Source organism: Pseudomonas sp. FME51 (assembly GCF_014897305.1).
The window spans coordinates 1-42,346 of record NZ_JABUYN010000020.1 but is presented as its reverse complement, the minus strand read 5'-3'; the positions used below and the strand labels follow the sequence as shown (position 1 = coordinate 42,346).

Below are 42,346 nucleotides of genomic sequence, written 5' to 3'. Positions count from 1 at the left end.
CCGATGGCAAAGTCGCTACCGCTGAACTCCCTGGCGCGGCCGAAGACTTTTCCTTTTTTGCCCAACAGGCACCAGGCCTTTATGTGTTTCTCGGCGTCACCCCGGATGGCCAGGACCCCGCCACCGTTGCCCCCAACCACAACCCCGAGTTCTTCGTGGATGAAAGTGCACTGGTGGTTGGCACCCGCGCCATGGCGATGATGGCGGTGAATTTCCTCGCCAGCGAGGAAGAATGACGAGCCGCAGTACCGGCTGCGAGCAGTAAAGCAGTTGGTACTGCGTTGTTAGCCACCCCCTTCACAGGCAAGGGGGTGGCATCCCGCTGGCAGCTGGGCCACCATATGCCGCCATGACATCTCCCATCTCCTCTTCACCCATGCTGGCCTGGCGCCAGGCCCTGAGCCAGGGCTTCGTGCCCGATACGGCGCAGCAGCAGGCCGTGCTCGCCCTGGAATCCCTGCACCAGGCGCTGCACGCCGATGCCGCCGCGTCATCCGCCACCGGGGTTTATCTCTGGGGGCCAGTAGGCCGTGGCAAAACCTGGCTTATGGACAGCTTTCACTCCAGCCTGCGGGTGCCAAGCCGGCGCCAGCACTTCCACCATTTCATGCAATGGGTGCACCGCAGGCTATTTCAGCTGACCGGTACCGCCGATCCACTCAGCACCATGGCCCGCGAGCTGGCGGCCGAGGTGCGGGTGCTGTGCTTTGATGAACTCTTCATCAATGATATTGGTGACGCCGCCATTCTTGGTCGTCTGTTCCAGACGATGTTCGCCGAAGGCGTGGTGCTGGTCGCCACATCCAACCAGCCACCCCAGCAACTGTATGAGCACGGCCACAATCGTGAGCGCCTGCTGCCGGCGCTTGCCGCTATTGAACGGCATACGCAGGTGATCGATGTAGATGGCGGCCAGGACCACCGGCTGCACCCAGGTGAGCAGCAACAGCGCTATTGGGTGAATGACAGCGAAGCCCTGGCCGCGGTGTTTGACCGCCGCTGTGCCGGCAGCGCTGTATCCCGCGAGCCGCTGACGCTCAATCATCAGGTATTGCGCCCACTCGCCTATTGTTCCCACGCCATCTGGATCAGCTTTGCCGAACTGTGCGAGCGCCCCCTGGCAGCCAGCGACTTCATGGCGCTGTGTGACCGATTTCCGGCTATTTTTCTGGGCGGCGTACCGGGGCTGAGCAGCGCCCAGCGCGAAGTAACAATAGCCCGGCGCACCGAGGATGCGGTGGAACAGGTGGCGGCGGGCGATCGGATACTGCAGCCTCTGTCCCGGTAGGATGACAGCGTGCGCCGTCTTATTGCCCTGGTCGATGAATGTTATGACCGAAAAGTGCCGCTGCATATCGAAGCGGCAGTGCCAATGACTGAGCTCTATACCGAAGGCGCCCTGACCTTCCCCTTCCGGCGGACCCTGAGCCGCTTGCAGGAGATGCAGCTGGAACGCTTCTACGCTATCTAAAGATAGGCGCCCATGGCGAGTAGATACGAGAGGGTAAGGCTGTCTACATAAGAAAAATGGAAATAAGGATATGTGTTGCGCCCTACGCATTGCCGCCCTCGCCTGCGGTGCTTTGTTGACCTGCCCTACGCTCGTTTTAGCCACTGAAGGAGGGCAGTTTTCCGGGCCGGTTGGAGGTTCTGACATACGATCAGCTTATCTTCCTCCCCATGAGGGCCTCTATCTCTCCACGTTCGCCGGACTATCCCGAGGACACAAGTTCACAGGATCAAATGGCAAAAGCTCACCCGCCACTCCCCGTGGACGTATTTCTCTTAACTATGTGGGGCTGGGCGCGATGTATCGCTATCCCGGTACCTGGTGGGGCGGCTCTCTGGCTAGTACCGCCTCGGTTTATCAGGCCTGGAATATTTATCAGCGCGTGGGTGATACCAGCGACCATCAAACCACCCAGACGGGCGATGTTTATAGCGACCTGCTGATCTGGAGTCGCTACCTCGGACGGACTGGCGAAGCTGGACCGGCTGGTGCAGCTCTGCCTTACGGGCTCACTATCGCCCCCGCCATGAGTGTTGTGGCCCCTTTCGGATCCTACGATAAAGACCGATTCGCTAACATTGGCCGCAACGCATGGGTTTATGCCCCCAATATCAGCTTCAGTTACCTCGCAGACCCCAAATGGTCGTTTGGCGAGGGTACGGAGTTCAGTGCCCGGTTCTATTATCAGTTCAGCGGCAAAAATACGGATACAGGTTACCGCAGTGGGGATGTAGGCGTTGTGGACTGGGCTGTTACACAGCGCATGGGGTTATGGCAGGCGGGATTGGCAGGGACAGTAGCCAAACAGTACAGTGATGACCAAGTGGATGATCGGGATGTGCCGGGTGGAAATCGCATGTTCGTATCCAGCTTGGGGCCAGTGGTCAACTACGACATCCCCAAACTGGGTGCATTTGCAAAACTCAAGGCTGTCTACCCGCTACATGAGGTCAACCGCATGAGCTTTCGTTTTGCCATTGTCCAGTTTGGCTTCAAATTCTGAAAAACCTCCTCTCCTTGAATGCCCTCATCCTGAATGAGCAGGATGAGGGCCAATCTGAAAGGCCCTAGACCGAGCGGCCAGTTGCCCGCAAAAACGCGATCTGGATTGACGGTCTTGCGGGCACCAAAGTCTACTCAAGAAATACCGAGGCGGGCGCCGTATCGGCGTACTCCTTCATCAACGCAATTTTTCCATCACGCACCACGAACAGGAAGTGGTATTCGTTGTTGTAGACCTTGCCATTGGCCAGCTCGCCACAACCACTTGCCTCGACAGCCAAGCGCTCACCCTGCTCGGTGATGCCATGCAGGGTGAAAACCATGCTTTTGATCATCGGTCCCACCTGCTGGAAGAAACTCAGCAGCTCCCCCTTGCTGAGATTACCTAGGCCCGGCATCCAGAAGTTGGCATCACCATGAGCCAGCTCCAGAGCAGCGGCAAAATCGTTGCGTTCCATATGTCGCAGGTATTCGGTAACCAATCGCTGATTGGCTGAAATATTCATGATCGTCTCCTAACGTCGAAACAGCATGCTGATGACGAAACACAGCAGCTTGAGGTTCAGTAGGCTGAAGCCGCCGCGCATTTCCTGCGGGCGAAGCTGCGCGGTAATCGGCATAGCACCAAAAGCAGTACCTTTGAGCAACAGGTGACTGCCGTCGCGTTCTAGTGCTTCGACCTGCATCAGTTCGCTGCCGTCCGGGGAGTAAAGTTTCATCATGCCACCTTGTTGAATTGGCCAAAGTTCATTTTCAAGTCATCGAACATGCGCATGGCGGTGGCCCGCCCAGCTCCGAATACACCACCACCAGGATGCTGGAATGGGCCTACTAGATAGAAACTATCCAGTCCGGGCACCACATAACGCCCCAGCTCCGGAATGGGCCGGTGAGCGCCGAACTGATGCTGATAGCCCGCGATGCCATGCAGATCCCCGCGCTGAAAGCTCGGCGAAGTGCGTTGCATGTCCAACGGGCTGTCCACATGCTTATCTATGATCAGATCGGTGTTCAGGTTGTGGAAGTAAGGGCTCATTCGATCCAGCAACTGTTCGGCATAAGCACCTTTAAACTCATCCCAATAGCTAGCCGGGTGACCATCGATTTCGAACGGTACATAGGCCCAGGCATGCATGGTTGCCTTACCCTTGGGCGCACGGGTCGGGTCGATATTGGTTGGTGAAGCGAGAGCAATCAACGGGTCGGTCGGCAGACTGCCGTAACGCACATCGTCGAAAGAACGGCGGAAACGTGTGACGTCGACTGCCAATAACTCGATGAAGGCGGCCTGGTCGATATGATCCCCGGCCTTGAAACGCAGTTTTTCGTTGAGAGCGGCATGGATGGTGATGCATGAACAGGACGATGTCTGGGTGCGCTCGGCCTGATCGAAGAGCACAGGAGCGACACTGCTGTCCTCGAGGAAATGCCGCAGCAGGTGAGGATGAATACCACCGATGACCGCGTCCCTGGCTTCGTAAACTTCACCACTCTTGGCCCGCACGCCACTGACTTTATTGCCCTTGAGCAAGACCTTGTCTATATCGACACTGGCGATGACTTCACCGCCATGATCACGAATGCAATCGATCAGGGCCCGGCTAAGTTCACCGCTACCACCGACGGGAATACCAATACCGTACTTTTCCATGAACCCAAGAAACATGAACAGACTGATGCCCGACCCCACCTCTTCTGGACTGGCCAGGTTCTCACTGACCATACGGGCAAAATGCAGGCGGGTTTTCTCATGCTCGAACCATTCAGTGATGATTTCCCAACTGCTTTTCATCATGGTGGCAAACATCTGTCGGCCTTCCGGGCTTTGATCCATCATGGCAAACTGCGCGCCCATCGGCACCGGTGCGGAATATAGGGTGCCTAACAGCATCGGCAAATAGTGCGCAGCAATCTCGGAGAACCGGAGGTAAGACTCTGCATCCTTTCTCGAAAACTTGGCCAACTCCTCATAATTTTTCTGGCGGTCTCGGTACAAGCTAAGCGTCGTGCCATCATCGAAAACCGAAATCAGCGGCACCTCAGGGTAGTGGTACTTGAGGCCGTACTTGCTCAGCAAACCCAGCTCATCGTTGCGAATTAGCGGATTGGCCTGAATGAAGATGTGCCCAACGCTGTGCTGGTCATGGCGGAATCCCGGCACAGTCAATTCGCGGGTTACCACGCCGCCGCCAAACCAGGCGTTGCGCTCCAGTACCAATACCTTCTTGCCGGCAGCAGCCAGATAGGCAGCAGCCACCAGGCCATTATGGCCGGAGCCAACGGTGACGATGTCATAGGGGGTGGTCATAGCGTTTTCCTTTTGTTCTTGTCCACGAAGCGATTGTTCTAGGTATCGATGCTAGAAAGCCGCAGCAAAAGGGACACCTATCGAACGATAGCGGCTTGGCACTAATAGCGTTCATGGTCTGGAGGCTATCCGCTGAGAATAAAAAAAGGTGAGCCCGACAGGCCCACCCAAAAGTATCAACCACTCATAACGTTGTTAGAGGTCATACTTGAAGCTGTTACATTATCTCCAACCTACCCATCGCTGAATCCTGCCGGAAGACAAGCCAGCTCTGCAGCTTAGTTGAGAATACCCAATTGGCGTGCCCGCTCAGCGGCCATCGAACGACGCCGCACCCCGATCTTGTCGTATATCTGCTGCAGATACCATTTCACCGAACCCTCGGTAACGCCCAGCTTGTCGCCGATCTCACGGTTGAGCAGCCCGGCCGCAACCATCTTCAGAATTTCCAGTTCACGATTACCCAAGGCCCCGACCATAGCCCCGTCGTCAGTGGCGACCTGTTCGATAGCCGGGGGGGCTGCGCCAGTCATACGCTCCAGGAGCATGGCGACAAAGGTATCTTCCTGCTGATCCTCCATGGGTGCAGTCCTCGCCTGCTCCTGCAACAGATTTTCCAACCAGGCACCCTCGTCGATGAATAGACGAAAGAAACCACAGGGTACCGCGCGACTGATGGCCTTGCGCAGCATCCGCTGGGCAGCGCGCGGATGACCAGAGAGCAGCAGCAGGTGGGCACTGATGATCTGCCAACGCACCAGATTGCGCACCGCTCCAGTCGCATTGAGAAAATGCTGCCATTGTTTGGCCAGGTTCAGCGCCTCGGTCAACCGGCCATCAGCTTGAGCAACGCTTACCCAAGCCAGCGCCCTGGCCTCGTCGCGCGACGTCATGCCCTGGCGGGGGCTGACATTCGACATACCTGCGCGCAACCGATGCTGGCGCCCCAGCTCTATCACATCATTGACCCTACCTTGGCGTAGCAGGTATTGGAGACGTTCTGACAGAGTATAGAGACGCAAACGCTCAAAACCATGCTCCTGTGCGAAGACATCCGCTTCGTCGAGCATAGCGTAGGCTGCGGCATACTGATGCTCCACCATGAACAAACGGGCACGGGTCAACCAGCCGGCGATGGCCTGGTCGACAAAGCCCTTCTTGTTGATCTGCGGCAGATACATATCCAACAGCTGTCCCGCACTGTCCAGTTCATCCCGCTCGTAATGGATCTTGGCCAGATGCATGGCAACCATGGCCGCCAATGACGAGCGAGGCCCGGCAAGCTGTTCAGCGGCTTCCAAGGCTTCCTGCATGGATGTCAACGCCGATCCGCTACGACCGGCGATCAGTCGGCTGGGCCCAAGAATAGCGGCATGGAATACCTGGCCCAGTTCGTTCTTTAACCGCTTGAGGTGTTCACTGGCTAGGCTGTTCAAGCGTTCCACTTCATCCAACTGGTAGTGCTCGCGCTGGGCATACATCAGTGCGTTATAGAGGCTACCACGCACCAGCGGCGGCGCATCACTATAGCTGTCGATCAGTTCACTCGCCTGTTTGAGTACGGCTGGCATGTCGTCGCTAAGCATCGACAGCATCAGTTCGCGATGACGTAGCATCAGGGTCAAGCTGCGTAACTGTGCCCCCGGCAGGGTCTGCTCATTTTCCAAGGTCTTGAGCCGCTGGCGAGCCTTGTGCAACAACTCCCTGCATGTTTCAAACTGCCAGAGCATCTCCAATTGCCAAATTTGCGAAAGGATAATATTGGGAAAATGCTCAATGATGCTCGCGGGCAGCTTGTCCGCCAGCCGCCAAGCATTCTCATCAATGCTGAACATTTCCTCGCAATGGCTGCTCATGATTTCGGCTGCCTGCCATTCCTCACCAGCAGCGCAAGCATGATTGAAAGCGCTGATGGGATCATGCTGTTGACTAAACCAGTCACTGGCACGTCTATGCAGCTCAAGACACAAACCTTCGTTCTGTTTATGCAGCTCCTGGCGCAGGAACTCGGTAAAGAGCGGATGGTAGCGGAACCATTGTTGCTGATCATCGATGGGCAACAAGAACAATCCATGGGTTTCGCAGTAGCGCAGCAGCGCTTGACTGTCCGCGGTGCCCAATACATGATTGCAAAGCGAGACGGAAAGCCGGTCAAGTACCGAACTTTTAAGAAGAAACTCCCGAATCTCAAGCGACTCCCCAGCCAGCACTTCCTGAGCAAAGAAGTCAGCGAACAGCCGCTGACTTCCGGAAGTTTCATCGACCCGATTAGCCAACCCAAAGTTACGCCGACTTTGCAGTACGGCCAAGGCGATGCCGCCGGTCCAACCATCGAGTCGTTGTAGCAAGCGCCGAAAGCGCCCCTCATCCAGGTTATCCGCCCGCAGCTCCTGCATCAACATCCCGGCTTCTTGATCGCTGAACCGCAGCTCATTCAGGCCAATATCGTATACTTGTCCCTGCATCCGATGGCGAGCGACTGACAGGCAAGGCTCACCCCGAAAAGTCAAAATGAAATGAATGTCGCTCGGGGCATGATCAATCAGCATCGACAGCAAGCGTGCAGAATCACTGCCAGCCAAGTGATGCACATCATCAAGAAACAGAAAAAGCGGCGTTGCTCTTCTCTGAAGCTGCTCCAGAAGTTGCTTCAGCGCAGGTTTGATCTGTTGACCAATTTCTGCATCAACAGTCACTGTATCGGGCTGAACGTGACTCAACAGAGCCACCAGATAGGCTTTGAAAGTGCTCAAGTCACTATCATCACTATCGAGCGTCAGCCATACGCTCGCCTGACCGCTTAGTAGCAGGCACTCTCGCAACTGCGTTGCCAGCACAGTTTTACCATAGCCGGGTGGAGACTTGATTACGCTGAACTTGAAGGACTGAATGCCGCGCAGATGCTTATCCAAATGTTGACGAGGAACCTGGCTGACGCTCTGCGGCGGTGGGCTGAACTTGGATGCCAGCAACATCAGACTGGATTGCTGCAGCTCGGGCAGCAAGCGCACATGTGAAAAGCTCATAGGTCACCTCGTTCGGGCCAATGGCTTGGCCTCTTGTTGGCAGCCCCGAATCAAAAAAGAGTCGGGGAACGTACAAACGACAGTGACCTCGGCGCCCTACCAAGTCGCCTATCGAAAGATAGCACTCTCCATCTGTTGGGTTATTCGATAGGCCTCCCCGCCAAACGCTTGTCTGGCCAATCAGACAAAGGCTCTCCCTGCTTCAGATATCCAGCTCCAGCACCGGCGTTTTTGCTCGCGAAACACAAATCAGCATACTCCGTCCACTAGCCTTTTCTGCATCGGAGAGCACATAGTCGTGATGTTCTGGTATGCCAGATAACACCCTTGTTTCACAGCTAGCGCAAATACCCTCACGGCAGGAAAAAGGCACTTGGACACCATTATCCTCCAGCACGTCCAGAATACTGCGATCAGGCGGAATGATGTAGGAAGCCCCTGTACTGTGGATGACAACGCTGAAAGCATCATTGTCCGCCGGCACGATCGCGCGCGCGGCCGAGAACCATTCAAAGTGAACATGGTCCACCGGACGACCACTACAGCATTCCTGCACGCGTTCCATCAGCGGCGTCGGACCGCAACAATAGATTTGGCTATCAAGCGGAATGTTAGCAATCAGGTTGCCGATATCACATGACTGGCCAGCGTTTTCATCGAGAAAATGATGACTAACCCGACTGGAGTCGAGTTGTTGGAACTCCTCAAGGAAGGCCGCTCGCAACCGGCTGCGGGCCAGATAATGCAGATGCCAGTCCTTACCGTTGGCCTGGCACCAGCGCACCATGGCCAGGATTGGGGTAATTCCGATGCCGCCTGCGATGAAATCATAACGTTGACCATCTTCGACTAACGGAAAGTTATTGCGTGGCGCGGCAATACGCAATCGATCGCCGACCCGTAGCGAACCGTGAACAAGCCGCGAGCCGCCTCGGCTATTTACGGCCAAGCCTACACCTACACAGTAGCGTTGACGCTCGCGCCAGTCATTGTGCAGCGAGTAATGACGGATCAGGCCATTGGGCAAATGGATTTCCAGATGTGCGCCGGGACTGAAAGGCGGTAGTTCGTGACCATGGGGGTCGGTTAGCTCCAAAGCCAGTATATGCCGGGCTTCAGCACTGATAGCATTGATGACGACTTCCAGTAAAGCGGACATCGGGACTCCTGCGTACCACGGTTATCGTTGTTAGCTGCTCTCTGGCATTGCTATGGCGGCAGAATGTACTGGGCAGGCTCTATAGAAACCTGTCGATGGATAGTTCATATGTCTGTGCTGATAGAAGGCGAAAATGACTTGGCGTACTGTAAAGGCGCTTGCCCGAAGCGTTGCTTGAAAGCTTCACGGAAGGCGCGCTCAGATTGGTAGCCTACCCCTTCGGCAATCCGTGCCACCGATTCCTGACCGGTTAGCAGCCGCTCAGCAGCTAGATGCATACGCCAATTGCGCAGGTAATCGCTCGGCGACTGGCCTACCAGATGGCAGAAGCGGCGGGCAAAAGCAAAACGTGACATGCCTGCTTGCTTGGCCAGTGTCTCCGTATTCCAGGCTTCACCCGGTTGATTGTGAACAGAGGCTAGTGCCCTGCGAATCCGCTGGTCCGTCATTCCGCGCAACCAGCCGCTACCATGCGGAGTGCTGGTGACAACCCAAGCGCGGATAAAGCTGGTGAGAATCAAGTTAGCCAAGTGACTAGCCGTGGCCAGGTAACCGGGCTTGGTTGAGTGCTGCTCGCTGGCCAGAAAATCAACCAGAGGTTTCATCCAGGGGAACATGCCCTGCGCACTGCCCTCCAGATGAATCAGCGATGGCAGCGAACGCAGCAGTGGATTACTACTGCCCTCATGAATCGCGAAAGCTAGCACCAGCATCTGCCCTCTGATGGCCCCCTCACCCAGACTGAGACCAGCGATCGGAGCTGTTGGCCGAGAGCCCGGCTTAAAGATTGGTAATTGGCGCTGTTCCCAGTACTCGAAAACATTCACGCATTCGACAGTCGGATCGGATGCCAAACTGAAAGCATTGCCCTGCAGCAGTAAAGCTGAATCTCCCGGATTCAAGACCAGTGGAGGACAATCAGGTCGCAGCAGCCAGACAGGTGTGTCAATGCAGCAAATCGCATAGGCGTAGTCGGCACTCAGGGCCGGCACCAGCAGTCCCCACTGATCGGCCAAGCAGTAGATGCCGCCGACATTTGACTCAATGCGCAGGGACAACAGCACTTCACCCAGCAAGTCCATAACTCAACTCTCGATTGTGCATATTCAGCCGAAACTGCGCTCATAGGAGCATAGATAAGCCGCATCTGGAAGCCTAGCATGAGTTACACGTGGCTTGTGCCACCCCGACTACAACAATAATCGATCGAGGAGAAATATCCATGTATCTGCGCAACTGCTGGTATGTCGCCGCCTGGGACTATGAGATTGCCGGAGACAACCTATTGGCTCGCACCATCATCAACGAGCCTTTGGTATTTTACCGCAAGGCCGGCGGCGGTATCGCCGCCTTGCAGGACCGCTGTTGTCACCGCTCCGCGCCGCTGTCCATTGGACGCAAGGAAGGTGATGCTTTACGTTGCATGTATCATGGTTTGAAATTCGATAGCGATGGCGTCTGTATTGAAATTCCCGGCCAGGACAGGATTCCTCCTCAAGCCTGTGTCCGCAGTTTCCCGGTAGTGGAGCAGTACAGCTGGGTATGGGTGTGGATGGGCGATCCGGCCATGGCTGACCCCGCGCTGATTCCGCCGGCAATGGCACTGGATGCCCCGGATTGGATTTTTCGTTCTGGCAGCATCGAATATGAAGCAAACTATCAATTGGTCAATGATAATCTCCTGGACTTTTCTCACCTGTCATTCGTCCACTCTGACAGCTTCGGTGTCGGGCCTGACTGGGCGCAGGTGCGTCCCAAGGTAACGCGACTGGAGCGGGGTGTGCGGGTACAGCGATGGCTGCCAAAACAACCTGTCCCCAATCACATTCGTGATGTGGTGGAAGACGACTCCATGGATCTGTGGATCACCTATGATTACCTGGCGCCTGGCGTCATGGTGATGCACTCCTGCGGATTAGCCAAAGGCTCATACGAACATTTCAATGGTGAAGAACCCAGCGACTTCAAAGCGATCACCCACGATCTGACATGCCAGGCAATCACTCCCTGCACTGACGACACCTCACGCTATTTCTTCTCCTGGGCACCCAATCGCCACACCAGGACGGGTGCCAGCGAAGCGTTGGCCGACGGCATGATAGCCATTGCCCGAGCGGCTTTCGAAGAAGATCGGCAAATTATCGAAGCCCAAGCACGCAACTTGAAGATGGCGCCTGATGCCAAACAAGTCCCGATTGTCTTCGACAATGCCCTGTCGCAGTTGCGCTGGGTACTGGATAAGCTGATCCAGGAAGAAAACCAAGGACCTGGCTCACCGCCGTCTGTAGGAGCTTCGGCGGCCTCTCTCTAAAACGAGTGCACCCCGGACGGACGACTGGCGCCCGTCCGTCTTTTATTGCAGCATGCCAAGCTGGCGAGCCCGGTCGGCAGCCAATGAGCGGCGACGAATGCCGATCTTGTCGTAGACCTGCTGCAAGTACCACTTTACCGAGCCCTCGGTCATGCCCAACTTGCCACCGATCTCACGATTCAACAGGCCGGCATCAACCATCTTCAGAATCTCTATTTCCCGGCTGGTCAACGCACCAGCCACGGGGGTGGTGTCGTTGCTCGGCGATGCGCTCATGGTCGCAACCGGCTGGTCGCCACCAAAGCGTTTGAGCAACTCACTGGCGAAGACATCGGCTTGCTCTCCTAGCAGATTGGCAGACCGCAACTGCTCGCGCAGTAGGGTTTCCAGCCAGGCCCCTTCATCCAGAAACACACGAATGAAACCCGTAGGTGCAGCCTTGAACATAGCTCGACGCAGTGTTCGCTGGGCGGCGCGCTGATCGCCGGACAACAGAGCTAAATGAGCAATGATCAGATCCCAGCGCAACACGCTGCGCACTGCGTTAGTTGCACTGAGAAAGTGGCGCCATTGCTTGGCTTGGTTAAGAGCATCTACCAGTCGGTCTTCAGCAAAGGCCACCCGTATCCAGCACAGGGCACGTGCCTCGTCCCGACTGGAAACGCCCTGGTGCGGTGCCACGCTTGCAATCGCCCCCCGTAGATCATACTTGCGTCCCAGGCGTATCACTTCATTGATCTCTCCCTGGCGCAGCAGCCATTTCAGTCGCTCGGCCAGAGTAAACAAACGCAGACGCTCAAGATGGTAGGTTTCAGCGAACAACTCAGCTTGATCCAGCATCTTGAATGCCGTGACAGCATCAGCGTCGATCATCGACAGTTTGGCCTGAGTCAGCCAACCAGCGACTGTCTGGTCAACAAAGCCCTTGCTGGCGGCTTTGGGCAGATACTCATCAAGTAACTGTCGACTAAGACTCAGCTCATCACGCTCGAAGTGGATCCTGGCCAAGTGCATAGCCACTACCGCTGCCTGTGGTGAGCCTTTGCCGGCAATGCGCTCGGCTATTCTCAACGCCTCGGTCAGCGATTGCACAGCCAAGTGGGTGCGCCCAGTCATGTACCGAGCGGGCCCAACGATGGCTTGGTGGAAAACATGGGCCATGGGGCTGCCCGAACGGGAAAGATGTTCATTGGCGAGCTTGTTCAGGTACTCAATGTCATCTAGTTTCAGAGATTCGCGACGGGCATAGATCAATGCGGTATAGAGACTGGCTCTGACCAACGGATGCGCGTCCTCATAATCCTCAATCAGCTGATCCGCCATTTGTTCAACGTTCCTCGCGTTGTCGGTAAACATCGCCATCATCATCTGACGATGCAATAGCAAGTTCTTGAGATTGCGTAACTCGGTTTCGGAAATCTGGCCTTCTGCCTCAAGAACCTCAATCCGTGTCGCAGCTTGAGTAATCAGTTGACCGGCAATCTCAAACTGCCAAAGCACCAACATGTTCCAGCTCAACGCCAGGAGTATCCTGGGGAACCGGATGGTCTGTTCAGGAGGCAGCAAGTCGACCAGACGACCAGCATCACCGTCAACGCTGAAGATCTCCTCGCAATAAGCATCCATCAACTCAACAGCGCGCAGCGACTCGCCAGCTACCAAGGCGTGGCTGAAGGCATCACTGTAATATTCGTTATCACAGAACCAGTCGCTGGCGCGGCGACTGAGTTGTCGGAACAACTCAGGCTGTCGCTCCTGTAGTTGCTGGCGCAAGAATTCGGCGAATAGCGGATGGTAGCGATACCACTTGCCTTCATCGTCCAGCGGCAGTAGAAACAGGCCTCGCTGCTCACATTCGCGGAGCAGTTCCCGATTGTCATTGTCAGGCATGATGGTCTGGCACAGCGGAATGCTGAAACGCTCCAATATCGCGGTGTGCAGCAGGAACTCCTGTACTTTGACCGGTTGTCGCAGCAGCACATCCTGCATGAAGAACTCAGCGAACTGCCGGCGTTCGCCGGTTAGCCGTACCAGGTTGTCCAACTGCGCTGGATTCCGCTGCAGCAGCAATGCCGCCAGTCGCAGCCCACCAACCCAACCATCCATGCGGGCTTCGAATTCAGCCAACGGCTCCCCGTCCAGGCTGGATATGCCGTGGCTGGCAAGCAGCGCGCTCATTTCCCCATGAGTAAAGCGCAGATCCTTGAGCGTGAGATCGAAGACCTGCCCATGCATGCGGTGACGTGCCACTGACAGACAGGGGTCGCCAAGAAATGACAGGATGAAATGCAGGCCTTGCGGCGCGTGCTCAATGAGCATCGACAACAATCTGACCGAGTCTGTGCCGCTCAGGTGATGGACATCGTCGATGAACAGATACAGCGGCCGCTCCGAGTTCACCTGAAGCAGAGCCAATAACGCTGTCAGCGCCTGCTTGAGTTCGGTCTCGCCGACCCGCGTATAAGTGTCGACCATTGGTCCTGCCTGATCGGCCAGCTCGATGACACCCTTGAGACCAGCACTGAACGTGGTTAGAGCCCGGTCATCCTCGTTGAGCGCCAACCAGCCCACACGCTGCCCGTCCTGACGCAACTGACGGTAATGCTGGCCCATCAGCGTGCTTCGACCATAGCCCGGAGGAGACTGCAGGATGGCAAGAGCAACATTACTGGCGTGCTTGAGTCGTTTGCAGAGCTGATCACGACGGACCAGGTGACTACATTCCGCTGGCGGCTGAAGTTTAGAACTCGGCAGAAATACTTGTTTCAGATTATGCGGCGCAGAAGTGAGGCTGAATGGCACAGAGCTCATCATATGTCTCCGACAGGGCTAATGGTTTAGCCTCTTGTTAAAATGTATGAATAGGTTTCTTGGCCACCTTTTCATATGATGCCTGATGGTATGTTATCTAGCCCCTATGTTGCCAATAATAGTCCGGGTCAGGGTTGTGTATGGAACGCCGCCGACAGAGGTATTTTCCATACACAACTGAGTGCGCTCCCCCCCAGAATCATTCACCAATCGGTTTGCGATGGAGGGCAACCACATCCTCCTGGCAAGGACCGTGGAACGGATAGTATTTGCGCACCAACGGGTCATGGCCGGGAATGAGGTGCTGAGGGCTATCGCAAAGCGCCAGCAGACGGCGGTAGCCATCGAGCATGTCGCCGACATGCAGCACTACCGGGAACGGCGACTCTTCGCTGAAATTGTCGTAATAATGACTGGCGTCGGAAGCCAGAACCACCCAGCCTCGTTCGGTGTGAACCCGCACCGCCTGTAATCCTTGGGTATGTCCACCAACATGAATTAGCTCGACGCCAGGGTGGAGCTCGGCGTCTCCCTGGTGGAATACCACTCGTTGCTGGTAGACACCACGAACAATATTGACCACATCTTCGATATTGAACGGATGGCGCAGCGGTTTATAGAGCATGTACCGGCCAGTGGCGTATTGCAGTTCGGATTCCTGCACATGAAAGCGCGCCTGAGGCAGCAGATCGACATTCCCAGCATGGTCATAGTGCATGTGGGTGATAATCACGTCGCGAATATCGTCTGGTTCCAAGTCGAGTAGCGCCAAGGCCTGGATCGGACAGCGCAGCAAGGTCCGGCCGCGTTCGTCGGCGGCTGCCTGGTTGAAACCGGTATCGACCAGGATGTGGCGTCCTTCTCCGCGGATCAACCAGACGAAATAATCCATCGGCATCGGACCATCGTGTAGATCAGATACCATGAAATTATCGCGGCGCATGCGATCGATGCAGGCATAGCGCAGGGCAAATATTTCATATTCGGGTAGTGCGGCCATGGCTTGGCTCCTTCAGTGGTCCAGCTGCCGCCGCCATCGACGTGCATGAGGTGTCGTCGGCCTCGCAGGGGCGGGGCGAGCCGGGCCAGTTATCACGCTCGAGATATCAGCCTTGCTCGGCCTCCCAGGTCTTGATCGCTTCGCTGGCCACACGGAACGCAGCCAGCGCTAGTGGCACGCCGCAATAAATTGCTGCCTGGGTCAGTACCGCCCGGATTTCCTCCTTGCTGACACCGTTATTCAGAGCACCCTTCACATGTACAGCCAGTTCGTGATGCTGACTCATCGCAGTAAGTATGCCCAGATTAAGGAGACTGCGGGTCTTGAACGGCAGAGTGTCGTCACCCCAAACTTCACCCCAACAGTATTCAGTCACCAGCTTCTGGATTGGTTTGTTGAACTCATCGGCAGCAGCCCAGGACTTATCCACGTGGGCGGCACCAAGAACGGCCTTGCGGTTAGCGAAGCCTTTGTCAAAACGCTCGTTACTCATGCAGTTCTCCTTGGATCAGTTGTTTTCTTTAGGACTGACGGGGACTTCGACACCAGCCCATTGCTCGATCAGACACACCATGCGGGTGAAGTCAGCATTATCGCCAAAGGCGGCGCGGGTCATATTCAGAACCTGGCGCACGGCACTGCCAACGGGCATGGGCACACCCATAGCCTCGGCTTCATCCAGACACAGGCGGGTGTCCTTGAGTGACAGCGCCGTGCTGAAACCGAAGTCAAAAGTGCGTGGTAGCACCGCACGCGGCAGCTTGTCGACGGTGGCACTGTTGCGGCCGCTGCCAGCGTTGAATACATCGAGCATAACTTGAGGATCAAGGCCTGCCTTGACCCCCATCACCAGCGCTTCGGACGATACTGCCAGGGCTGTGACCGAAACCAGGTTATTAACCAGTTTCATAGTCTGGCCCAGGCCTGCACCTTCACCGCAATATATAACCTTGCCGAGGTGAGCGAGGATTGGCTGCAATTGTTCGTTGACGCTCGCAGGACCCGAGGTCATTAACGCAAGAGTACCTTTCTCGGCCCCCGCCGCGCCGCCGCTGACCGGACAGTCAACAGCGATAATGTCATTTCTGGCCAGGGCTTCGGCAACCCGTTTTGCAGTACGTGGTCCAGTGGTGGACAGATCAACGAACACCCGGACTTTGCCACCGGTCACAACTCCCCGGTCGCCGAGAGCAACTTTCTGTACTACGTCGGGGGTCGGTAGACTGGCGAAGATAATCTCCGCCTGCGCGGCCACCGCCGCCGGGTCACTGGCGCGCTTGGCACCGAGAGCAACCAGGCGCTCTACAGCAGCGTCGTTGAGATCAGAAACAGTGAGGTCGAACCCGGCTTGCGCCAGACGGGTGGCCATGGGCTCACCCATGGTGCCAAGGCCGATGAAGCCGATGCTTGGTTGGGACATTTTCTTAGTATTCTCCAGACAGGGGTTTCAGCTGGCCAGCCAGCCGCCATCGACCGGCAGCATCGCGCCGGTGATGTCGGTACCGGCCTGGCCGCATAGGAAGGTGATGAGTTCACCAACATGTTCGGCCTGGTTGAAGCGCCCCGATGGCTGTTTTCCAGCAAGAAAACGGCGTACGGCCTCTTCTTCGCTCAGGCCTTCGTTACTGCGCAGCGTCTCGACGCGTGCGGCTATTGATGGGGTCAATGTTGAGCCGGGAGACACCGAGTTGCAGGTGATTCCGTAATCGAGATTTTCCAACGCCACCACACGACTGAACCCGAGCAACGCGCTCTTGGTGGTGACGTAGTCGACTCGATTTGGCGTGCCGCGCATGCCGTAGATTGAGGTCAGGTTGATGATCCTCCCCCAGCGCCGCTCGCGCATGCCAGGCAGGACCTGGCGGGTGGCATGGAATACCGCCGACAGGTTGACCGCCAGAGCCGAGTTCCAGGCTTCTACAGGAAATTCGTGGATCGGTGCGAAGTGGCGAGTGACGGCGTTATTGATCAAGATATCGATGCCGCCGAGACTGCGTTCGGCAGACTCGATCAGCCCGCCGACACCGGCTTCGCTACCAAGATCAGCACTCTGGTAGTCGACCGCAACACCATACCGCTCGCTAAGTTCGGCACAGGTCTCTAGCATATCCGCAACCGGAGCACGGCCGTGCAACATTATCGTGCAGCCAGCCTTGGCCAATGCTTCACCAATAGCCAGTCCAAGGCCGGCGGCCGAGCCGGTAATAAGTGCACGCTTGCCGTTCAAGGTGCTCATGCCCTACTCCTCACTGCTTGTTGATATGGCAACCCAGTTTTGGGAGCCCTCTGATACAAACGCAGTTTTGGGCCTGCCGCCGAGTGAGACACCTGCCGAAAGATAGTGCTACCTGAGCCTGTCGATGGATAGGTGCGTCGCGGCCGCAGCATGCGTATTCATCGGTACCCACGCATACCCAAGGAGAGACTGATGAACGGCACCGATGACCCGCTTCTGACCGCACCCAATCTGACCCAACAACTGGCCAACTTTATCGAAAGCACCCGCTGGATTGACCTGCCCCCTACAATCCAACACGAAGCCAAGCGCGCGCTGGTGAATTATTTTGCGGTCGCTCTGGCTGGCTGCAGCGACCCGGATATCGGCAAAGCCTTGGCGCTGTTCGAACGCCTTCACTCGGACGGGCAAGCCCGGGTAGTCGGACGCCGCGAACGCGTTGGCGTACTGGATGCGGCCTCGCTTAATGCAATGAGTGCCAATGTCTATGATTTTGACGACACTCATATTCCGACAATCATTCATCCAACCGCCCCGGTAGCCGCCGCTGTATTCGCTGTCGCGGAAACCTTGCAGGTGAGCGGTGAGGAGCTGCTACTGGCTTTGGCTCTCGGCATAGAAGTCGAGTGCCGACTCGGTATGGCACTGCATCCGTGGCACTATCAGCGTGGCTGGCATATCACTTCCACCTGTGGTGTATTCGGCGCGGCGATGGCCGTAGGCAAACTGCTGGGATTGGATGCCCCGCAACTGGCCTGGGCGCTGGGCAATGCCAGCGCTCAGGCTTGCGGGCTGGTAGAGACCCTGGGTAGCGCAGCGAAGAGTCTCAGTGTTGGAAATGCACCGCGTAATGGCGTGCTGTCTGCATTGCTCGCCCAGCAAGGTTTTGCTGGACCTGAACGTCCCCTTGAAGGCGAACGTGGTTTCCTGCAGGTGATGGGTGAGCAGCCACGTTATTCCGAGGTCAGCGAGGCACTCGGAGAACGCTGGGCGTTGGCCGCCAATACCTATAAGCCTTACCCCTGTGGAGTCGTGTTGAACCCGGTGATTGAAGCCTGCCTGGCCTTGACCAAGGGACGGCACTGGTCACTCGAGCAGATCCAGCGCATTGAACTGGTTGGTCATCCTCTGCTGCGAGAACGTACTGATCGGCCTGATATTCGCCTGGGACGTGAATCCCAGGTCAGCGCGCAGCATGCGGTCGCCGTCAGCCTGTCGACCGGCAAAGCGGGATTAGCACAATTCAGCGACACGGCAGTGGCGGATCCCGCCCTACGAGCGCTCTACTCCAAGCTGGTATTCATTGATGACGTCAGCTACCCGGTGACAGCTGCGGAGGTTCGGCTGTTGCTCGACTCGGGGCAGATGCTGAGCCAACGCGTGGTCGCTGCGCGTGGCAGTCTAGCCGCACCACTGAGCGATGCCGAACTGGAGAGCAAGTTGATGGATCTCGTCATATATGGAGGCTCAGGATGTGATACCCAGCCCCTGCTTGATGCCATCTGGTCACTCGATAGTGCCAAGGATGCCGGCTCGCTGATGATGCTTGCAGCCGGAGAGTAAAACGAGAAGGACCACCTACAAAGGTGGTCCTGTATCGTTAAGGACAATCGATAATCGATTAGCGTTCGATGAGTGTTTGTAGGATCTCCCGCCCCAAAGCAATTTCATCATCGTTCACCAAATGCTCCATCCCGGGATAAACCTTTAGCTGAACCTCCGCGCCCATGCGCTGAAACACCTCGGCGGTCTGCTCGGTACGCTCCAATGGTACCCAAGTGTCCAGGTCACTGTTAGCCAGCAATACAGGCGTGCCTTCCAGACTGCAATGAGTTCGCCAGGACAGGCTCTCTGGACCAATCAGTCCACCAGTGTAGGCAATCAGTCCGCCCCAGCGAGCCGGGTTGCGGTACAGGTATTCACAGGCAAGGCAAGCACCCTGGGAAAAACCGATCAAGACGATATGTCTACGGTCGAGTCCCTTGGCTTCAAGACTGGCTACTGCCGCTGCGATGGTCTCCAGAGCATGGTCAAGATACGGCTGGTTATTTTCCACCGGCGCCATGAATTTGTCCGGATACCAGCTGTTACCGTAGGCTTCCAAAGCCACATAAGACACGTTCGACAGGCTCAAACGCTCGGTGATGGCGAACATGTCAGCCGGACTCTGCGTGCGCCCATGAATAAGAATCGCCACGGTAGCCGCTGCCTCGGGCACGGGGCCCGAGGCATGGCTGGGACACTGCAAATGAATATTATCGTTCATCCTGCCCGACCTCAGTACTTCAGCGGTTCAAGGTAGGCGGCAATTTCTTCTGCGCGCGCACCCAGTTGCGGTGGGATCTGGATACTTTTTCCCAGTTCCTCGAAAGACTCATCAATCAGGAAGCCTTCCGGCTTGGACACCGTCGCCTCGAACAGTGCACCACCTGGCGTGCGGACATATACCGAATCGAAGTAACCCCGATCCTTACGATCCGATACGTCGGTATAACCCATACCTTCCAGGTGCAATTTGACGCTGCGTTGAACTTCCAGATCGGACACTTCGAAGGCGCAGTGGTGTACAGTGCCTTCGCCATAGGCCCAACTGCCCTGCGGAAGGTCCGGCTCCAGCTCGAAGTCGATAACAGTGCCGGCACCACCATTACCCACCTCGTAACGGGTGAAGCTGCCATCGGTATCTCGCTGCTTGCCGCTCCAGCCGTAATGCATGAACTCGGCGCTGTTCTCCAGATCGCGGACCGATACGGTAATACCATGGGTGCCGCGGATACCGAACTCCGATGGCACCACACCATTGGAATAGGGTGTGCGATCATCATCGGCAATGCCTACCAGTTCGTAGCGGATACCGCAGGGATGGGCGAATTGCAGCAGCTGATCGCCAAAGCGCTCCATGAATTCCGGCTTGAAGCCGTGGTCTGCCAGGTGCTTGGCCCAAAACGCCAACGATGATACAGGTACCGACAGTGCAAGTGTCTTGATCTGACCTGAGCCATGGCGCCCCATACGGCCGGATTGGCGCATCGGAAAGCAGGTCACCAGGGTGCTTTCCTCACCGGTATCGTTGCCATAATAGAAATGATAAATGGGGTCGTTACCATCGTACAGGCCCGTTTTTTTGACGCTTTTCAGGCCTAAAACTTTGGTGTGGAAGTCATAATCTTCCTGAGCTCCCCCAACATTGAGGGTGATGTGGTGGTGACGCAGGATATGTGGGTTAAGTTCCATGTCGTTCTCCTATTGTTGCGTACTGAACGCATTGCTGTATTAGGGGCGTTTGCCGGTGAAAGCATTCTCAAGCAGATCACTGATCCCACCGGGCTCGATGGCCCTAGGGTTCCAGTAAGGTGAGGCGCAGGCGATCTCAACGGCACGGGTGACATCGCCCGGCGCCATGCCCAGATCGGCCAGCCTGGTGGGTGCGCCGTGCACAGCGGCCAGGTCGTAGAGACCTCGTGCGGCATTGTCCACACCCAGAGCGCGAGCAACCCGGCCAATGGCCTCCATGGCAGCTTCGCTGTTGTAGGCCACCGCATGCGGCAGCACCACGGTATGGGTCTCCGCGTGGGGTAAGTCGAAACTCCCGCCCAGGGTGTGGCATAGCTTGTGGTGCAGCGACATACCGACAGCCCCCAAGCAGGTACCGCATGCCCAGGCACCGTAAAGCGCATCGGAACGCGCCTCACGGTCGAGCGGATCTGCATGAATACGCGGGATAGCACGGGCAATGGCAGCGATCCCCTGCTCAGCCAGCATGGAAATCAGCGGGTTGGCGTCCTTCGAATACAGCGCTTCGACTGCATGTGCGATAGCGTTCATGCCCGATGTCACAGTCATTTGCACTGGCAGTGTTAGAGTCAGATCGATGTCGTAGATAATCACTTCAGGCAGCACTTTGAGCGTGCGCTGAGTGGTTTTAAGGCCGTTCTCGGTCTGGCCGATGATCGGCGTTGCTTCGGAGCCGGCATAAGTAGTCGGGATGACTATCTGTGGCAGATCGGTGTTTAGGGCAATAGCTTTACCCAGCCCTATAGTCGACCCGCCCCCAAGGGCAATCACGCAGTCAACGCCAGCTTGCTCGACTACTTTCAACGCCTGCGCGGTAACCTCTACGGGCGTGTGCATGGCCGCTTCTGTGAAACAACCAGCGGACAGCTCTCCGAGCTGAGCAGCGAGCTGCGCTGCATCACCAGCCTGGTGTGGCGTTGAGAGCACCAGCGCCCGCCGGCATCCGAGACCGCACATTTCATCAGCAACTTGGGTCACAGTACCGAAACCAAAGATGACTCGAGTCGGCAAGGCGTTATAGATGAAAGGGTGCATACTTTGTTCTCTCCAAGTAGTTGATGTGGCAAGCAGGTTCACCTTGTCATGATTGCAGCGTGCCCGCTGCCAAACATGGCTAACACCTGCCTAAAGATAGTGCGCGCCCTGGATGACCTCCTGCTTGAGCGGCACCATCCTGATGGGTACCTTTCTAGTCGATAAAATCCGCCACCGCTTCCCGCGCGGCCAGCGATTCATCCAGCAGAAGATGCCCAGCGCTGGGAAAAATGCGAACATCGGCGTGCGGTATCAAACGGTGCCAGTGCCCGGCCTGGCCGGGCGGCACGATCCGGTCATTTTCGCCCCAGGCAAGCAGGGTTGGCAGCTTGATCCGGGGCAGCCAGTCCGGTAGTTCTGGGTTGGTCACCTCTCCATTGCTGGAAATACGCGCTACCGACCCGCCCTCACGCATGCGCATTGCAGCGAACCCCTCGTCCGGACCGCTCGGCAGGAAAGGTGCAAGGGTCGCTATGTCATTGACCATCCAACCAGGAAAATCCTCTGGCGGAATCCGCAAGAAGTCTGGCTGCGGGTGCTCCTTTACATCCAGACCAGCAGGCGCAATCAACACCAGTTTTCGCAGCGTTCCGCCATGCTGAATCGCGTATTCTGCCGCCATGCGACCACCAAGAGAAAAGCCGACCAAGTTGAAGTCAGTCAACCCCATTTGCTCAAAAAGCTTCTGATAATGCTGGATATAACCCTCCATGCTGCTAATGCTAGGATTGTCAGCTGATTCCCCGAAGCCCGGATGATAAGGAAGAATGACCCGGTACCGATCAAGCCAGGTACGCGCAAAATCAATACCGTGCCAAGTACCACCACCATGCAAAAAAACCAGCGGCTGACCTTGGCCGGCGCTGTAAACGACTGTATTGCAACCATCTATAAAATATTCTTGTCGTTCAAAATCAGAATGATCGACGCGTGAATCACCGAAGCTGGATTGGGTCATACTGGACTCCTGATGCTTGTTGTTCGCAACGCTTGCAACCCCAGCCTGAGAGGCCGTTGCCGCACAGACACCTATCGTTGGATAGCGCGGCCACTGCCAACCGCTAATGGCAAACCCAAGGTGGTCACTACCCATGGATAGGTGTTTGCTTTCTAGCCACAGGCTCTCCTGTCCCTACCTACAACAACAAAAGGGGAACACCATGGATGCTGCGTCAATACTCGATATGGAGACACTCCCGGCCGTAAATGGCGCCCACCAAACAACCAGGGAGATTCGACATGCAAAGTAACTGGAGGGTGATCTTTCTAATCTACGCGTTCGGGCTATCTGCTACGTCGGCACTGGGCATGATGGGGCCAATTGTCGGCGATATAGGTGCGGCCTTTGATGTTTCCGGCCAGACCGTCGGGTTTGCCATCGCCGGGCAGTTGCTGCCGCTGGCGTTTGCCGGCGTACTGATGGGCTGGCTGATCGACAAGCTGGGACCACGCCCGCTCCTGGGACTGGGAGTGTCGATCATTGCTTTGTGCAGCCTGATCAATGCGCATACCCAGAGCTTTACTCTACTGCGAGCCACGCTACTGCTCGAAGGGATCGCTCTGGTAGCACTGCTGACGGCAGGCCAGGGCCTGCTGATGATCATTACCAAAGGTACACGCCAGATCAAGGCCATGACTCTATGGTCAACAGTGATGCCGGTGGGTTATGCACTGGGCCTGCTCCTGGTATCGCCGTTTGCTGGCAGTGACCTTTGGCAGCGCGGCTTCCTCGTACATGGCCTGATATTTCTGGCCTTGGCCTGTAGCTGCGTACTCTTGCCCAAGGTGCGCTTGCAGACTGCTCCTGGCGGCAGCCTGGCAGTTCTGCGCAACAGGAAAGTCGTGCGTTTTGGCGCGGCATTGAGTATGTCAGCTTTGGCTGGCATTGGTACCAGCGCTGTGGGCGCGCTGTACCTGCACCAGGTGCACGGTGTAGCCCTCGCCTTCAGCGCACAGATCATGGCAACGGCTAGTCTGGCCGGTGTGCTCGGCAGCGTCCTGGTGGGACTGATGCTCACTCGTGGCTGGCAAGGCCTGAGCACGGCATTGCTGGTGGTGTTGGTAGCGTTGCTCGGTGGGGTAGCTTTCTATGTGCCCTGGGGGTTCGTATCCTTGGCTACAGCCGGGGCGGTATTGTTGCAAGTGGCAGTGGGTGGCTTTATTGCCCTGACCTATGCGCTTATGCCTCGGACGCTATCTGATCCCGCAATGGCGGGTACTGCGGCGGGCCTGGTCGGTCAAATTACCGGGATTGGCGCTACCCTGTCAGCGCCGCTGTTTTTTTCCGCCCTGGCCCAAGGTCAATGGGTACTCTTTCTGGTGATCGTGGCTATGGCGTGGATTGGCAGCCTGTTGGTATTACCGGTCTGGAGCCAGCCTCGGACTGGCGAAGCACTGGCCTGAACATCGGCGAGCATGGCGGAAAATGCCATGCTCGCATGATAGGCGATGCTTAGAACATGGGATGCTGACTGATCGACTCGGTGGGTACCGATTGAATCACATCCCAATGCTCGACGATCCGCCCCTTCTCAACGCGGAAAATATCGACGATGGCGACACCTGTATCCTCAGGGCTGATCTTGCCATGCACATGGAGGAAGACGATATCGTTCTCACTGGCGACCCGCTTGACCTCATAGATGAAAAGCGGGAATTGCTGCTGGAAACGCCCCAACGCGGTGACCGCAGCTTCGGCACCGTCAGGAGCATCAGGGTTATGCTGGACATAGTCGGGTGCCACATAGCGGTCGAAGGCTTCATATAGCTGTTTTTCGACAAAGGCCAACTCGACGAAGTCGAGTACCAACTGCCGGTTTGATGAGGCCCCAGCCTGGGCGTTGATAGCACTCAGGGACAGACTGATACTCAATAGGCTGCTGGCAAGTATTGTTTTCATAGCTCTCCTCTTCCTCACACTCTGCTCTACAGATGAAATTTCTGCAGATACAAGGTATCGCCACGGCGGTATTGACCACACCTGCCAATCGATAGGCTACCGATAATTAGGGAGAAGATAGCGAGATCTATCTTTGGGTAGGTTTTAAACCATCTGAGGCTCTTTACCTTCAGGACAACAGGTAATCATTGCGGGTTGCCTGCAGCAAGGCGTCAGGAGGGCTGGCAGGCTTCGGTCAAGCCATGACTTGACGTACAACAGTCCAGGAGCAAACACAATAATGATAAAAAGTAACACTATCCCAACATATTGCCATGCATCAAGCGAGCCCACGCAGTCCCTTATTCGGTTTCCCCGCGCTGCCCTTGGCGTGGCCATTGCGTTCACTCTTGGTCTGGGATCTCAGGCACATGCTACCCAGTTCAAGATCGGTGATGAAATCACCGCAACCTGGAGCAATACTCTCAAATACTCATTAGGCATGCGTACAGGCAGCCCTAATAGCCACAATCTGGCGGAAGCCAACATCGACGACGCCGAGCATAATTTTGACCGAGGTTCATTGATGATGAACCGGGTCGATTATCTGACCGAATTCAATGCTCGTTATCGAAACTTTGGCCTGAGCCTGAGCGCTGCAGCCTGGTATGATCGGGTCTATAACACCTCGAACGATAATGACTCGCCTGGTACCTTTAATTCATTTTCAGTAGCCAATGACCGTTTCAGTTCTGATACTCGCAAATGGGCTGGCCGTAATGCCGAGATTCTCAATGCGTTCATCTCGGCCCAGTTCAAGCCGATGGACGTTCCGGTCAGTATCCGCGTCGGCCAGCACACCCTGCTCTGGGGGGAAAGCCTGTTCATTACCGACAATGGTGTAGCTGCAGCCATGGCTCCGGTGGATGCCTACAAAGCATTGAGCGTCCCCAATACCAAGGTGCAGGAGCTGTTTCTGCCGGTCAACCAGATATCCATGAGCGCCCTGTTCGAAGGGGGCTGGGCACTGGAAGGGTTCTATCAACTTGATTGGGAGAAAACCCGGATTCCGCCGGTCGGCAGCTTTCTTTCAAGCGCCGACATGCTGGATGAAGGTGGCGAACGAATCATAGCTGGCCCGGGCAGCTACTTCTATCGCGGGTCAGACGATGAGCCAGACGCTGCTCAGTACGGCCTATCGCTGCGCTGGAGACCAGCGGACCTGAACCTGGATCTGGGTGTCTACGCCATTCGCTACAACGACAAGACGCCGACCGTACGGGTGGAACCTTCTGGTGGTTTTGATCCGGTGACCGGTTCGATCGGAAGATACTTCCTGGATTACAAAGAAAAGATTGAACTGTACGGGGTCAGCGCCAACATGACCTTTGGCCAGCTCAATATCGGTAGTGAGGTGTCGTATCGCAAAGGTATTCCACTTCTGGCGGACGGTGGTGTGCTGTCGCCTGATGTATTGGGTAATACGCTGCATGCCCAGGTTTCTGCCATTTTCGTTGGCAGCGCTGGCCCTCTGTGGGACGGCATGAGCCTCGCAGGCGAGCTGGCAGGTCACAAGCTCGTCAGCGAAACACGCAACAAAGAGCAACGCGATTCCACTCTGGATGACTACGCCTACGGTATGCGTGGCGTAGCCACTTTCGATTACTACCAGGTCAGCCCAAGCCTGGACCTGCAGGTACCTATCGGGCTGGGATGGAATATCAAGGGAAGATCGCCAATTACCGCAGCATTCAACAACTACGGCTCGCACAGCGGTGGAGATATTTCGGCGGGTATCGTCGGTGTCTATCAGCAGGACTGGAGACTAGGTCTGAACTATACGCACTTCTTCGGTAGCGACTCGGATAACTATTACTCCGGTCGTGACTTCGTGATGGCTTCCATCAGCCGAACATTCTAACAAGAACGAGGGTATGACAAATGAATAACTATAAAGGAAAGCAGTGGTGGCTGGCTGCGGCGCTGGCCCAATGCATGCTGACTACGTCTGTCTGGGCTGCAGTAAGCGCAGAAGAAGCTGCTGCGCTGGGCACAACGCTGACCCCCATTGGCGCGGAACGGGCTGGTAATGAGACCGGCACCATACCAGAGTGGACGGGGGGATTCACTGGCAAACCAGAAGGTCATCGGGTTGGAAAAATGGATATTGAACCCTTCCCCAATGAACAACCGGTGTTGGTGATCAATGCAGAAAACCTTGATCAGTATCGCGATAACCTGAGCCAAAGTGTGCAGCGTCTGATTGAAACGCAAGCGGATTTTCGACTGGACGTCTACCCCACACACCGCACTGCTTCCGCTCCCCAATGGTTCTATGACTATACCGCCAAGAATGCGCTGAGCGCCCAGTTGTCCAATGGTGTCAAGTCGCTTACCGGAGCCTATGGCGGCACGCCATTCCCGATCCCGAAAAATGGTGGTGAGGTACTCTGGAACCACTTTCTGTCGTGGAAAGGGTCTGCTGTCGAACAAGAGGTCAGCATGTACATGATCGATGGCAACGGCCGCCAGTCGCTGTCCTCCTCCATACATATTCATGACATGTACCGTTACCATCTGCCGGGCGGCGAAGCAGATTTCGACGGCTTTTGGCAATGGCACCGAGCTCTGACCACCGCCCCTGGCCGCAGTGCTGGGGAAGCGCTGGTCGGCATATGGCCGGTGGACTTCCAGCGGCACCAACCGGGCTCCTGGCAGTATATGCCCGGCCAACGGCGGGTACGAAAACTGCCCAACGTGCAATTCGATACGCCTAACTTCTACGTTTCCGGCATGATGCAATTCGATGAAGCCTATGGTTTTTTTGGCTCGCCGGAACAATATGACTGGCAGTTGATTAGCAAGAAGGAAATGTACGTTCCGTACAACACCAACAAGCTGTTGACGGTCAGTCCAAAGGAGGCGTACCAGCCGGGAATCGTCAATCCAGACGCGGTTCGTTGGGAGCTGCACCGAGTATGGGAAGTAGAAGGGGTGCTCAAGGAGGGGGTTCGCAATACCGTGCCGCGTCGCCGCCTGTACATGGATGAGGATAGCTGGAACATTATTCTGGCAGACTTGTGGGACTCCCAGGATCAGCTGTATCGCGGTGCCATCGCCTACACGGGCATCAACTACGATCTGCCTGGTGTGCTGGCATTACCCATCAAAACAATGGACCACCAGCAAGGTACCTACGTCGTCGGCTCCGTCATTGATCACTATACGCCGGTTACTCCCCAGCCCCGCTCCTTCTTTACCGCCGAAGCATTGGTGCAAGACGCACTGCGCTGATATCGCTGCCCGCCACGTACCTGCACCCAGGTGCGTGGCGGGAAGTGTGCCTGAATCCCGGAGTAACTATGTCCCTACATCTTTTCAGTGCAGTGCTGCAGGTTGCGGTGATTGCTCTTGTTTGTACCTTGGCCACAGCTGCCGATATTGATCGCCCCGAGGTGCTGGATCGCCCCGTCGTCAAGGTTGATCAGCCTGCCAAGGCCTTCTTGCAAAAAGTGACACGCGCAGGTGAGCGCTTAGTCGCCGTTGGTGAGGGCGGCATCATCATTCTGTCAGACGATGATGGTGGTGTTTGGCGCCAGGCAGAAGCGCCTGCCAGTGTGTTACTGACGGATGTAGCTTTTGCCGATGCGCAACATGGTTGGGCTATTGGACATCTGGGTGTCATTTTGCGCACCGAGGATGGCGGCGAAAGCTGGGTTCACCAACTGGATGGCATCGAAGCCGCCCAGCTGGTACTTGAGCATGCTCGTCAACGTACCGCGCAAGAGGACTCGGATGACAACGCCAGGGCAGTTCGCATGGCTGAGTTTTTGGTCGAGGATGGCCCCGACAAGCCGTTTTTGACTCTCCACGTGATGTCATCCAGACAGGCGCTGGTGCTGGGAGCCTTTGGTTATGCAGTACTAACCATGGACGGCGGCCAGAACTGGGCCCCGGTTAGCGACAACTTCGAGAACCCCATGGGTATGCACTATTACGATATCGCGATTGATGGAGCTGATCGAGTGGTGGTTGGCGAGCGCGGAATGGTGCTGAAATACAGCCCAGACAAGGGCTATCAGGCTGTGGAGCAACCCTATGAGGGGACCCTTTTTGGGGTCGTAAGCGTAGGCAATGGCATCTTCGTTGCCTATGGGCTACGCGGTAATGCAATCCGCTCAACAGATGCTGGCAGTACATGGGCGCTTCTGGATACTGGTGTAACCGCTTCGTTACAGGCAGGCACTCGTTTACCCGATGGCAGCTTGCTGCTAGCTGCAGAAAACGGGCAACTCATCCTCAGTAGAGATAACGGCGCGAGCTTTCAGCCCCAGGCTGCGCGCTCCCAACCGACTGCTGGCTTGTTGTCACTGTCAGATAAGTCGGTACTGAGCGTCGGGCCGTACGGACCGCAACTGATCACACTAGCCGACAGGAAATAAACGCCATGCACACTGAAAACAAAACCGCACTGGCAACGTCATCCTTTGATCCTGCCGCAAGTGGCTTGCTGGAACATTTTCTATTCACCTATCGTGGTCTGGTGGTGCTTGCCTGCCTGCTACTGACGCTGGTGTTTGGCTATCAGACTCGCAACCTGGATCTGAATGCCAGTTTCACAGCGGTGATTCCCGTTGATCATCCCTATATCAAAAATTATATGGCCCATGAAGCTGATCTCAAGGGGCTGGGCAATACTTTGCGTGTGGTGGTTGGCAACGGTGATAACAGCATTCTGTCTGCTGATTATCTGGAAACGCTCCGTCAGATCAATGACGACATCTTCACCATGCCGGGTGTAGAACGGCCATATTTGCAGTCGCTCTGGACGCGCGGCACACGCTGGCTGGCAGTAACCGAGGAGGGGCTAGATGGCGGTCCGGTAATGCCCGACAGTTATGATGGCAGCTCCAGCAGCCTCGAAGAATTGCGATTGAACATCTTGCGTTCTGGTGAGGTAGGCCGTCTGGTAGCGGATGATTTCACCTCTAGCGCGATTATCGTGCCCTTACTCGACTATGACGCCCAAGTAGGAGAAGAGCTGGACTACGGTGCCCTGTCACAACGGCTCGAAGAACTTCGGGAGCGCTACGAGAGCCAAGGAGTCAGCATTCATGTCGTCGGTTTCGCCAAGGTCATGGGGGATCTCATTGATGGTCTGGGTAAGATCCTGGCATTCTTCGCCATTGCCGTGGCCATCGCTACCATCATGGTGTTTCTATACTGCCGTTGCGGGCGCAGTACCTGGTTGGTGGTGATCTGCTCCCTGGTCGCTGTGGTCTGGCAGTTGGGTACCTTGCCGCTAATGGGTTTCCGGCTGGACCCTTATTCGATACTGGTGCCATTCCTGATCTTTGCCATCGGTATGAGTCATGGCGCCCAAAAAATGAATGGTGTCATGCAAGATATCGGTCGTGGCATGGGCCGGGTGAATGCCGCACGCAATACCTTCCGCCGCTTATTCATGGCGGGCCTGACGGCGATTATTCTTGATGCGGTCGGTTTTGCCGTCCTGTATCTGGTGAACATTCCGGCTATTCGCGAACTGGCGATCATGGCTACTGTGGGTGTCGCTATTCTGATTTTCACCAATTTGATTCTGTTGCCGATTCTACTGACCTATGTGGGCGTCAATCCTGACGCAGCTCAGCGTGCTCTGAAAAAGGAAGAGCACGCACTCACCCATGCTGGTGGCCGTTATTCCCTGTGGCGATTCATGGCCCTTTTCACGCGCCCAAAGGTAGCGCGCGTGACCATTTTTTGTGCGCTCTTGCTAGGTATCGGTGGCCTTGTGGTTGCCAGCAATCTGCAGATCGGCGACCTGGATGCGGGTGCACCGGAACTGCGCCAAGATTCCCGCTACAACCAGGACAGCCAGTATGTGACTGCACACTACGCGACCAGCAGTGATGTGCTAGCAGTGATGGTAACCACCCTAGCTGATCAATGTGCCGCTTACGATACCTTAGTCAACGTCCGCGATCTTCAGGACAGACTGGCATCTGTTGAGGGAGTCGACTCTACAAATTCGTTCGCGAATCTGGCCCGGCAGTTGGGCTCAGCCTTTAATGAGGGCAGCTTCAAGTGGGCGGAGATCGTTCCCAACCAACGCGTACTCAACTCAATCATGACCCAGGCTCCACGTGGTCTGTTCAACCAGGACTGCAACCTGCTAACCACTTACATTTATTTGAGCGATCACAAAGCCGCGACGCTTCAAGGCGTGGTGGAGGTGATCGAAACCTTCGCCAGTGAGCACAATACCGACGAGGTGAAATTTCTTCTTGGCGCAGGCAATGCCGGCATCGAGGCTGCTACCAACCAGGTGGTCAAGCGCAACAACTACATGATCCTGTTTGGTGTCTATCTGGCCGTGATTGTCATGGGCTTGCTGGTATTCAGATCCTGGCGTGCGGTGCTGGTAGCCATGTTGCCACTCTTGCTGACCAGCATATTGACCGAGGCTCTGATGGTGGTTGCCGGTATTGGTCTTAAAGTTGCGACCTTGCCGGTGACCGCCCTCGGAGTTGGCATCGGTATCGACTACGCCATCTATATCCTCTCGGTCATGTTGGTCTGGCTGCGTCTGGGTCATTCGGTCGAGGATTCCTTCAACCGCTCACTGCAGCTGGTTGGACGGGTAGTGATGCTGACGGGCCTGACGCTGTCCGCTGGAGTGGCAACCTGGTTGTTCTCGCCCATCAAGTTCCAGGCCGATATGGGCCTGCTGCTAGCCTTCATGTTCCTGGTCAACATGATCGGGGCACTGGTACTGCTGCCGAGCCTCGCCACCTTTCTGCTCAAGCCACATAAACACCCGAGCGACGTCAGCACGTCCACCCGGCTGACCGAAACGGAATCAGATAAAACCAGTAAGCGCCATGAGCCGGCCCAGGCCTGAGCCATGCGCCGTGTCCATCAGTGAGATCAGGAGTATCGAATGCAATTGCGTGACTCTCGTTTATTTCGCCAGCAAGCCTGTATCGACGGTCGTTGGCAGACGGCGGATACAGGCCAAGTACTCACCGTCAGTAACCCGGCTACGGGTGAGGTACTCGGCAGCGTGCCAAAGATGGGATCAACCGAAACCCGCAGAGCCATCGACGCCGCCGAATGCGCGCTGCCGGCATGGCGCGCAATGACTGCCAAGGAGCGCTCGATCAAGCTCCGCCGCTGGTTCGAACTGATGCTCGAGCATCAGGAGGACTTGGCCCTGCTGATGACCCTCGAACAGGGTAAACCCTTGGCCGAGGCCCGTAGCGAGATTGTCTATGCCGCCTCCTTCATCGAGTGGTTCGCCGAAGAAGCCAAGCGAGTGTATGGCGACACCATTCCGGGGCATCAGACCGATAAGCGTATTCTGGTAATCAAGCAACCGATCGGGGTGACTGCGGCGATTACGCCGTGGAACTTCCCCGCGGCGATGATTACCCGCAAAGCTGGGCCGGCGCTAGCCGCCGGCTGTACCATGGTGCTCAAGCCAGCATCGCAGACGCCCTTTTCCGCGCTGGCGCTGGCGGAACTGGCGCTGCGTGCGGGCATCCCTGCCGGTGTACTGAATGTGGTGACAGGCAGTGCCGGTGAGGTTGGAGGTGAGCTCACCTCCAACCCTGCAGTACGCAAACTTTCTTTCACCGGATCGACTGAGATTGGTCAGCAACTGATGGTCGAATGTGCCAAGGACATCAAGAAGGTCTCCCTCGAACTAGGCGGCAACGCCCCCTTCATCGTCTTCGACGATGCCGATCTGGATGCGGCGATCGAAGGCGCACTGATCTCCAAATTCCGCAATAACGGCCAGACTTGCGTGTGCGCCAACCGGCTGTATGTGCAGGATGGGGTCTATGACGCTTTCGTGGAAAAGCTGCGCGTGGCAGTGGCTGGTCTGCAGGTCGGTGACGGCCTGGAGCCCGGTGTCACCACCGGTCCGCTCATTGATGACAAGGCAGTCGCCAAGGTGCAAGAACATATCAATGACGCCCTAGCCAAGGGCGCACGGCTGGTGGCCGGTGGCAAGGTGCATGAACTGGGTGGCCGTTTCTTCGAGCCGACGATTCTGTCTGATGTGCCCCACACCGCCCTGGTCGCCCGCGAAGAGACTTTCGGCCCGCTGGCGCCGGTGTTTCGTTTCGACAATGAGGACCAGGTGATCGCCTTGGCCAACGATACCGAGTTCGGCTTGGCATCCTATTTCTATGCCCGTGATCTTAGTCGGGTCTTTCGCGTTGCCGAGGCGCTGGAGTACGGCATGGTTGGTATCAATACGGGACTGATCTCCACCGAGTCGGCACCCTTTGGCGGCATCAAGGCCTCGGGGCTGGGGCGCGAAGGCTCCAAATACGGTATTGAGGACTATCTGGAGATCAAGTATCTCTGCTTGGGGATTCAATAGTCCGACGTCCGACAGGCATGCTCAAACAGCCACTGGCTGTTTGAGCATGGGGACTTCAGTCGTTCTTACTGATGTGGCTAGCTCTATTCAGATATGCACCAAGAGCTTGCAACTCCTGGTCGCTGATTTCAGTTTTACGAAAGAATGGCATCACCGAGATACCGTTACGTACGATGTAGGTGACCAACTCCGGTGCAAGATTGTCGCGCTCTTTTAGCGCAGCCGGTACAGCACCTTTGTAGCGTGCCTCAAGCGCCAGCGTACCGGGGTAATCGGAGCCCTTGTCATGGCAGTGCGAGCACCACTTCTGATATACCTGCCGTCCCATTTCGTTGGCGCTCAGGGGAGCCGCCAAGGCCTGTAGCAACAGGCCGGCACAGAGCAAACCGACATAACTTTTCATCAGCTTTTCTCCTTGCGCAGATGCTTCGGCCAGATACCGTAACGTCCGGGCGAGAGAATGCCGTTAGGATCCACCGCATCTTTGACCGTCTCATGGAAGCGCCGCAAGGCGTGATTGTTGAACGAATAGGTATCCATTACATCGTCCTGGAAGGCCGGTGCAGTACGGTATTCGCCCCAGCCATTTTCCGCAGCGATCAGGACAATCTTGCGGAACGCCTCACGGGTCTTCTTGTTGGTAGCCGGGTCCCGGGACATCATGAACGGAATGATGAAGATGAAGGAGCGCTCCCACGCAGGTACCGGTACGTTAAGCGCGAAAACCATCGGAATGCCCAGTTCACGCGCGGCGTTGCCGAGTACTTCGTTGATTTTCAGAATAGAAGCGCCGTCTCGGGGGATAACCGGCGAAAACCAAGCATGACCGTCAGAGGGCGGAGTGGGATTCCAGATCGAGCGTGCGCCAATAGCAAAGGTGCGCAGGTTGGGAATCCCGAATTGAGCTGGGTACTGAACCGTTTCCTTCTGCTCCTCGGTCAGCGGGAGATTGTAGAATTCGACTTCCTCAAAGCGCGCATCCTTGATCGCATGCCGGTACTGCTCCTGCACATGCTCCCACTGTGCACGGATGACCTTTTCCGGGCCATAAAAGGTAAAAGAGCAGCTCCAGAAAGGAAGGTTATTGCGTAAGCCATAGGGCTCATACTCTTGCGGTGGTGCACCGCTCTGCAATAAGCGCATATATTCCTCATCGCGCGGCTCCGGGCCATGGGCCAGAAAATCATGCAACCCTGCCAGGCTTGGAGTGCCGAGTACCGGACTGTTGAGGTCGGGATAGCCGGTAAAGATCTTGTTGTTTTCCAGGTGAGTCAGAGTATCCACCAGGGGAATCAGATCTTTGTAACGCGGCAGGTGAACCATACCCTTAAGAAAAGCATCTGGTTCAGGCATCAACCAGAAGCCCATCTTGGTGACGATGCCGAAGTTAGACTGGCTGAATATGCCGTCAACCCAAGGTCCGAATCCAGTTTTGTACATCTGCCAAGTTTCCGAGCCGGGCAGCGCGCCCATCCCTGTACGCATGACTTCTCCGTTGGCCAGCACCACTTCCATGCCACAATGGGCATCAAAATGATTTCGGAACTGAGCAGCGGTATATCCAGCGCCGCGATCTATGGCATTACCGAGCATGCTGCCCCAGCCCGGATCGGGCACGTCGATCCAGAGGCGGATATTCTTTTCCTGCAGATACTCATACATGTCGAAATAACTGACGCCAGGTTCAACCACACAATAAGCCTGCTTCTCGTTCACCTCGAGAATGCGGTTCATGCGCTTGAGATCAAGAACGACTGAGCCGGAATAGTTCGGCGCGGAGCCGCCGTACCCCAGGTTCTTGCCCGTCGAAATGGCGTAGATCGGAATTTTATACTGGTTGGCAATACGGACTATATCCTGTACTTCCTCCGTTGAGGCGGGAGCGACGGCTGCCGAGGCAACCCGTTCTTCCTCTTCACCCCAGTAGGGCGAGTAGGCGTCGCGATAGAGATGCAGGTCTTCTTCGCTAGTGAAGACCCATTCCTTACCCACAATCTGGGTAAAGCGGCGTAGTGCTTCGGTAAAATCCTGTGGACTGATACCGGGTGGTGTTAGCATGACGTGCTCCTTAAAGTGCTTCTTGTTATCTGGATGATCGGGACATGCTCAGACCCGCCGCATAGGGGCCATGACCCAGCTCACCATGGGCACTTCGAGCTGGTCACTCAGTGTCATCGGAGAGCTGATACGGGTCTGGATGCAGCGGTCCCTGGCAATATTCCAGGAGCAGGCACTGCTGTAACGCGCCATGCGCTCTTCCCAGTCAACCTGGCCGCCTAGCAACTCATTGAGTGCCTGAGCGTGGTTCATTGGGGCATTCAACTGGTGGCTGACCGTGCCGTCCGACTGTGGCATGTGCTCGGCACGCAACACCACCCGCATATCATAATCACGGCCGAGCTGTTCCAGACAGAACAAGGGTTGGCGAGCAGTCATGCCCGCGATAATGCTGGGTTGTTTGCGCCAGAGTGGGACCAGGTGCTGGCGCCACAGGCGAGTAACATCACCATCAATAGCCAAATGGCGCACTCCGATACGCTCGGCAGCGGCGGCAAAGCGTTGGGGTGCACTGAAGCGGGCGTCGGATATAACCAGACTAAGCTCAGCGTCGTCCCACCCGGAAAGTATCGAGGCCAGACTATGACCACCGAACCCTGCCAATATGGGCAGGCTGGAGCCGGCCAAGCCGACCTTGAGAAAGTTGCGTCTATTCATGAGCTGATACCAAGTTATCCGCACCACGCTTGTCGATGGTGCGGGTAAGACTTCAGGCTTTGGTCAAGGTTTTTGATTGCAGACTCACTCCGCCGTGGGCCCCAGCCGTCTGGGTCAGCCCGGCTTGGTCCTGCCGCAGCACGGTTTCCCGCCAGTCTTCTTGGTAAGGCCGCCCAGCCAGTTGGAACACCGACATCATGGCGCCACGCATCATTTCGCTGTCCGCCATCAGGTTGAACATGTTGGCTTCGTCTTCTATGCGCTTGGTGTAGTCGGCTTCCTGAGTACGACGCTTGAACTCTATGGCTGTCGGGTTGGCGATTTCGAGATAGCAGCGGCGACGTTCATAGGCATACCAGTCCAACGCATCGCTGGGGAGACGGTTGTTGAGCACACCACCCAGACAGTTGATCAACGTCATGGCATCCTGGATGCCGGAGGTGAAACCCATACCGCCGATCGGGTTGGTTGCGTGCGCCGCATCGCCGGCGAGAAAGGCTCGGCCCAGTCGATAGCTGCTGGCAGAACGCTGGTGCACTCGATAGGAATTGGCCTGAACCAGTTCGTAGGGCTCGCTGGGGTCGGGCAGGAAGTGCTGGAAGCGCTCATGGATACGTGCCAAGCGCTGCTCTTCGGTCAGCGAAGCGTCCTCACCGTAGGCGATTCGCCAGAAATTGTCCGAGATTTTGGCGATGACACACCAGTGATCAGGATCAGCGACCATCGTCGAAGCGGCATAGCCATGTTTATCGAAGTCATAAATGACATTGGTCGCCATGAATACATCATTCCAGGTGAACCCCTCAAACTCCAAGCCCATGGCTTTACGGACTTCGGAACCAGCACCATCGCAGCCGACCAGCCAGTCGGCTTCCAGTACCTGCTCACCCTGCGCTGTGCCTATGCGAACCTGCACACTATCTTCCGACTGTTCGAAGCCGAGAAACTCGGTGGACCAACGTATTTCGGTATCGGGCAGGGCAAGAAAATGCTTGAGAATAATTTCCGCCAGCACATCCTGACCGAAGTGCAGATTGTAGGCGTAGGGAGTGAGATCCTCGATAGTGCGGTAGTTCAGGCGCCCAATATTGCCGCTCAGAGGAAAACGTAAATTATATTCATAACCCCAAGCGGCTACCGCTTTGGCGTCTTCAAGCAACCCCAGCTCATCGAGGGCCTTGATAGTGGAAGGCAGATAGACCATCGCGCGAGGAGAACGGACAATATCATCCTCCTTGTCTATAACCGTTACCCTGGCTCCCTGGCGAGCCAGTCCGAGGGCTGTAATCAGGCCGGCGGGGCCCGCGCCCACGACTAGAACATGTTTACCAATAGTCATGAAAATCTCCTGACGCTGTTCATTGTTGTTATGTCCGGGCCTTGCCGTACTGCGTATTTTCAGGCGCGGCGCGGATACCATCACAAGGAGATTGTTGGCAGGGGCAACAGATAGGCGCACCTACCCAAAGATAGTGATATCAATCTGAGCTAATTGCTTCCAATGGCGCATCCGGCAATGCCTCCAATCGATGAATTTCTCGGATCAGCTCGCATAATGCCTGATGTTCCAGAACCACCTCGTAGGTTCTGCCGCCGGTGGCTCGGTGGCTTTTTTGATAGCGGATCCTGAACTCCCGACTGGAGCGGAGAAAAACGATTTCGGTCGTCTCTGATATCCGGGCAGTGGTAAAGACCATAGGTGTGTTCCTGATTCAACGGCGTGCCACCGAGTGTGTGACACCAACCGCACAGCTACGCCTATCCAAAGAAAGGGACAAATAAACTGATTTTCTTCCAGAGTACCGAGAACTGCGCTACTGACCATGGAATCAGAGTGATCAATATGACCAACCACTTTACCGAGCAACACTCAGCCACAACAGTGAATGCGCGCATGGGTGCGGATATCAACCCTCGCCTACGAACCGTCATGAGCTCGCTGATCGAACACCTGCACAGTTTTATCAGGGAAGTCGAGTTGACCGAAACCGAGTGGAACGTGGCCATCAACTTTCTGACCGCCACTGGCCAGCTCTGCTCTGATCAGCGGCAGGAATTCATTCTGCTCAGCGATACCCTGGGCGTCTCCATGCTGGTGGATGCCATTAACTACCGCCGCCCACTGGGTGCAACCGAAAAAACCGTGTTCGGTCCCTTCCATGTGGAAGGCGCTCCGATCCGTTCCATGGGCGATAATATCTGCCTGGATGGCATGGGCGACAGCTGCCTGTATCACGGACGAATTCTGGATCTTATAAGGTCAACCCATCGTCGGAGCTGTGCTCGACGCTTGGTCAGACAACGCGGACGGCTATTACGACGTGCAGCAGCCGGATACTCAGCCACAGTGGAACAACCGGGGCCGCCTCATCACCGGAGCCGATGGCCGTTACCAGTTCCGCGGCATCAAGCCGGTATCCTATCCGATCCCCGACGATGGCCCGGTCGGTCAGCTATTGGCTCACCTGGGAAGGCACGCGTAGCGCCCGGCACATATGCATTTCATGATCAATGCCGATGGCTACCAGCGCGTGGTGGCGCATACCTTCGTCAGCGACAATGAATACCTGGGCTCAGACACTGTATTCGGGGTCAAGCAATCACTGATCCAGCAATTCACGCCAAACCCGGACGGCACAACACTATGGCAAACCGAATTCGACTTTGTGCTGACACCCTCTTGATGGGGCACTCCTGCGCCGTGCGCCGGCTGATTGCTCTGGTGGATGAATGCTATGACCGGCGTGTGCCGCTGTATATCGAAGCGGACGTCCCACTGGATCAGCTATACACCGAAGGCGCCCTCACCTTCCCGTTTCGCCGCACCCTCAGCCGCCTGCAGGAAATGCAGTCAGCACGGTTCGAAGCTCATTCCAGCTAGATCATCCCACTGAAGTTGCCGGCACCCCCTCAGGCGTAGCGCAGGGGACTTCCCCCTCCTTACTCAATCAAAATCGCTGGCTGAATGCCGCTCTGGCACTAGCTCATCCAGTTCACCCCAGGTGCGGTTGACCTGGCGCCCACGTTGCACTGCCCAACGCAGTACATGGGTGTAGTTATGCGTCTCGAGGAACTCCGCAGCCTCATAGACCTGGTTGGTCGCCACACCGCCGTACCAGGGCCATATCGCCATATCGGCAATGCTGTACTCTTCCCCGGCGACGTAGCGCTTGTCGGCCAGCTGCCGGTCGAGCACATCCAGCTGACGCTTGACCTCCATGGTGTAGCGATTGATCGGATACTCGAATTTTTCCGGGGCATAGGCGTAGAAATGACCGAAGCCGCCACCGAGCAAAGGCCCACTACCCATCTGCCAGAACAGCCAGTTCAGGCACTCGGTACGCCCGGCGATGTCCTGCGGGATGAAATGACCAAACTTCTCGGCCAGGTACACCAGAATGGACCCCGACTCGAATACTCGCAGCGGTGGGTTGACGCTGGTATCCAGCAGCGCCGGGATCTTCGAGTTGGGATTGATATCGACAAAGCCGCTATGTCGGCAGAACCGAACGCAATATTGCCACCACATTCGCGGAGGCTACCCAGCGCCGATGAGTACTGCTGATCGATGAGGCAGATGGCCTGCCGTATTCCCCGGACTACAGTCACCACCGTGAGTTGCGTAAAGCGAACGAGATTCTCCGCCTGGCCAGTGCTTATTTTGCCCAGGCGGAGCTCGACCACCGCAACAAACCCTGAACGCCTTTGTCGACGAGTATCGTGACCGTTACGGAGTCGAGTCGACCTGTTGTGTGGCACAGATCGCTCCGTCCGGTTACTACCAGCATGCAGCTAGAGCCCGTCGACCCGAGCTACGAACCGCAACGAGCTGTTGAGCGATGACGTTCAGCGTGTCTGGGATGACAACATGCAGTGCTACGGCGTCGTGAAAGTGTGGAAGCAGCTCAAGCGTGAAGGTATTCACGTTGCCCGATGCACAGTGCAACGGCTGATGCGCCGGCTCGGTCTACAGGGCGTTCGGCGGGGCCATGTGATCCGTACTACCATGCCTGATACAAAGACGGCTTGCCCACTCGATAAGGTCCAGAGGCAGTTCAGTGCTGATCGGCCAAATCAGCTATGGGTCTCAGACTTTACTTACGTTTCAACCTAGCAGGGCTGGCTCTACGTGGCGTTCGTTATCGATGTCTTTGCGCGGCGAATCGTTGGCTGGCGTGTGAGCAACAGCATGAAAACGGATTTCGTTCTGGATGCCTTGGAGCAAGCCCTCTACCCTCGTCAGCCAGGACAAATGGACGGTCTGGTTCACCATAGCGATAGGGGTAGCCAATACGTCTCTATCCGTTATACGGAACGCCTCGCTGAAGCTGGAATAGAGCCCTCTGTTGGCAGCAAAGGAGACAGCTACGACAACGCCTTGGCTGAAACCATCAACGGGTTGTACAAAGCTGAGCTGATTTACCGTCAGTCCTGGCGCAGCCGAGAAGCAGTGGAAATCGCAACCTTGAAATGGGTTCACTGGTTTAACCACCAACGCCTACTGGGTTCGATCGGATATATACCGCCGGCAGAAGCTGAGGCAAACTTCTACCAACAACACATCGGTCAGGCCATGGTTGCCTGACTTAAACGGAATGGCCTCCATAAAACCCGGTGTGATTCATCAAGCCGCTACCCCCTGCTGGTACCGAACCCCCAATGCCCATTCCCATAGCACTTGGTCGCTGACTTGCATAAGTAGCTAGCCCGGTAGAACAGCTCCGGTAACCGATCCGCCTTCTCCGGATGTATATCGATTCGGTATACGGGATTGTCAGGAATATGTACCAGACCTTGCACATGCTCCACAGGCACGCCCAGCGCCCTTGCCCACGCCTCCTGCATACGACTGATCATATTGTCAGCGGTCGAGTCCAGCTTCCCCAGCGTGAAGAAGGCATCCCGGTTGAGTAGGATGAGCAAGTGGTAGTGAGGCCGCTCTCTCTGTCCCACCTCGCGCGCCCAGACGTAACGCACTTTGCTGTCATGTGCATACTTGTTGCGCTCACGAGCCCTGCACCGGTTGTGTCTGGTTTTCGCTATGAAGGAATCAAAGAATCTGCTGATGACTTCGTTGGTGTAAGCATAATCAGGCAGATCAATGCCTGTAGGCAGGCGGAGATCCGCCCTGAATGCCAGCAGCCTTGGATACTCATCCAGAGCCAGCTCGATGGTGCGCTTCAAGCGTGATAGATACTGCTCGATGAAAGGGCCCTTATCGACCATCACTGGTAGACCTTCAAAGGTATTGTCGTAATGCAAACGAAGATTAGTGTTATCGGGATGTCGGATCATGGTTACTACTCCTTGGCTAGGTTCATAACCTGTGTCCAATGAGTATTTTTTAACCGTTACCTCGTAGTGGTCTGTCTATCTGGCTATTCAAGCTTGATGAGATAGCTTGGCCTCTAGCCTTATGGGGTCATGTGTACTTGTAGCTTATTGACTCCTTGCTGGTTGTATCCCTGCATTGTGATACATGCTTCATGTACCTGGTTTCTAACCCTACGGGTGATAACCCTAAAGCATATTACCCGCACCGAAAGCCGAGCCTCCAGTAGGCTCATGAAAATCAACCTGAATTCTCCAGCCACGCCTGCACTTTTACTCTGCGCATGACTCTGGAAAGAAATCATTGACCATTCACTTTATACCCTCAAAATCCTGTACCGCCGAGAGGGTACGTGAGGAGAATCAGCACTGCTTGGCCCTTACCAAACACTGCCGTTAATCCGGCATAAATGCCATGACCAGCCACAACTGATCATGGCATTGATAGTTAGCTTCTGCGTGATTACTGCAAGTCGGTCTGGCGGACGGGAACGCACTAAGCGAGATCGCGCTCCTCGATTCTTGCCATAATCCAATCGTGCACTTCACTTTCTACCCAACCAACGCAACGGTCTCCCAGCGAGATGGGTTTCGGAAAGGCGCTCTCCCCGACGTACTTATAAATGGTTGACCGTGCCAGGCCAGTTGAATCCATGACTTCTTTCAGGCGGATGATCCTCATGAGCTGTCTCCTCTGTTGGCTCAGAGGATTGGCAGAGGCGGTAAAAAACTACTCGTTTTTCACCTTGTCACGCTGTATGAGTCCCGCCTGCACACGGACTTCGTCGGGGATATCAGCCTCGCATTCAAACCAACAAACCTCTTGATTACCCATCCCTGAATGCTCTTCGATCATCAAGCTCTGCTCCTCCCGCTCTTTCCCCCACAGCATCATGGCTATGCAGAGATAACCTCGCCTCACATATCCTGGCATAATCATGACCTTGGGTTGCAGCAGTTTCCCCTTGATGTGAGGGCGGATACGGCAGCTCCACTCCACAGCAACCTGGTATACAAGGCTACTCATTTCCTCCACCAGGTCATCAAAAACCCCACATTCAAAGCTTGATCTCCTAAAAAATCCTCGAATGTGTTCTCTGGCAAAGCTCTTAGTCTCTTCTTGCTCCAGCTTTCCGAAAGCTTGCCCAAATAAGTTTTCCAGAACGCTTGCTGCCAACCCATGCAGAAAAAACTCTATCTGCCCAAAAGCATGGAGCGGGGCGCGTCGAAATGGGCGCAGCACTTGCTGGCTAAACTGGTGACTTGCCGCGCCACGTGCATCTTGCGTATTCCGCGCCATCGTGACCACCCATTCCGTTTCAACGTGACCGCCTGTTC

The 42,346-nt window shown here is 56.0% G+C and carries 33 protein-coding genes, 7 pseudogenes and 1 other annotated feature; of the genes and pseudogenes, 15 read left to right on the top strand and 25 right to left on the bottom strand.

The genetic code is table 11. The annotated features are described in order from the left end of the window. The 3 genes and pseudogenes from INT39_RS21490 to INT39_RS21480 form a co-directional block, all read left to right on the top strand. Positions 1 to 236: pseudogene (locus INT39_RS21490) on the top strand (amidohydrolase); the annotation flags it as partial. A 113-nt stretch (positions 237 to 349) separates the two neighbouring features. Further along, positions 350 to 1,471: pseudogene (gene zapE / locus INT39_RS21485) on the top strand (cell division protein ZapE). 70 nt (positions 1,472 to 1,541) lie between these two features. Beyond that, positions 1,542 to 2,513, top strand: a complete 972-nt coding sequence (locus tag INT39_RS21480) for a transporter (RefSeq protein WP_193076012.1) — start codon at positions 1,542 to 1,544, stop codon at positions 2,511 to 2,513. A gap of 130 nt (positions 2,514 to 2,643) precedes the next feature. Here INT39_RS21480 and INT39_RS21475 read toward each other — a convergent pair whose 3' ends face one another. The 6 genes from INT39_RS21475 to INT39_RS21450 all read right to left on the bottom strand — a co-directional run bounded on the left by INT39_RS21475 (position 2,644) and on the right by INT39_RS21450 (position 10,087). Then, complete coding sequence (locus tag INT39_RS21475) at positions 2,644 to 3,018, bottom strand: nuclear transport factor 2 family protein (RefSeq protein ID WP_193076011.1); 375 nt, start codon at positions 3,016 to 3,018, stop codon at positions 2,644 to 2,646. 9 nt (positions 3,019 to 3,027) lie between these two features. Then, positions 3,028 to 3,231, bottom strand: a complete 204-nt coding sequence (locus INT39_RS21470; RefSeq protein WP_193076010.1) for a hypothetical protein — start codon at positions 3,229 to 3,231, stop codon at positions 3,028 to 3,030. Then, positions 3,231 to 4,820 (bottom strand): phytoene desaturase family protein, encoded by a 1,590-nt coding sequence (locus INT39_RS21465; protein WP_193076009.1) that lies wholly within the window; start codon positions 4,818 to 4,820, stop codon positions 3,231 to 3,233. The genes INT39_RS21470 and INT39_RS21465 overlap by 1 nt, the downstream gene beginning before the upstream one ends. A 278-nt stretch (positions 4,821 to 5,098) precedes the next feature. Next, entirely contained in the window at positions 5,099 to 7,846 is a 2,748-nt protein-coding gene (locus tag INT39_RS21460; protein WP_193076008.1) for a LuxR C-terminal-related transcriptional regulator, read from the bottom strand. Positions 7,847 to 8,048: 202 nt separating this feature from the next. After that, a complete protein-coding gene (locus tag INT39_RS21455; RefSeq protein WP_193076007.1) occupies positions 8,049 to 9,005 on the bottom strand; it encodes a PDR/VanB family oxidoreductase in 957 nt (318 codons plus the stop codon). 104 nt (positions 9,006 to 9,109) lie between these two features. Then, positions 9,110 to 10,087 (bottom strand): AraC family transcriptional regulator, encoded by a 978-nt coding sequence (locus tag INT39_RS21450; protein WP_193076006.1) that lies wholly within the window; start codon positions 10,085 to 10,087, stop codon positions 9,110 to 9,112. A gap of 140 nt (positions 10,088 to 10,227) precedes the next feature. On the opposite strand from INT39_RS21450, the gene INT39_RS21445 reads away from it, so the two are divergent. After that, positions 10,228 to 11,316, top strand: a complete 1,089-nt coding sequence (locus INT39_RS21445; protein WP_193076005.1) for an aromatic ring-hydroxylating dioxygenase subunit alpha — start codon at positions 10,228 to 10,230, stop codon at positions 11,314 to 11,316. Positions 11,317 to 11,358: 42 nt separating this feature from the next. Here the strand turns inward: INT39_RS21445 and INT39_RS21440 are convergent, their stop codons facing one another. The 5 genes from INT39_RS21440 to INT39_RS21420 form a co-directional block, all read right to left on the bottom strand. Beyond that, positions 11,359 to 14,127, bottom strand: coding sequence for a LuxR C-terminal-related transcriptional regulator (locus INT39_RS21440; RefSeq protein ID WP_193076004.1), 2,769 nt, complete (start codon positions 14,125 to 14,127; stop codon positions 11,359 to 11,361). A gap of 199 nt (positions 14,128 to 14,326) precedes the next feature. Beyond that, complete coding sequence (locus INT39_RS21435) at positions 14,327 to 15,127, bottom strand: N-acyl homoserine lactonase family protein (RefSeq protein ID WP_193076003.1); 801 nt, start codon at positions 15,125 to 15,127, stop codon at positions 14,327 to 14,329. A 106-nt stretch (positions 15,128 to 15,233) separates the two neighbouring features. Beyond that, positions 15,234 to 15,620 carry a carboxymuconolactone decarboxylase family protein gene (locus tag INT39_RS21430; RefSeq protein WP_193076002.1) on the bottom strand — a complete coding sequence of 129 codons (387 nt, stop codon included), beginning with the start codon at positions 15,618 to 15,620 and terminating at the stop codon, positions 15,234 to 15,236. 15 nt (positions 15,621 to 15,635) lie between these two features. Further along, positions 15,636 to 16,547 carry an NAD(P)-dependent oxidoreductase gene (locus tag INT39_RS21425; RefSeq protein ID WP_193076001.1) on the bottom strand — a complete coding sequence of 304 codons (912 nt, stop codon included), beginning with the start codon at positions 16,545 to 16,547 and terminating at the stop codon, positions 15,636 to 15,638. A gap of 27 nt (positions 16,548 to 16,574) precedes the next feature. Beyond that, entirely contained in the window at positions 16,575 to 17,363 is a 789-nt protein-coding gene (locus tag INT39_RS21420; RefSeq protein WP_193076000.1) for an SDR family NAD(P)-dependent oxidoreductase, read from the bottom strand. Positions 17,364 to 17,555: 192 nt separating this feature from the next. Between INT39_RS21420 and INT39_RS21415 the strand changes: the two genes are divergently transcribed. Further along, positions 17,556 to 18,926, top strand: a complete 1,371-nt coding sequence (locus INT39_RS21415; RefSeq protein ID WP_193075999.1) for an MmgE/PrpD family protein — start codon at positions 17,556 to 17,558, stop codon at positions 18,924 to 18,926. Positions 18,927 to 18,984: 58 nt separating this feature from the next. On the opposite strand, the gene INT39_RS21410 is transcribed toward INT39_RS21415, so the two are convergent. The 4 genes from INT39_RS21410 to INT39_RS21395 form a co-directional block, all read right to left on the bottom strand. Then, on the bottom strand, positions 18,985 to 19,629 hold the full coding sequence (locus INT39_RS21410) for an alpha/beta hydrolase (RefSeq protein WP_193075998.1): 645 nt from the start codon (positions 19,627 to 19,629) through the stop codon (positions 18,985 to 18,987). An 11-nt stretch (positions 19,630 to 19,640) separates the two neighbouring features. Beyond that, on the bottom strand, positions 19,641 to 20,597 hold the full coding sequence (locus INT39_RS21405) for a VOC family protein (RefSeq protein WP_193075997.1): 957 nt from the start codon (positions 20,595 to 20,597) through the stop codon (positions 19,641 to 19,643). Positions 20,598 to 20,636: 39 nt separating this feature from the next. Then, the gene (locus tag INT39_RS21400; RefSeq protein WP_193075996.1) at positions 20,637 to 21,692 is read right to left on the bottom strand and encodes a maleylacetate reductase; all 1,056 of its coding nucleotides are present in this window, start codon (positions 21,690 to 21,692) and stop codon (positions 20,637 to 20,639) included. Between the two features lie 154 nt (positions 21,693 to 21,846). Continuing rightward, complete coding sequence (locus INT39_RS21395; RefSeq protein ID WP_193075995.1) at positions 21,847 to 22,650, bottom strand: alpha/beta fold hydrolase; 804 nt, start codon at positions 22,648 to 22,650, stop codon at positions 21,847 to 21,849. A gap of 281 nt (positions 22,651 to 22,931) precedes the next feature. On the opposite strand from INT39_RS21395, the gene INT39_RS21390 reads away from it, so the two are divergent. Further along, a complete protein-coding gene (locus tag INT39_RS21390) occupies positions 22,932 to 24,095 on the top strand; it encodes an MFS transporter (protein ID WP_193075994.1) in 1,164 nt (387 codons plus the stop codon). 49 nt (positions 24,096 to 24,144) lie between these two features. Here INT39_RS21390 and INT39_RS21385 read toward each other — a convergent pair whose 3' ends face one another. Further along, complete coding sequence (locus INT39_RS21385; protein WP_193075993.1) at positions 24,145 to 24,591, bottom strand: ester cyclase; 447 nt, start codon at positions 24,589 to 24,591, stop codon at positions 24,145 to 24,147. Positions 24,592 to 24,871: 280 nt separating this feature from the next. On the opposite strand from INT39_RS21385, the gene INT39_RS21380 reads away from it, so the two are divergent. The 5 genes from INT39_RS21380 (at position 24,872) to gabD (ending at position 32,962) form a co-directional block, all read left to right on the top strand. After that, entirely contained in the window at positions 24,872 to 26,491 is a 1,620-nt protein-coding gene (locus INT39_RS21380) for a DUF1302 domain-containing protein (RefSeq protein WP_193075992.1), read from the top strand. 20 nt (positions 26,492 to 26,511) lie between these two features. Continuing rightward, positions 26,512 to 27,864 carry a DUF1329 domain-containing protein gene (locus INT39_RS21375; protein ID WP_193075991.1) on the top strand — a complete coding sequence of 451 codons (1,353 nt, stop codon included), beginning with the start codon at positions 26,512 to 26,514 and terminating at the stop codon, positions 27,862 to 27,864. Positions 27,865 to 27,932: 68 nt separating this feature from the next. Beyond that, positions 27,933 to 29,012 carry a YCF48-related protein gene (locus tag INT39_RS21370; protein WP_193075990.1) on the top strand — a complete coding sequence of 360 codons (1,080 nt, stop codon included), beginning with the start codon at positions 27,933 to 27,935 and terminating at the stop codon, positions 29,010 to 29,012. Between the two features lie 5 nt (positions 29,013 to 29,017). Further along, positions 29,018 to 31,471, top strand: a complete 2,454-nt coding sequence (locus INT39_RS21365; RefSeq protein WP_193075989.1) for an efflux RND transporter permease subunit — start codon at positions 29,018 to 29,020, stop codon at positions 31,469 to 31,471. Positions 31,472 to 31,510: 39 nt separating this feature from the next. Next, on the top strand, positions 31,511 to 32,962 hold the full coding sequence (gene gabD, locus INT39_RS21360) for an NADP-dependent succinate-semialdehyde dehydrogenase (RefSeq protein ID WP_193075988.1): 1,452 nt from the start codon (positions 31,511 to 31,513) through the stop codon (positions 32,960 to 32,962). A gap of 55 nt (positions 32,963 to 33,017) precedes the next feature. On the opposite strand, the gene INT39_RS21355 is transcribed toward gabD, so the two are convergent. The 5 genes from INT39_RS21355 to INT39_RS21335 form a co-directional block, all read right to left on the bottom strand. Continuing rightward, positions 33,018 to 33,365 (bottom strand): c-type cytochrome, encoded by a 348-nt coding sequence (locus INT39_RS21355; RefSeq protein WP_193075987.1) that lies wholly within the window; start codon positions 33,363 to 33,365, stop codon positions 33,018 to 33,020. Continuing rightward, positions 33,365 to 35,020 carry an FAD-binding oxidoreductase gene (locus tag INT39_RS21350; RefSeq protein WP_193075986.1) on the bottom strand — a complete coding sequence of 552 codons (1,656 nt, stop codon included), beginning with the start codon at positions 35,018 to 35,020 and terminating at the stop codon, positions 33,365 to 33,367. Before INT39_RS21350 ends, INT39_RS21355 begins: the two co-directional genes overlap by 1 nt. Positions 35,021 to 35,068: 48 nt before the next feature. Continuing rightward, complete coding sequence (locus INT39_RS21345; RefSeq protein WP_193075985.1) at positions 35,069 to 35,677, bottom strand: hypothetical protein; 609 nt, start codon at positions 35,675 to 35,677, stop codon at positions 35,069 to 35,071. Positions 35,678 to 35,729: 52 nt separating this feature from the next. Beyond that, a complete protein-coding gene (locus INT39_RS21340; protein WP_193075984.1) occupies positions 35,730 to 37,016 on the bottom strand; it encodes an FAD-dependent oxidoreductase in 1,287 nt (428 codons plus the stop codon). A gap of 139 nt (positions 37,017 to 37,155) precedes the next feature. Further along, on the bottom strand, positions 37,156 to 37,374 hold the full coding sequence (locus INT39_RS21335) for a hypothetical protein (protein ID WP_193075983.1): 219 nt from the start codon (positions 37,372 to 37,374) through the stop codon (positions 37,156 to 37,158). A 146-nt stretch (positions 37,375 to 37,520) separates the two neighbouring features. On the opposite strand from INT39_RS21335, the pseudogene INT39_RS22875 reads away from it, so the two are divergent. From INT39_RS22875 to zapE (INT39_RS21325), 3 pseudogenes are all read left to right on the top strand, one after another. Then, positions 37,521 to 37,748: pseudogene (locus tag INT39_RS22875) on the top strand (dioxygenase); the annotation flags it as partial. Positions 37,749 to 37,956: 208 nt separating this feature from the next. Continuing rightward, positions 37,957 to 38,361, top strand: a pseudogene (locus INT39_RS22610) (hypothetical protein). Positions 38,362 to 38,366: 5 nt separating this feature from the next. Beyond that, positions 38,367 to 38,558, top strand: a pseudogene (gene zapE, locus INT39_RS21325) (AFG1/ZapE family ATPase); the annotation flags it as partial. A gap of 63 nt (positions 38,559 to 38,621) precedes the next feature. On the opposite strand, the pseudogene INT39_RS21320 reads toward zapE (INT39_RS21325), so the two are convergent. Next, positions 38,622 to 39,170: pseudogene (locus tag INT39_RS21320) on the bottom strand (glutathione S-transferase C-terminal domain-containing protein); the annotation flags it as partial. Between the two features lie 116 nt (positions 39,171 to 39,286). Between INT39_RS21320 and INT39_RS21315 the strand changes: the two are divergent. Then, positions 39,287 to 40,262: pseudogene (locus INT39_RS21315) on the top strand (IS3 family transposase); the annotation flags it as partial. Continuing rightward, positions 39,331 to 39,447, top strand: a sequence feature (AL1L pseudoknot). Its footprint overlaps the pseudogene before it by 117 nt. Positions 40,263 to 40,309: 47 nt before the next feature. Here INT39_RS21315 and INT39_RS21310 read toward each other — a convergent pair. From INT39_RS21310 to INT39_RS21300, 3 genes are all read right to left on the bottom strand, one after another. Further along, positions 40,310 to 40,972, bottom strand: a complete 663-nt coding sequence (locus INT39_RS21310) for an inovirus Gp2 family protein (RefSeq protein WP_193075982.1) — start codon at positions 40,970 to 40,972, stop codon at positions 40,310 to 40,312. A gap of 532 nt (positions 40,973 to 41,504) precedes the next feature. Then, the gene (locus INT39_RS21305) at positions 41,505 to 41,690 is read right to left on the bottom strand and encodes a helix-turn-helix transcriptional regulator (RefSeq protein ID WP_193075981.1); all 186 of its coding nucleotides are present in this window, start codon (positions 41,688 to 41,690) and stop codon (positions 41,505 to 41,507) included. Between the two features lie 48 nt (positions 41,691 to 41,738). Then, positions 41,739 to 42,346: hypothetical protein (locus INT39_RS21300; RefSeq protein ID WP_226944958.1), on the bottom strand; the 608-nt coding region annotated here is incomplete at its 5' end.

Excerpts from the sequence above, each read along its gene's own strand:
- INT39_RS21480 (WP_193076012.1), top strand. The coding sequence starts at position 1,542 with ATGTGTTGCGCCCTACGCATTGCCGCCCTCGCCTGCGGTGCTTTGTTG.
- INT39_RS21475 (WP_193076011.1), bottom strand. The coding sequence starts at position 3,018 with ATGAATATTTCAGCCAATCAGCGATTGGTTACCGAATACCTGCGACAT.
- INT39_RS21470 (WP_193076010.1), bottom strand. The coding sequence starts at position 3,231 with ATGAAACTTTACTCCCCGGACGGCAGCGAACTGATGCAGGTCGAAGCA.
- INT39_RS21465 (WP_193076009.1), bottom strand. The coding sequence starts at position 4,820 with ATGACCACCCCCTATGACATCGTCACCGTTGGCTCCGGCCATAATGGC.
- INT39_RS21460 (WP_193076008.1), bottom strand. The coding sequence starts at position 7,846 with ATGAGCTTTTCACATGTGCGCTTGCTGCCCGAGCTGCAGCAATCCAGT.
- INT39_RS21455 (WP_193076007.1), bottom strand. The coding sequence starts at position 9,005 with ATGTCCGCTTTACTGGAAGTCGTCATCAATGCTATCAGTGCTGAAGCC.
- INT39_RS21450 (WP_193076006.1), bottom strand. The coding sequence starts at position 10,087 with ATGGACTTGCTGGGTGAAGTGCTGTTGTCCCTGCGCATTGAGTCAAAT.
- INT39_RS21445 (WP_193076005.1), top strand. The coding sequence starts at position 10,228 with ATGTATCTGCGCAACTGCTGGTATGTCGCCGCCTGGGACTATGAGATT.
- INT39_RS21440 (WP_193076004.1), bottom strand. The coding sequence starts at position 14,127 with ATGAGCTCTGTGCCATTCAGCCTCACTTCTGCGCCGCATAATCTGAAA.
- INT39_RS21435 (WP_193076003.1), bottom strand. The coding sequence starts at position 15,127 with ATGGCCGCACTACCCGAATATGAAATATTTGCCCTGCGCTATGCCTGC.
- INT39_RS21430 (WP_193076002.1), bottom strand. The coding sequence starts at position 15,620 with ATGAGTAACGAGCGTTTTGACAAAGGCTTCGCTAACCGCAAGGCCGTT.
- INT39_RS21425 (WP_193076001.1), bottom strand. The coding sequence starts at position 16,547 with ATGTCCCAACCAAGCATCGGCTTCATCGGCCTTGGCACCATGGGTGAG.
- INT39_RS21420 (WP_193076000.1), bottom strand. The coding sequence starts at position 17,363 with ATGAGCACCTTGAACGGCAAGCGTGCACTTATTACCGGCTCGGCCGCC.
- INT39_RS21415 (WP_193075999.1), top strand. The coding sequence starts at position 17,556 with ATGAACGGCACCGATGACCCGCTTCTGACCGCACCCAATCTGACCCAA.
- INT39_RS21410 (WP_193075998.1), bottom strand. The coding sequence starts at position 19,629 with ATGAACGATAATATTCATTTGCAGTGTCCCAGCCATGCCTCGGGCCCC.
- INT39_RS21405 (WP_193075997.1), bottom strand. The coding sequence starts at position 20,597 with ATGGAACTTAACCCACATATCCTGCGTCACCACCACATCACCCTCAAT.
- INT39_RS21400 (WP_193075996.1), bottom strand. The coding sequence starts at position 21,692 with ATGCACCCTTTCATCTATAACGCCTTGCCGACTCGAGTCATCTTTGGT.
- INT39_RS21395 (WP_193075995.1), bottom strand. The coding sequence starts at position 22,650 with ATGACCCAATCCAGCTTCGGTGATTCACGCGTCGATCATTCTGATTTT.
- INT39_RS21390 (WP_193075994.1), top strand. The coding sequence starts at position 22,932 with ATGCAAAGTAACTGGAGGGTGATCTTTCTAATCTACGCGTTCGGGCTA.
- INT39_RS21385 (WP_193075993.1), bottom strand. The coding sequence starts at position 24,591 with ATGAAAACAATACTTGCCAGCAGCCTATTGAGTATCAGTCTGTCCCTG.
- INT39_RS21380 (WP_193075992.1), top strand. The coding sequence starts at position 24,872 with ATGATAAAAAGTAACACTATCCCAACATATTGCCATGCATCAAGCGAG.
- INT39_RS21375 (WP_193075991.1), top strand. The coding sequence starts at position 26,512 with ATGAATAACTATAAAGGAAAGCAGTGGTGGCTGGCTGCGGCGCTGGCC.
- INT39_RS21370 (WP_193075990.1), top strand. The coding sequence starts at position 27,933 with ATGTCCCTACATCTTTTCAGTGCAGTGCTGCAGGTTGCGGTGATTGCT.
- INT39_RS21365 (WP_193075989.1), top strand. The coding sequence starts at position 29,018 with ATGCACACTGAAAACAAAACCGCACTGGCAACGTCATCCTTTGATCCT.
- gabD (WP_193075988.1), top strand. The coding sequence starts at position 31,511 with ATGCAATTGCGTGACTCTCGTTTATTTCGCCAGCAAGCCTGTATCGAC.
- INT39_RS21355 (WP_193075987.1), bottom strand. The coding sequence starts at position 33,365 with ATGAAAAGTTATGTCGGTTTGCTCTGTGCCGGCCTGTTGCTACAGGCC.
- INT39_RS21350 (WP_193075986.1), bottom strand. The coding sequence starts at position 35,020 with ATGCTAACACCACCCGGTATCAGTCCACAGGATTTTACCGAAGCACTA.
- INT39_RS21345 (WP_193075985.1), bottom strand. The coding sequence starts at position 35,677 with ATGAATAGACGCAACTTTCTCAAGGTCGGCTTGGCCGGCTCCAGCCTG.
- INT39_RS21340 (WP_193075984.1), bottom strand. The coding sequence starts at position 37,016 with ATGACTATTGGTAAACATGTTCTAGTCGTGGGCGCGGGCCCCGCCGGC.
- INT39_RS21335 (WP_193075983.1), bottom strand. The coding sequence starts at position 37,374 with ATGGTCTTTACCACTGCCCGGATATCAGAGACGACCGAAATCGTTTTT.
- INT39_RS21310 (WP_193075982.1), bottom strand. The coding sequence starts at position 40,972 with ATGATCCGACATCCCGATAACACTAATCTTCGTTTGCATTACGACAAT.
- INT39_RS21305 (WP_193075981.1), bottom strand. The coding sequence starts at position 41,690 with ATGAGGATCATCCGCCTGAAAGAAGTCATGGATTCAACTGGCCTGGCA.